The organism is Streptomyces sp. CBMA29 (genome assembly GCF_014596445.1).
Taxonomy (GTDB): Bacteria; Actinomycetota; Actinomycetes; order Streptomycetales; family Streptomycetaceae; genus Actinacidiphila.
On sequence record NZ_MECL01000154.1, the window covers coordinates 1 to 43794 of the forward strand.

General features: G+C 71.6%; 32 protein-coding genes and 2 tRNA genes. 26 read left to right on the top strand and 8 right to left on the bottom strand.

The window, feature by feature from the left end; translation table 11 throughout:
• The 4 genes from BGM09_RS20450 to obgE all read left to right on the top strand — a co-directional run.
• Positions 1-3209: ribonuclease E/G (locus BGM09_RS20450; RefSeq protein ID WP_188283103.1), on the top strand; the 3209-nt coding region annotated here is incomplete at its 5' end.
• A gap of 253 nt (positions 3210-3462) precedes the next feature.
• Complete coding sequence (gene rplU, locus BGM09_RS20455; RefSeq protein WP_188283104.1) at positions 3463-3783, top strand: 50S ribosomal protein L21; 321 nt, start codon at positions 3463-3465, stop codon at positions 3781-3783.
• 14 nt (positions 3784-3797) lie between these two features.
• A complete protein-coding gene (gene rpmA / locus BGM09_RS20460) occupies positions 3798-4052 on the top strand; it encodes a 50S ribosomal protein L27 (RefSeq protein ID WP_188283105.1) in 255 nt (84 codons plus the stop codon).
• Positions 4053-4230: 178 nt separating this feature from the next.
• Positions 4231-5673, top strand: a complete 1443-nt coding sequence (gene obgE / locus BGM09_RS20465) for a GTPase ObgE (RefSeq protein ID WP_188283106.1) — start codon at positions 4231-4233, stop codon at positions 5671-5673.
• 32 nt (positions 5674-5705) lie between these two features.
• Here the strand turns inward: obgE and BGM09_RS20470 are convergent, their stop codons facing one another.
• Both BGM09_RS20470 and BGM09_RS20475 read right to left on the bottom strand, forming a co-directional pair.
• Complete coding sequence (locus tag BGM09_RS20470) at positions 5706-6113, bottom strand: GtrA family protein (protein ID WP_223187339.1); 408 nt, start codon at positions 6111-6113, stop codon at positions 5706-5708.
• A complete protein-coding gene (locus BGM09_RS20475) occupies positions 6110-7105 on the bottom strand; it encodes a glycosyltransferase family 2 protein (protein ID WP_188283107.1) in 996 nt (331 codons plus the stop codon). The genes BGM09_RS20470 and BGM09_RS20475 overlap by 4 nt, the downstream gene beginning before the upstream one ends.
• A 406-nt stretch (positions 7106-7511) precedes the next feature.
• Here BGM09_RS20475 and BGM09_RS20480 point away from each other — a divergent pair, with 406 nt between their 5' ends.
• Positions 7512-9275: a stealth family protein gene (locus BGM09_RS20480; RefSeq protein ID WP_188283108.1), complete on the top strand. Its 1764-nt coding sequence runs from the start codon at positions 7512-7514 to the stop codon at positions 9273-9275.
• A gap of 13 nt (positions 9276-9288) precedes the next feature.
• Here the strand turns inward: BGM09_RS20480 and BGM09_RS20485 are convergent, their stop codons facing one another.
• Both BGM09_RS20485 and BGM09_RS20490 read right to left on the bottom strand, forming a co-directional pair.
• Positions 9289-12105 (bottom strand): stealth conserved region 3 domain-containing protein, encoded by a 2817-nt coding sequence (locus tag BGM09_RS20485; RefSeq protein ID WP_188283109.1) that lies wholly within the window; start codon positions 12103-12105, stop codon positions 9289-9291.
• Positions 12102-13022, bottom strand: coding sequence for a hypothetical protein (locus BGM09_RS20490; protein WP_223187340.1), 921 nt, complete (start codon positions 13020-13022; stop codon positions 12102-12104). The genes BGM09_RS20485 and BGM09_RS20490 overlap by 4 nt, the downstream gene beginning before the upstream one ends.
• Before the next feature lie 459 nt (positions 13023-13481).
• Between BGM09_RS20490 and BGM09_RS20495 the strand changes: the two genes are divergently transcribed.
• A complete protein-coding gene (locus BGM09_RS20495) occupies positions 13482-15734 on the top strand; it encodes a PIG-L family deacetylase (RefSeq protein WP_188283111.1) in 2253 nt (750 codons plus the stop codon).
• Positions 15735-15836: 102 nt separating this feature from the next.
• Here BGM09_RS20495 and BGM09_RS20500 read toward each other — a convergent pair whose 3' ends face one another.
• On the bottom strand, positions 15837-17531 hold the full coding sequence (locus BGM09_RS20500) for an FG-GAP repeat domain-containing protein (RefSeq protein ID WP_188283112.1): 1695 nt from the start codon (positions 17529-17531) through the stop codon (positions 15837-15839).
• Between the two features lie 159 nt (positions 17532-17690).
• Here BGM09_RS20500 and galE point away from each other — a divergent pair, with 159 nt between their 5' ends.
• The 6 genes from galE (at position 17691) to BGM09_RS20530 (ending at position 23817) form a co-directional block, all read left to right on the top strand.
• The gene (galE, locus tag BGM09_RS20505; protein WP_188283113.1) at positions 17691-18665 is read left to right on the top strand and encodes a UDP-glucose 4-epimerase GalE; all 975 of its coding nucleotides are present in this window, start codon (positions 17691-17693) and stop codon (positions 18663-18665) included.
• Between the two features lie 64 nt (positions 18666-18729).
• Entirely contained in the window at positions 18730-19914 is a 1185-nt protein-coding gene (proB, locus tag BGM09_RS20510; protein ID WP_317452796.1) for a glutamate 5-kinase, read from the top strand.
• Between the two features lie 183 nt (positions 19915-20097).
• The gene (locus BGM09_RS20515; protein ID WP_188283114.1) at positions 20098-20580 is read left to right on the top strand and encodes a hypothetical protein; all 483 of its coding nucleotides are present in this window, start codon (positions 20098-20100) and stop codon (positions 20578-20580) included.
• Between the two features lie 78 nt (positions 20581-20658).
• The gene (locus BGM09_RS20520) at positions 20659-21954 is read left to right on the top strand and encodes a glutamate-5-semialdehyde dehydrogenase (RefSeq protein WP_188283115.1); all 1296 of its coding nucleotides are present in this window, start codon (positions 20659-20661) and stop codon (positions 21952-21954) included.
• A 93-nt stretch (positions 21955-22047) separates the two neighbouring features.
• Positions 22048-22482, top strand: coding sequence for a hypothetical protein (locus BGM09_RS20525; RefSeq protein WP_188283116.1), 435 nt, complete (start codon positions 22048-22050; stop codon positions 22480-22482).
• Positions 22483-22548: 66 nt separating this feature from the next.
• Entirely contained in the window at positions 22549-23817 is a 1269-nt protein-coding gene (locus BGM09_RS20530; RefSeq protein WP_188283117.1) for a hypothetical protein, read from the top strand.
• On the opposite strand, the gene BGM09_RS20535 is transcribed toward BGM09_RS20530, so the two are convergent.
• Positions 23711-24844 (bottom strand): M48 family metallopeptidase, encoded by a 1134-nt coding sequence (locus BGM09_RS20535; protein WP_317452797.1) that lies wholly within the window; start codon positions 24842-24844, stop codon positions 23711-23713. The genes BGM09_RS20530 and BGM09_RS20535 overlap by 107 nt on opposite strands.
• A gap of 144 nt (positions 24845-24988) precedes the next feature.
• Here BGM09_RS20535 and BGM09_RS20540 point away from each other — a divergent pair, with 144 nt between their 5' ends.
• The 6 genes from BGM09_RS20540 (at position 24989) to BGM09_RS20565 (ending at position 29153) form a co-directional block, all read left to right on the top strand.
• Complete coding sequence (locus tag BGM09_RS20540; protein ID WP_188283119.1) at positions 24989-25135, top strand: hypothetical protein; 147 nt, start codon at positions 24989-24991, stop codon at positions 25133-25135.
• Complete coding sequence (nadD, locus tag BGM09_RS20545; protein WP_411158342.1) at positions 25132-25740, top strand: nicotinate-nucleotide adenylyltransferase; 609 nt, start codon at positions 25132-25134, stop codon at positions 25738-25740. Before BGM09_RS20540 ends, nadD begins: the two co-directional genes overlap by 4 nt.
• A 31-nt stretch (positions 25741-25771) precedes the next feature.
• Positions 25772-27727 carry an LCP family protein gene (locus tag BGM09_RS20550; protein WP_188283121.1) on the top strand — a complete coding sequence of 652 codons (1956 nt, stop codon included), beginning with the start codon at positions 25772-25774 and terminating at the stop codon, positions 27725-27727.
• A gap of 177 nt (positions 27728-27904) precedes the next feature.
• Positions 27905-28339, top strand: a complete 435-nt coding sequence (rsfS, locus tag BGM09_RS20555; RefSeq protein WP_188283122.1) for a ribosome silencing factor — start codon at positions 27905-27907, stop codon at positions 28337-28339.
• A complete protein-coding gene (locus BGM09_RS20560) occupies positions 28336-28989 on the top strand; it encodes a histidine phosphatase family protein (protein ID WP_188283133.1) in 654 nt (217 codons plus the stop codon). The genes rsfS and BGM09_RS20560 overlap by 4 nt, the downstream gene beginning before the upstream one ends.
• 91 nt (positions 28990-29080) lie before the next feature.
• Positions 29081-29153, top strand: a tRNA-Ala gene (locus tag BGM09_RS20565).
• An 88-nt stretch (positions 29154-29241) separates the two neighbouring features.
• On the opposite strand, the gene BGM09_RS20570 is transcribed toward BGM09_RS20565, so the two are convergent.
• Positions 29242-30375, bottom strand: coding sequence for an alkene reductase (locus BGM09_RS20570; protein WP_188283123.1), 1134 nt, complete (start codon positions 30373-30375; stop codon positions 29242-29244).
• Positions 30376-30462: 87 nt separating this feature from the next.
• Entirely contained in the window at positions 30463-31821 is a 1359-nt protein-coding gene (locus tag BGM09_RS20575) for a glycosyltransferase 87 family protein (RefSeq protein ID WP_317452799.1), read from the bottom strand.
• Between the two features lie 133 nt (positions 31822-31954).
• On the opposite strand from BGM09_RS20575, the gene BGM09_RS20580 reads away from it, so the two are divergent.
• The 8 genes from BGM09_RS20580 to BGM09_RS20615 form a co-directional block, all read left to right on the top strand.
• A tRNA-Ala gene (locus BGM09_RS20580) sits at positions 31955-32027 on the top strand.
• Positions 32028-32254: 227 nt separating this feature from the next.
• Complete coding sequence (locus BGM09_RS20585; RefSeq protein WP_188283124.1) at positions 32255-34042, top strand: hypothetical protein; 1788 nt, start codon at positions 32255-32257, stop codon at positions 34040-34042.
• A gap of 217 nt (positions 34043-34259) precedes the next feature.
• Positions 34260-36224, top strand: a complete 1965-nt coding sequence (locus BGM09_RS20590; RefSeq protein ID WP_188283125.1) for a protease pro-enzyme activation domain-containing protein — start codon at positions 34260-34262, stop codon at positions 36222-36224.
• A gap of 241 nt (positions 36225-36465) precedes the next feature.
• Complete coding sequence (gene leuS / locus BGM09_RS20595) at positions 36466-39333, top strand: leucine--tRNA ligase (protein WP_188283126.1); 2868 nt, start codon at positions 36466-36468, stop codon at positions 39331-39333.
• A gap of 198 nt (positions 39334-39531) precedes the next feature.
• Positions 39532-40098 carry a hypothetical protein gene (locus BGM09_RS20600; RefSeq protein ID WP_188283127.1) on the top strand — a complete coding sequence of 189 codons (567 nt, stop codon included), beginning with the start codon at positions 39532-39534 and terminating at the stop codon, positions 40096-40098.
• Positions 40099-40267: 169 nt separating this feature from the next.
• Positions 40268-41113, top strand: a complete 846-nt coding sequence (locus tag BGM09_RS20605; protein WP_188283128.1) for a DegV family protein — start codon at positions 40268-40270, stop codon at positions 41111-41113.
• 511 nt (positions 41114-41624) lie between these two features.
• Positions 41625-42266, top strand: a complete 642-nt coding sequence (locus BGM09_RS20610) for a ComEA family DNA-binding protein (RefSeq protein ID WP_223187342.1) — start codon at positions 41625-41627, stop codon at positions 42264-42266.
• On the top strand, positions 42263-43794 hold a 1532-nt coding region (locus BGM09_RS20615; protein ID WP_188283130.1), incomplete at its 3' end, for a ComEC/Rec2 family competence protein. The genes BGM09_RS20610 and BGM09_RS20615, both read left to right, overlap by 4 nt.

Below are 43794 nucleotides of genomic sequence, written 5' to 3' on the forward strand. Positions count from 1 at the left end.
GCAAGCGCACGGCCGGAGCACCGGCGGCGACGTTCTCCGCGGGCGACGGCTCCCGGCGGCTGAAGCCGGGCGCGCTGGCGCCCCGGGACGAGGCCGAGGACGACACCGTCACCGCCAGTGCGAACGACACGGCGGAAGAGCGCTTCGAGTACACCGGGAAGGCGCTCCAGGACGGCGACGAGTGGAACGTCGAGGTCGACGACGCGTACGAGATCCGCGGCTACGGCCAGACGGTCGAGGAGGCGAACGCCAACGCGGTGGCCGCCCTCGCCGAGGCGTTCGGCATCCCCGTCGCGTCCATCACCCTTGAGGTCAGGACCGAGGAGCGCCCGGCGCGCGGACGCCGCAGGGCGTCGCGTCCGCCGACGGCCGTCTTCCAGCCGCCGGTGTTCCAGGCGCCGACGGCCGAGTCCGTGGCGGCCGGTGCCGTCGCGGAAGAGCCCGCAGCAGCAGCAGCCGCCGCAGCCGTCGCCGACGAGGACGAGACCGAGGAGCGGGACAGCGGCCCGCGCCGCCGTCGCCGTCGCCGTGGCGGCTCCGCCGCGGAGCCGGTGACCGCAGAAGCCGCCACGGCCACCGCCGTCGACGGGGCCGAGGCCGAGACCGACACCGACGCGGACGACGAGCAGGAGAACGACGCGGACGCCGACGGCGAGCACGACGGCGACGACCGCCCGTCCCGCCGTCGCCGCCGCGGTGGCCGCCGCCGTCGCCGGGGCGAGTCCAGCGAGCACGAGGACGCCGCGTCCTCCGACGACGAGGACGAGTCGTCCGAGAGCGACGACGAGGAGGACTCCGCCGACGAGTCGGCGCACGACGACGACCACGGCTCGGGTTCCAGCACCAGCCGTCGCCGCAGGCGCCGTCGCCGTCGCGGTTCCGACTCCGGCGCCGACGACTCCGCCAACGGCGGCGACGACCCGGAGCGCACGGTCGTCAAGGTCCGCGAGCCGCGGCAGAAGTCGGAGTCCGCTGGCGGCACCGGCGCCGACGAGGTGCAGTCCATCAAGGGCTCCACGCGTCTTGAGGCCAAGAAGCAGCGCCGTCGCGAGGGCCGCGAGCAGGGCCGCCGCCGCGTGCCGATCATCACCGAGGCCGAGTTCCTGGCGCGCCGCGAGGCCGTCGAGCGCGTCATGGTGGTCCGGCAGAACGGCGAGCGCACCCAGATCGGCGTGCTGGAGGACAACGTCCTCGTCGAGCACTACGTCAACAAGGAGCAGGCCACCAGCTACGTCGGCAACGTCTACCTGGGCAAGGTGCAGAACGTGCTGCCGTCCATGGAGGCCGCGTTCGTCGACATCGGCAAGGGCCGCAACGCCGTCCTGTACGCGGGCGAGGTCAACTTCGAGGCGCTCGGCATGGGCAACGGCCCGCGCCGTATCGAGTCCGCGCTCAAGTCCGGCCAGCCGGTCCTCGTCCAGGTGACGAAGGACCCGATCGGCCACAAGGGCGCCCGCCTGACCAGCCAGGTCTCGCTGCCCGGCCGCTACCTGGTGTACGTGCCCGAGGGCTCGATGACCGGCATCAGCCGCAAGCTCCCCGACACCGAGCGGGCCCGGCTGAAGACCATCCTCAAGAAGATCGTCCCCGAGGACGCGGGCGTCATCGTCCGCACCGCCGCGGAGGGCGCCAGCGAGGACGAGCTGCGCCGCGACGTCGAACGTCTCCAGGCGCAGTGGGAGGACATCCAGAAGAAGGCCAAGAGCGGCAACGCGCCGACGCTGCTCTACGGCGAGCCGGACATGACCGTCCGCGTCGTCCGCGACATCTTCAACGAGGACTTCTCGAAGGTCATCGTCAGCGGTGACGAGGCGTGGAGCACGATCCACGAGTACGTCACCCACGTCGCGCCCGACCTGGCGGACCGGCTGTCGCGCTGGACCTCGGAGATCGACGTCTTCGCGACGTACCGCATCGACGAGCAGCTTCTGAAGGCGCTGGACCGCAAGGTGTGGCTGCCGTCCGGCGGTTCGCTGGTGATCGACAAGACCGAGGCGATGGTCGTGGTCGACGTCAACACCGGCAAGTTCACCGGGCAGGGCGGCAACCTGGAGGAGACCGTCACCCGCAACAACCTGGAGGCGGCCGAGGAGATCGTCCGCCAGCTCAGGCTGCGGGACCTCGGCGGCATCGTCGTCATCGACTTCATCGACATGGTCCTGGAGTCCAACCGCGACCTGGTCATGCGGCGGCTGCTGGAGTGCCTGGGCCGGGACCGGACCAAGCACCAGGTGGCCGAGGTCACCTCGCTCGGCCTGGTGCAGATGACCCGCAAGCGGGTCGGCCAGGGCCTGCTGGAGTCCTTCTCCGAGACCTGCGTGCACTGCAACGGGCGCGGCGTCATCGTCCACATGGACCAGGCGACCACCACCGGCGGTGGCGGCGGCAAGCGCAAGCGGCGCGGCAAGTCCGGCAACGCCGGCGCGGCGGGCGACGGCCACGACCACGAGCACGTGCTGGAGGCGGACGCGGACGAGGCCGACTCGACCGACTCGGGCGACGAACTGCCCGAGCTGGAGCCGATCGAGGTCGGCGAGGCCGAGCTGGTGCCGACCGTCGGCGACCCCGAGGAGGAGTGGTTCGGCACCGCGGCCGAGGCCGAGGCCGCCGCCCACGGCAGCCGTGGCCGCTCCCGGCGGCGCGGTGCCCGTAAGGCCACCTCGCCCGCGGGCGCGCCGCCCGCGGCCGACCACGAGCCGGAACCGGCCGTCGTGGTCGTCCCGGTCAGCGAGCCCGTCGTCGAGCAGGCGCCGGCCGCCGAGCCCGAGGTCTCCACGGAGCCCCCGGCGCGCGCTCGTCGTCGCGCCACGCGCAAGGTGACGGCTCCCGCCGGGTCGCCGTCCGGCGCGGAGGACGCCGCTGTCGTGGTCGTCGCCGAACCCGCTCCGGCACCGGCCCCCGTCGAGAACGCCGCCGCCGCTGAGCCCGAGGTCTCCACGGAGCCCCCGGCGCGCGCCCGTCGTCGCGCCACGCGCAAGGTGACGGCTCCCGCCGGGTCGCCGTCCGGCGCCGACGACGCCGCCGTCGTGGTCGTCCCGGCCGAGGCCCTGGCCGCCGATCCCGCTGACGCGGAGCCCAAGAAGCGGGCCCCGCGCAAGGCCGCCACGAAGAAGGCCGCCGCCAAGAAGACGACGACGAAGAAGGCCGCGGCCAAGAAGACGACCACGAAGAAGGCCGCCGCCAAGAAGTCGGCCGCCCCCTCCGAGTAGTCCGGCCCCGCGTGGCCCGCGCCCTGCCCCGGGCGCGGGCCACGCGCGTTGTGCCCCGCAGGGGCGCGGGTCTCGCGGCGGGGCACCATAGCGGATTTGACCGGGCCGGAGGCCCTCCGTAGTCTTGACCTTCGGCGTTTGTGCGCCCACTTCTGAGCAAATCCCTCCCGGTCCGCCGGGAGAGGCCCCCCGCGCACCATCGGGACGGCTGGCATCAGGGGTCCGATTTCAAGAGCGAGAGAGTGAGATCCGCGTGTACGCAATCGTGCGTAGCGGTGGTCGTCAGCACAAGGTGGCTGTCGGCGACATCGTTGAGGTTGACAAGATTCCCACGGGCAAGGTGGGCGACGCGATCGAGCTCTCGACGCTGCTCGTCGTCGACGGCGAGGCCGTCACCAGCGACCCGTGGGTGCTGGCCGGTGTCAAGGTCGAGGCCGAAATCGTGGACCACCACAAGGGCCAGAAGATCGACATCCTGCGCTACAAGAACAAGACCGGCTACCGCCGTCGCCAGGGTCACCGCCAGCAGTACACGGCGCTGAAGATCACCGGCATCCCCACGGCTGCGAAGTAAGGGACTGAGGAGAGATGGCACACAAGAAGGGCGCATCGTCCACTCGGAACGGGCGCGACTCCAATGCTCAGATGCTCGGCGTCAAGCGCTTCGGCGGCCAGGTCGTCAACGCCGGTGAGATCATCGTCCGCCAGCGCGGCACCCACTTCCACCCCGGCTCCGGCGTCGGCATCGGCAAGGACGACACGCTGTTCGCCCTCTCCGCCGGTGCGGTCGAGTTCGGCACCAAGCGTGGGCGTCGTGTAGTGAACATCGTTCCGGCCGCCTGACTGCTCAGTCACCTGGCACCGTAGAGCGACACAGTTTCACCTCCGAGGGCGGACCTCGCTTCCCGACCAGGGAAGCGGGGCCGCCCTCGGCGTGTTACGTCTTGGAACGCGTGAAAGCGCGCGTACCGCACCACCCCGTGCACACCCGCACCACCCCGTACGTATCTGGAGGAATGCCATGACCACCTTCGTGGACCGCGTCGAGCTGCATGTCGCCGCGGGTAACGGAGGCCACGGCTGCGCCTCCGTTCACCGGGAGAAGTTCAAGCCGCTGGGCGGCCCCGACGGCGGGAACGGCGGCCGGGGCGGCGACGTGATCCTCGTCGTCGACCAGGACGTCACCACGCTGCTCGACTACCACCACAGCCCGCACCGCAAGGCGACCAACGGCAAGCCCGGCGAGGGCGGCAACCGGTCGGGCAAGGAGGGTACGGACCTGGTGCTGCCGGTGCCAGACGGCACGGTGGTGCAGGACAAGGACGGCAATGTGCTGGCCGACCTCGTCGGCCAGGGCACCACCTTCATCGCGGGCCAAGGCGGTCGCGGCGGCCTCGGCAACGCGGCGCTGGCCTCAGCTCGCCGCAAGGCGCCCGGCTTCGCGCTGCTCGGCGAGCCCGGCGTGGCGCGGGACATCGTCCTGGAACTGAAGACGGTCGCCGACGTGGCGCTGGTCGGCTACCCGAGCGCGGGCAAGTCCTCGCTGATCTCGGTGCTGTCGGCCGCCAAGCCGAAGATCGCCGACTACCCGTTCACCACGCTGGTGCCCAACCTCGGTGTGGTGACGGCCGGTTCGACCGTCTACACGATCGCGGACGTACCGGGTCTGATTCCCGGTGCCAGCCAGGGCAAGGGCCTCGGCCTGGAGTTCCTGCGGCACGTCGAGCGCTGCTCGGTGCTCGTGCACGTGCTGGACACCGCGACGCTGGAGTCCGACCGCGACCCCGCCAGCGACCTCGACATCATCGAGGAGGAACTGCGGGCGTACGGCGGCGGGTTGGAGGACCGGCCGCGGCTGATCGTGCTCAACAAGATCGACGTGCCCGACGGGCGCGACCTCGCCGAGATCATCAGGCCGGAGCTGGAGAGCCGCGGCTACCAGGTCTTCGAGGTGTCGGCCGTCTCCCACGAGGGGCTGCGCGAGCTGTCGTTCGCCCTGGCGAAGATCGTCGCCGAGACGCGGGCCGCCAAGCCGGTGGAGGAGTCCACCCGCGTCGTCATCCGCCCGCAGGCCGTCGACGACGCCGGGTTCACCGTCACCCACGACGGCGAGAGCCTGTACCGCGTGCACGGCGAGAAGCCCGAACGCTGGGTGCGCCAGACCGACTTCTCCAACGACGAGGCCGTCGGCTACCTCGCCGACCGTCTCAACCGCCTCGGCGTCGAGGACGCCCTCCTCAAGGCCGGCGCCAACGCCGGCGACGCCGTCGCCATCGGCCCCGACGAGGACGCCGTCGTCTTCGACTGGGAGCCCAGCATGGCCGCCGGCGCCGAAATGCTCGGCCGCCGCGGCGAGGATCACCGTTTCGACGCCCCGCGCGCCGCCGTCACCCGCCGCCGCGACAAGCAGGCCGAGCGCGACGACGCCGAAGAGGAGTACCAGGGCTTCGACCCGTTCAAGTAGCCGCCCGGGTCAGCGCGTGAGGGGGTGACTCCTTACGCGCTGACGTCCGCGGGGGCCGGGGTGAGGATGCGGCGGCTCAGCAGGTAGGTGAAGGGGATGGCGGCTGCCGCGGCGGCCAGCGGGGCGATCTTGTCGTTCATGCCCGCCCACTCCACGAGGGCGTAGACGCCGACGCTCGTGACCACGTAATTGGTCAGGTTGGTCAGCGGGAAGAGCAGGAACTTCCGCCAGGTGGGCCGCGTCCGGTACGTGAAGTACGTGTTCAGGAAGAACGACCCGATCATGCTGAGCACGAACGCCAGGGTGTACGCGGCGAAGTACGGCATCCACGGGTGCAGGGCCAGGTAGAAGCCGTAGAAGGTGGCGGTGTTGACCCCGCCCACGAGGGCGAACCGCACGATCTGGAGCAGTTGCGGTGAGCGGGTGCCTGCCAGGCTCAACGGATCTCCATCCGGGGCAGCGACGCGCTCGTCGGTGCGGCGCCGGCCTGCCGTGCCACCCCGAAGGCCCGCGGCGCGTTCGTCTCCTTGACCAGGAAGTGCGGCCGTCGCTTGGTCTCGTAGTAGATGCGCCCAATGTACTCGCCTATCAACCCCAGCATCAGCATCTGGAGCCCGCCCAGACCGACGACGGCGACGAGCAGCGTCACATAACCGGGCGCGTCAGGCCCCTTGATCATCGCCATGACGGTGACGACCACGGCATACGCCGCCGCGATGGCACTGAGCGCCATTCCGAGATAGATGGCCAGCCGCAGCGGCCGGTTGTTGAACGAGATCAGCCCGTCCATGCCGTAATTGATGAGCGCGCCGAAGTGCCACTTCGTCTCGCCCGCCTCACGCGCGGCGTTGCGGTAGTCGAACGTGACGGTGTCGAAGCCGATCCAGGAGAAAAGGCCCTTGGAGAAGCGGTTGTACTCCGGCATGGCGAGCAGCGCGTCGACCGCGCGCCGCGACAGCAGCCGGAAGTCCCCGACGCCGTCGGTCAGTTCGACGTCCACCCACTTGTTGATCATCCGGTAGTACAGCCGGCTGGCGGCCGTGCGCAGCTTCTTGTCGCCCTCGCGGGTGCGCCGCGCGATCACCTGGTCGTGCCCGGCGCGGTGCAGCTCCAGCATGCGCGCGATCAGCTCCGGCGGGTGCTGGAGGTCGGCGTCCATCACGACCACCGCGTCCCCGGTCGTCTCCTTGAGCCCGGCCAGGATGCCCGCCTCCTTGCCGAAGTTCCGGCTGAAGGACACGTATCGCGTGCTCGCCTCGCGGTTCTCGGCCAGGGCCCGCAGCCGTTCCAGCGTACGGTCGGAGCTGCCGTCGTCGACGTAGCACAGCTCGTAATCGACGGAGAGCGCCGTGAGGGTCTCCCGGATGCGTACGTCGAAGAGCTCGATCACGGCTTCTTCGTTGTAGCAGGGAACTACGATCGACAGTCGCATGAGATCACTTTCGGCGCCGTACGCGGATGCAGGGCGAGCGCGGTCTGCGGGCGGATCCGTCACGCGTATTCCGCACGTGATCCCGCACGTGATCCCGCACGCTCTGCGTCAGCGTAGGACGGCCTGTGGCCCTGCTTTGGGCGCCGAACAAGGCGTCGGGGAAAGTTATGCGAAGCGCCCATGAGGCTCAATGCAGAATTCACCCAACTATGGGCAACCGAATTCCTGATTCCGCATCACATGTTCCGGTGCGCCCATCCGAGTTCCGCGCGGGTATACCGCACGCGGCCCCTTGGAGAACGCAAGGCATACTTGAGGTATCGGCCCGGACCACCGTGCGGGCCGTCGTCGTACGTCAACGGCCCGCGTCGCGGCGGGCCCCGCAATCGATGAGGAGCCGCCCGCCGTGCGTAATCCCGAGGCACCCCGACTGCTGGGGGTCTACCGACGAGCAGTACCGGAGAGCGCCCGACGGAAGATCGCCTCCCGCGTCGACTCGGACTTGCGCAAGCAGGTGAAGCTGCGCATCGCGGGCGCGACCGCCGCCGCCGAGCGGGCCAGGGCGGCCAGGGTCGGCAAGCGCCACCAGGCGCTGGTGGACCGTCCGGACCGCACGGTGATCACGGTCAACCGCGAGGCGAAGGTCGCGCTGATCGTCCCCGGCGTGACCCCGCTGGCGGCCCGCAGGGCCAACCTCGACGCGGTCCTCGGCTGCCTGTCGGCGGCCGGTCTCGACCACTTCTGCGTACGGGGCCGCTCGCACACCGCCTCGGCCGTGGCCGTCCACGAGAGCGACCGGGAGGCGGTGCTCGCCGCGCTGACCGCGCTGTGCGCCGAGGAGCCCGGCTACGTGACCGCGGTCAAGGGGAACTCCCCGGTGCCCGAGGAGTCGCTGCCGGGCTACGAGCAGCCGTCCTGGCGCCGTCTGACGGGTGCCGGGGTCTTCCGCCTCACCTGGTACCGCACCGACGAGAGCAAGGGCCTGGCGCTCGGCACCCGCTACGGCTGCGACATCGAGTTCTGGCGCGAGGAGGACGGCGCGCTCGTGGCGCCGCGCCCCGGCAAATTCGCCGATGCCGTCCCGGCCGACGCCAAGACCGTGCAGGCGCCCGAGGCGTTCTTCACCGACCTCGCGCCGCGCGACACCGGCGCGGGCCCGCGCTTCGAGGTCCGTACCCGCGAGCACTTCGCGATCCACACCACCGGCGAGATCCGCTTCCCGGTCGACGTCGTCTACACCTGGGTGGACGGCGCGGACCCGGCGTGGCTGCGCCGCCGCGCGGACTTCACCGGCGAGGCGTACCACGACGAGGCGGCCAACGCGGCGCGCTACCTCAGCCGTGACGAACTGCGGTATTCACTGCGCTCGTTGCACATGTACGCGCCCTGGGTCCGGAAGATCTTCCTGGTCACCGACGACCAGACACCGTCCTGGCTGAAGACCGACCACCCCGGCATCGAGGTGGTCAGCCACCGGCAGATCTTCCGCTCGCCCGGCTCGCTGCCGACCTTCAACTCGCATGCCATCGAGAGCCAACTGCACCACATCGAGGGCCTGTCGGAGCACTTCCTGTACTTCAACGACGACGTGCTGCTCGGCAACGAGGTGACGCCGCAGGACTTCTTCCTCGCCAACGGCCTGACGAAGTTCTTCCCCTCACCCGCGCTGGTGCCGCTGGGCGAGAAGACGGAGGCCGACCCGCCGGTCGCGGCGGCCGGGAAGAACAACCGGCGGCTGATCGAGGAGCGTTACGGCGCGGTGCTCGTGCAGAAGATGAAGCACATGCCGCACGCCCTGCGGCGCAGCGTCCTGGACGAGATCGAGGACGAGTTCGCCGCCGAGTACCGGCACACCGAGTCCAGCCACTTCCGCAGCATGGACGACATCTCCATCGCCTCGTCGCTGCACCACTACTACGCCTTCCACACCAGGCGCGCGATCCCGTCCAGCGACCTGCCGTACACCTACCTGGACCTGACCCACCCGTGGACCGAGACCCGGCTCGGCCGGCTGCTCGCCAACCGCGACAAGACCGTCTTCTGCATCAACGACACGGTCTCGACGGAGAACGACGCGACCGGCCAGAAGGACCTGATCACCCCGTTCCTCGACGCGTACTTCCCGGTGCCGAGCCCCTTCGAGAAGGACACGGACCGGGAAGTGCGCTGAGAACAGGGCAGGTTCAGCGCTCGTAGGGGGAGGGGACCGGGAAGTACGCGCTCAGGAAGGCGCGCAGCACCCGGTCCTGCTCCTCCACCGGCACCTCGGAGTCCGCGGACTCGCCGATGCAGAAGACGTCCTGGTGCCGCGAGGTGAGCAGCCGGGTGAGCTGCTTGTGGTGCAGGTAGTCGCCGATGTCCATGTAGCCGCAGGAGATCGAGCCGGGCGCGGCCTGGCTGGTCAGGAACCCGTAGTGGTGGTGGAGCGACGAGGTGATCGACAGGTCGTCGCGCCCGCGGAAGCGGTTCGCGGACGTCGCCCGTGTCTCCTGCGGCCAGCGCTCCGCGATCTCGGCCAGCACGCTGCGCCGCAGCGGGTGCGGCGCGTGCAGGAAGCCGTGCGTGGCGACCCGGCCGAAGGCGTCCTTGAGCAGCCTGCGGTTGTTCTTGGCGGCCACGAAGTAGCCCTCGTCGTCGTCCGAGATCTCGCTGATCGGGATCGAGGTCGGCGAACGGAAGAACTTCGACATGCCGTTGCTGTGGAAGAACATGTCGGGGTTGAGCGGGCGGCCGAAGAACACGTCGTCGTTGACGTAGATGAAGTGCTCGGACAGGCCCTCGATGCGGTGCAGTTGGCTCTCGATGGCGTGCGAGTTGAACGTCGGCAGCAGGTCGGTGTCGGCGAAGATCTCGCGGTGGCTGACCACCTCGATGCCGGGGTGCTCGGTCTTCAGCCAGGACGGCGTCTGGTCGTCGGTGACCAGGAAGATCTTCCGGACCCACGGCGCGTGGGTGGCCAACGAGCGCAGCGAGAAGCGCAGTTCGTCGCGGTTGCGGAAGCGTACGTCACCGGCCTCCGCGCCGCTGGTGGGCAGCCCCGCCGCGGTACGGGCGGCGTCGCGGCGCTCGCGCCAGGCGGTGTCGGTGTCGTCGACCCAGGTGTAGACGACGTCGACCGGGAAGTCGACGTCCCACATCAGATCCGTGCCCGTGAACGCCTCGATCGACGGGTACTCGCGCTCGCCGACCGTCAGCTTGCCCGTCGGCTCCAGGTCCGGCAGCCGCGGTCCGGCGACGGTCGCGGCGCCGGGGGAGACCCGCCAGCCGTCCTCGTCCTCGGTCCAGAACTCCACCCGGCAGCCGTACGCGGGCCCGTAGCGCAGGGTGCGGCTGTCGGAGACGGTCGGCTTGAACAGCCGTACGCCCTTGACCTCGCCGACATTGTGCAGCCGCTCGGCCAGCACCGCGCCGGGGGCCGCGACCTTAGGCGACATCAGCTCGCCGTAGACCGGCTTGCCCGCCAGGTCCTCGGCCAGCGCGTCGAGCACCCGCTGGCCGTCCTCGGCGCGCACCGCGAGCCGGTGACCGACCGGCGCGGTGTCGCGCAGCAGGATGTACGGGATCGCGTGGTGCTCCAGCGCGTCGGCGGCCAGATCCAGGTTGACCCGGGCCATCTTCCACGCGGGGATGTCGTCCCTGACCTCCGCGACCCGGCCGCCGGAGCGGATCAGGTGGGTGCGGTCCTGCGCCTGGATGATGACCTCGCGGGCCTTCTGCTCCTCGTTGGACGGCGAGAGGCGGCTGACCGGCGCGGCGACCGCGAAGGTGCGGCTGCCGCCGTTGGCGATCCGGCGGGCGGCGCGGTCGGCGCGGTCGCTGAACCGCTCGGGGCTGTCGCGGCGCTCGATGAGCTGGGCGAACAGGTCCTCCCACATCGCCGAGACGCGCTCGGCGTTGAAGCGCTCGCGGGCGCCTTCGAGAGCGGCCTTGCCGTAGGCGTGCCGCAGTTCGTCGTCGTCCATCAGCCGCGCCATGGCGGCGGCGTACGAACTGACGTCGTCGGACTGGACCATCAGCCCGTCGACCTCGTGCCGCACGATCGTGGAGGGCCCGGTGAGGTTGTCGAAGGCGACGACCGGCACACCGGCGGAGAACGCCTCCAGCATGACCAGGCCGAACGCCTCCCAGCGGGAGGGCATCAGCGCGATCGACGCCTTGGCCCACTCCTCGGAGAGCTGCCGGGAGCGGCCCAGGATCTCGATCCGGTCGTGCAGGCCGTAGCCCTCGACCAGGCGGCGCAGCATGGTGAGCTGGGGGCCGCCGCCGAAGATCCGCAGCGTCCAGCCGGGGCGGTCCTCGCAGATCTCCGCGAAGGCGCGGATCGCGAGGTCCATGCCCTTCTCGTGCATCATCCGCGCGGCCACCATGACGACCTTGGTCTCCAGGTCGGAGCGCGGCCGGTAGCCCTCGGGCATCGCGTTGGGGATGGTGGCGAGCAGCGGCGCGGACGCGCCGAGCGACTCCTCGAACCAGTTGGTGGTCAGTTCGGTCAGCGACACCAGCGCGTCCAGGCGCGGCGCGTGGATGAGCATCGGCTCGCCCGTCGGGCCGCGCAACTGCGAGATCCGGTGCTCCTGGTGGAGCGTCACCACACGCGGCGGGGCCAGTTCGACCATGGCCATCATCAGCGCGGGCGTGGTGGTGATCAGGATGTCGCAGTCGAGCCTGCTGATCGCGGCCGTCATCTCGAAGTCCGAGAGCCGGTCGAAGGTCGGCTCGGCCGACGGCGGGATCAGCTCGCTGGGCTGCGAGGCCAGGGCGAGGCATTCCTCGTCGGTCAGCGAACTGGCGCGCACCGGGCGCGGGACGCTGCCCGTACGGTCCACCAGGTAGCGCATCTTGACCGACTTGCCCTCGGTGAGGAAGGGCTCGGACTCCGTCCTGAAGACGCTGAGCACCTCGACGTCGTGCAGTGGCGCGAGATGGGCGGCCTGGGTGTAGGCGGCCATCTCGGTGCCGCCCATCGCGTCGCCCCAGGTGAGCAGAAATGTGATCTTCATGCGTCCTCGTTGGTTCCGGCGGCGGCAGTCCCGAAGGCGGCGCAGGCGACCGCCAGCGCGCCGCTCGGCGTCAGGTGGGCGTGCACACGTGTCAGGGATCCGCTCTCCAGCGCGATGATGCTGTACGGAGTGCGGAAGACCTGCTTGGGGTGGCGTACGTGGGTCAGCCGTCGCGCGAGCTTGAGCCGGGTGCGCCCGGCGCGCAACTGGACGTCCCAGGTGTGCTGTTTGCGCGATCCGGCGGTCATCGCCGTCAGCGGCAGGTCGAAGGTGAAGTCGTCGCCGTCCCACACGGGCGTGGCGGGTACGGACTTGGCGGTGCCGCGGCGGACCGCTTCCACGGTGTACTCCGGCACCGGGTGGCGGCCCGCGATCAGCCGTCCGCGCACGGTGATCCGGTCCCAGCGCAGGTCGAAGGAGATCAGCTCGGCCTGCTGCGCGGGGGCGGCCACCTTGAGCATCGCCCGGCCGTCGACGGAGCGCACCGGCCGGAAGACCGCGCCGCTGGACGTCGAGGGGGAGGTCGGCAGCGTCGGGCCGTCCATGGTGCTGGGCACCGGCGCGGACAGGTCGGACCGGGTCTCCCGGCCGCCGCCGTCGGTGGTCACCACCGCGAACCGCCACACACCGGTGTCCATCACGAGGCCGCGGGTGTCGCGTTCGGTGGGACCGGCGTGCAGCAGCGGGGTGGTCGCGGTGAGCAGCAGCGAGCCGTCGCGCCGTTCCTCCGTGACGAGGTCCACGCTCAGCCGCCGGTTGCCGCGGATCAACTCCAGCCGGGCGGCGGCCAGTCCCTCGGGGCGCTGCGGGAAGGGCACCGCGACGTTCAGTGTCCGTCCGCCGAGTACCGACAGGTGAACGGTCTGGAGGAGCGGGCGCGGGCGTACTCCGGTGCCGAGCGCGGGCACGGTGTGCATCCGCTCAACCCTGCGGCGTACTCGCACCGCCGCGGAACGCGCGCGTTTTGCCGCGCCCACCGCGTAGGGCAAGAGCGAATCACTCACGGTGGTCCTGACTCCCGTTTCTCGTCTCGTCTGTGGGCCGACTCTGGGTCAGCGCATCGTTTCAAGGATGCCAAAGATCAGCAAGTTCGTCGTTTCCATGGTGTTTGGCTGTTTTCCACCCGGCCGTCGGACGCCTCCGCGGGCCTCTTCCGGCGTACTTCGGGCTTACCTCGCGCTTACCTTGCGACGTCGTCCGACCAGGCGGGAACATTACGGATCTTTTCGGACTTTGCTTCTGGCATCTGCCGTGTCCGAGCGTGTGACGACGGTCACGCCAAACGGAAGAAACCCCGGCCCATAAATGTCCCTCTTGCGCTGCGGGTGGTCGAAATGATCACACGAGAGGTGAACGGAGCCGGAACGTTGGACCGAATGCTGGAACAGGAAAGCAGGGGTCCCGGACGCCGGGTCGTGGTGGGTTCGATGGCGGGCGCACTGGCGGCGGTCACGGTCGCGGGTTGTACGGGACAGACGAGCACCTCGGCCAAGGCGACGGCCGCACCGGTCTCCTTCGGCGCCCCGCCGACCGGCGGCGTCCTGCCCGCCGTCGCCCGGGTCACCTTCGGCACCCCCACCACCGCGCTGGTGATGCAGGTGATGGCCCACCCCGACGACGACCTGTACTTCATGAACCCGGACACCGCGGCCACCATCGAGCGCCATGTGCCGGTCGTCTCGGTCTACGTCACCAGCGGCGACTCCTTCGGCGTGAACCGCGCCCCCGGCGGCCCGCGCCCGCTGGCGAACGTACCCGCGTACGTCTCCGCCCGGCAGCAGGGTCTGCGGCAGGCGTACGCGCGGATGCTCGGCGCGGAGATCTTCGCGCCGTGGACCCGTACCGCGCTGGCGCTGCCCCACGGCGGCGCCGCCGAGGTCGACGTCCTGGAACACGACGGCAGGCGCGCCGAGTTGGTCTTCCTGCGGATCGACATGCACACCCCGGTACGCGGCGGCGGCACCCTCGGCATCGACAAACTGTGGGCCGACGGCGGGACGGTACGCACGGTGCCGCTGCCCGACGGACCGGTGCGCGGCATCCACAGCTTCGACCGGCAGACCCTGATCGACACCCTCGCCTTCCTGTTCACCACCTTCCGGCCGACGCTGATCCGCACCATGGACCCCGACCCGGACATCCAGATCCACAACGCGCACAATCCGCGCGGCAGCGACCAGGGCGGCTACTCCGACCACCGGGACCACACCGCCACCGCGCTGTTCACCTGGCGGGCCATGGCCCAGTGGACGGAGAAGGCCGCGGCGAGCGGCGGCCCGGTCCCGACCTTCCTCACCGAGGCATACCGCGGCTACTACAACCAGCGCTGGCCGCACAATCTCCCGCAGGCCGCGGTCCGCTTCAAGGCCGGGGTGCTCGACGTGTACGGCGGCGCCCCCGACTGGAAGTGCGGCGACGTGGGCGGCTGCGGCGACTACGGCGTCGGCCAGGGCGACGCGCTCAAGTCCCCGCGCGGCTGGGTGCGCAGCACCCACTACCGCTACCCGACCTCGGGTCCGCAGGCGGTCGCCGCCAAGGACGGCGTGCTCACCGTGTACGGCGTGCTCGGCACCCGCGCCGCCCGCTGGACCGAGACCGGGGCCGGGCGCGGGCAGTGGAGCGCGCCCCACGACCTCGGCGGCGGACCGCTGGCCCCCGCGCTGAGCGTGGTCACCGACCGCGCCGGCCACCACCTGCTCTTCGGCCTGCGCTTCTCCGGCTTGTCGGGCGCGCCCGAGGGCAACACGCGGGAGATCGTGCTGCTCGACCAGCAGACCGGCGGCGCCACCGCCTCCTCCGACAGCTCACACGGCGACAGTTCACACAGCGACAGCTCACACAGCTCCGCCGAAGGGCCGATCCGCGGCTGGCGCAGCCTCGGCAACCCCGAGGCGAATCCGGTCCGCGGCCGTCGGGTCGGCCCGCCGACCGCCGTGACCGGCAAGGACGGCCGCATCCATGTCTTCGTCCGCAACGCCTCCAAGGGCCTGAGCACCCGCGTCCGCGACACCAAGGGCCAGTGGTCCGACTGGCAGAAGCTCGCCGGCGGCCAGGTCCAGGAGGGTCTGACCGCGACCGTCGACCACGACGGCCGGATCCACGTCTTCGCCGCGGGCCACCGGTCGGTGTACCAGTGGACGCAGTCCACCGCCGGCGCCGAACTGGTCGGCCGCCCGCTGCGGCAGACCGGCGTGCCCGGCGAGGTGCCCGAAGTGGTGACCGCCGCCGACGGCTCGCTGCTGCTGGCCTTCCGCAGGCCGGAGACCGCCGAGATCGCGGTGGAACGCCTCACCGCCGGACGGCACGGCCGCTGGACCCCGGTGGCCGCCGTGCGCGACGCGGGGTTCGGCCCGCTCGCGCTGCTCGGCGGCAAGAGCGGCGACGGCGCCGACCCGCTGCTGGCCGTGCGCGCCGAATTCGGCAACGCCCTGCTGGTGCACGGCGAATACCGCACAGGACCGGCCGCCGCCACGAGCAGCGCCCCGGCCGCGCCGTTCGCCGTCGGCCGCCCCGCCGTCCTGCCCGCGGGCACCGACCGTACGGCGCTGGTCTCCTTCACCGTGACCGCCACTCCCGGCGTCACCCGCGTCCACGGCACCGGCACGTTCACCCAACTCGCCACACGGTAGGGGTGCGTGCCCCCAGGGGGCGCGGACGGAAGCGCGCACAGGAAAGGGGCGCCGCACCGTGACAGGTGCGGCGCCCCTCGCCGTGCGTGGAGCGGTGCCGGATCAGAACAGGCGGCTGTAGCCGTTCCAGCCGGGACCCTGCTTCACCGGGGCCTTGAACTGGCCCGTGCCGGTGGAGCTGTAGCTGAACAGATTGCCGCTGGCGTCCACACCGAGCAGGTCGGCGCGGCCGTCACCGTCCATGTCACCCGGCGACGCCAGCTTGTTGTAGCGGTTCCAGCCCGTGCCGATCTTGACGCGGGTCTCGAACGGGCGGGAACTGACGCCCGTCCCCTTGTACAGGTAGAGCGTGCCGTCGCCGGTCCGCGCGACGATGTCCGCCAGGCCGTCACCGGTGAAGTCACCGGCGCCGACGATGGCGTTGTACGCACCCCAGCCGGGACCGACCAGCAGGCGGCCGGTCAGCGCCGTGCCGTTGCCCTGGCCCCGGTAGAGGTACAGGTTGCCCGAGGTGTCACGGGCCAGCAGGTCGCCCTTGCCATCACCGTTGAGGTCGCCGGGGCCGAGGATGAGGTTGTAGCCGCCCCAGCCGGTGGCCAGCGGGCTGCTCATGTCGGATTCCAGGTTCCACAGGTTGGTGCCGTCCCGGAACAGCAGGTCGGCGTACCCGTAGTCACCCAGCGAGGAGGCCAGCGCGAAGCTGGTGTACCCCGCCCAGCCGCCCGGGTCGCTCACCTGCTGGCGCGCGGCGAGCGTTCCGTTGTTGTTGGTGTAGTACCAGTAGAGGGTGCCGCCGGTCGACAGCCCGTAGAGCTCCTTCTTGCCGTAGGCCGGGTTGGCGCCCGCGCCCGCGAACAGCTCCACGTTCCAGTTGTTGCCGCCGCCCTGCTTGGGCGCGAAACCGCCCGCGCCGTTCTGCCGGTAGAAGTAGAGAGCGCCGTTCGTGGCCCTCGCCAGGAGCGAGCCGTCACCGCCGCCGAGGAGCTGGTTGTACGCGTTCCAGCCGGGACCGATGGCGACGCGGGCCGCGTACGGCGCGGACGCGTTGCCCGTACCGGCGTAGAAGTACAGCGTGCCGTCCGTCTTGCGGGCGACCAGGTCGCTGATGCCGTCGCCGTTCATGTCACCGGGGCTGGTGAGCTGGTCGTACTGGTTCCAGCCAGGACCGATGAGCACCTTGCTCTTGAACGGAGCGGAAGCGCTGCCGGTGCCCTCGTACAGATAGAGCTGTCCGGCCGGTGTGCGCGCGACGATGTCGGGCTTGCCGTCCCCCGTGATGTCGTCGGTCGCGACCAGCTTGTTGTAGACGTACCAGCCGGTGCCGGTCCACTGCGCGCCGCCGTTGGGGAAGCTCCCCGCCCGGAAGTACGACAGGCGGCCCGAGTTGGTCACCGCGAGGACGCCGGTGCCCTGCCCGTCCAGGCTGCCCGGGGTGAGGACGTCCTTGTACAGGGTGCCGTCGCTGCTGGCGCCGAGGTCCACGTCCTCGGTGGCCAGCGAGTTGTAGTAGTGCCGGTTGTTGCCCCGGTAGAGCTGATCGAGGACGCCGTCCCCGTCCGGGTCGTACCGCAGCGGCCCGGCCGCCGCCTTCGAGGAGTACTGCTTGGCCTGCTTCGGCAGCGTGAGCGTCGGCGCGGGCCCGCTGGGGGCCGTCGGCCGGGTGATCCTGTGCTGCGGGCCGCTGTCGGCCTGCGCGTTCGTGCTCAGCGCCAGAGCGCCGAGGGCGAGGACACCGGTGGTGCACACCGCGACGAGGCGGCGGCGCTTCGAAAAGCGCACCGGCTGTGCTTCGGACACATTCCCCCCTGGGATGTGAGTGTGATGAATGCCGAACCCGATGCGAAGACCCGTCCGGTTCGGACGCGGCGAGTCTAGGTCAGGGGTCGGACAGACCTTAGACCGCGTGCCGGTCGAACGCCCCTGAATTCACCGCGGGACAGCCCTTAGACTGGGGCGATGACCTGGCTGATCACCGGCGGAGCCGGATACATCGGATCGCATGTCGTCAAATCGATGGTGGACGGCGGCGAAAAGGTGGTCGTTCTCGACGACCTCACCGCCGGTGACACCGAACGCCTGCCGTCCGGAGTGCCGGTGGAGCGCGCCAGCGTCCTGGACCGGGCGGCGCTCGACCGCGTGCTGGCCACGCACGCCGTCGAGGGCATCGTGCACATCGCGGCCCGCAAGCAGGTCGCCGAGTCCGTCGAGCGCCCGCTCTTCTACTACCGGGAGAATCTGACCGGCCTTCAGACCCTGCTGGAGGCGGCGGTCGACGCGCGCGTGCGGCGCTTCGTCTTCTCCTCCTCCGCCGCGGTGTACGGCATGCCGGACGTCGAACTGGTCACCGAGGACACGCCCTGCGCGCCGATGAGCCCGTACGGCGAGAGCAAGCTCGCGGGGGAGTGGCTGATCGCCGCCGTCGGCCGGGCGCACGGCATGGCCACCGCGTCGCTGCGCTACTTCAACGTGGCGGGCACCGCCGCGCCCGAACTGGGCGACCGCGGCGCCGCCAACATCGTCCCGCTGGTCTTCCAGCGGATCTCGCAGGGCCGCCGCCCGCTGATCTTCGGCACCGACTACCCGACACCCGACGGCACCTGCGTGCGCGACTACGTCCACGTCCAGGACGTGGCCGGCGCGCACCTGGCCGCCGCCCGCCGCCTGACCCGCGACCCCGAGGCGTCGCTGGTGCTGAACATCGGCAGCGGCCAGGGCGTCTCGGTGGCCGAGATGGTCGACCTGATCCGCGAGGTCTCCGGTCACACTGAGCTGGAACCCGAACTGGCCCCGCGCCGCGCGGGCGACCCGGCCCGTGTCGTGGCCTCCGCCGAGGCGATCGGCAGGGAGCTGGGCTGGAGCGCCCAGTACGACGTGCGCGCGATGGTCACCTCGGCCTGGGCGGCCTGGCAGCTCCAGCACCCTGCGCCCTGACCCGGCACCGGCCGGGGGCCGCCGGTTCGGGACAGGCGTGACAGCGGCGATACGAGGGACGTACGTGACAACGGCACGGCAGGACGTGGTGGAGGCCCGCAGGGTCGTGGTCAAGGTCGGCTCGTCGTCGCTGACCACGGCCGCCGGGGGACTGGACGCCGACCGGGTGGACGCGCTCGTCGACGTCCTGGCCTCGGTCCGCGGCGCGGGGACAGGCACGGGGACAGGTGCGGCGACAGGCACGGGCGCGGGACCGTCCGGCCGGCCGGACAAGGAGATCGTCCTGGTCTCCTCCGGCGCCATCGCCGCGGGACTCGCCCCGCTCGGCCTGGCCAGCCGCCCCCGCGACCTGGCCAGGCAGCAGGCCGCCGCCAGCGTCGGCCAGGGCCTGCTCGTCGCCCGCTACACCGCCTCCTTCGCGCGCTACGGCGTCCGCGTCGGCCAGGTGCTGCTCACCTCCGACGACGTCAGCCGCCGCGCCCACTACCGCAACGCCTACCGCACCCTCGACCAGCTGCTGGCCATGGGCGCCCTCCCGGTGGTCAACGAGAACGACACCGTCGCCACCGACGAGATCCGCTTCGGCGACAACGACCGGCTCGCCGCCCTCGTCGCCCACCTCGTCCGCGCCGACCTGCTGGTCCTGCTCTCCGACGTCGACGGCCTCTACGACGGCGACCCGCGGACGCCGGGCGCGACCCTGCTCACCGAGGTCAGCGGACCCGAGGACCTGGCGGGCGTCACCATCGGCAGCGCGGGCAGGGCCGGGGTCGGCACCGGCGGCATGGTCACCAAGGTCGAGGCCGCCAGGATCGCCGCGGAGGCGGGCATCCCCGTCGTCCTCACCTCCGCCGTGCACGCCGCCGACGCGCTGGCCGGGCGCCCCACCGGCACCCACTTCCACCGCACCGGCAAACGCTCCGCCGACCGGCTGCTGTGGCTCGCGCACGCCTCCACCCCGCGCGGCGCGCTGCGGCTGGACGCCGGGGCGGTCCGCGCGGTCACCGAGCGGCACAGCTCGCTGCTGCCCGCCGGGGTCACCGCCGTGGACGGCGACTTCGTCGCGGGCGACCCCGTCGACCTGCTCGACGAGGCCGGGCGCGCGGTCGCCCGCGGACTGGTCAACTTCGACGCCCGCGAACTGCCCCGGCTGCTCGGCCGCTCCACCCGCGACCTCGCCGTCGAACTCGGCCCCGCCTACGAACGCGAGGTCGTCCACCGTGACGACCTGGTACTTCTGCGCCCCTGAGCCCCCGGAACCCTTGACTCCCCGGTCAATGTCCGGGGATCTCCTCAGGACCTTGGTTCGGGCCTTCTTGCCGAAAACACCCCCGCGGCCCGCCGGAGCCTGGTCAACTTTGATGCGGAGGAGTCGTCAGCGCCTACCGGTGCGGACGGCGCTCGCGGAACGCAACCCACAGGGAGGCCGCCGGTGAGACGAGGGCGCCCAGGGCCATTGACCAGGGGTACGGGGGAACGCACGCTGGTCAGCGTCGGCAACGACATCAGTGACGACATCGACGGGGACATCGACGGGAATCAGCAGCGGGAAGCGCATCCCGCCGAACGAGCGATATCCCGGCTGTGGCACGTCACGCTCAGCGTCTCGGGTCCCGAGACCCCGCTGACCGAGGTCAGACGCGGTCTGGAGCAGCTCGCCCACGACCACCCCTTCCTGCTCACCAGCCGGTACGCCACCGACCACGCGGAGATCCGCTACTGGGAGGAGGCCCGCGACCTGCACGACGCCGCCGCCATCGCGCTGCGGCTGTGGGGCGAGCACCGCTCGACGGCGGGCCTGCCGCCCTGGGAGACCGTCGGCCTGGAAGTCATCGACCGCGCGACCTACCACCAGCGCGTCGCGGAGGGCTACGGACCGCCGCCGGCCGTCCCGGTGGGCGTACACCCGTTCTAGGACCTGTCCGGCGGACCCCCCGCGGGCACTGTCGCGGGACCTGCCGACCGGCCGTTGGCGGGCCGGTACCCTGCTTCCATGACCCACCCGCCGCTGCCCTCGCCGCTGCCCAAGTCCCCCGTGCTGCTCGCCGCGTACCGCGCGCGGGCCGCCGCCGCGGACCTGGCCCCGCTGCCGCGGTCCGTCAAGGACGACGCCCTGCTGGCCATCGCGGACGCGCTGATCGTCCGCACCCAGGAGATCATCGCGGCCAACGCCGAGGACGTGGCGCGGGCCCGCGCCGCCGGCACCGGCGACACCGTCGTGGACCGCCTCACCCTCACCCGCGAGCGGGTCGCGGCCATCGCCGCCGACGTCCGGCACGTGGCGGGGCTGCCCGACCCGGTCGGCGAGGTGCTGCGCGGCTCCACCCTGCCCAACGGCCTGGAGCTGCGGCAGGTCCGCGTCCCGCTCGGTGTCGTCGGCATCATCTACGAGGCCAGGCCCAACGTGACGGTCGACGCCGCCGCGCTCTGCCTGAAGTCGGGGAACGCGGTGCTGCTGCGTGGCTCCTCCTCCGCGTACGCCTCCAATACCGCGCTCATCACCGTGCTGCGCGACGCGGTCGGCGGCGCGGGACTGCCCGCCGACGCCGTCCAGCTTGTGCCCGGCGAGAGCCGCGAGTCCGTCACCGAGCTGATGCGCGCCCGCGGCATGGTCGACGTGCTGATCCCGCGCGGCGGCGCCGCCCTGATCCGTACCGTCGTCGAGGGTTCCACCGTTCCGGTGATCGAGACCGGCACCGGCAACTGCCATGTCTACGTGGACGCCGAGGCCGACATCGACATGGCCGTCGAGGTGCTGGTCAACTCCAAGGCACAGCGCCCCAGCGTCTGCAACTCGGCGGAGACCCTGCTGGTGCACCGCGACATCGCCGACCGCTTCCTGCCGCGCGCGCTGGACGCGCTCGCCGAGGCCGGGGTCACCGTGCACGGCGACCCGCGGGTGCAGGCGCTGGCTGAGAGCAGCGGCAGCAAGGCCACCGTCGTGCCCGCCACCGCGGAGGACTGGGAGACGGAGTATCTGTCCTACGACATCGCCGCCGGGGTCGTGGAGAGCCTGGACGCGGCCGTCGAGCACATCCGGCTGTGGTCCTCCGGCCACACCGAGGCGATCGTGACGTCCTCGCAGGCCGCCGCCCGCCGCTTCACCCAGCGGGTGGACGCCGCCGCGGTGCTGGTCAACGCCTCGACCCGGTTCACGGACGGCGGCCAGTTCGGCTTCGGCGCCGAAATCGGCATCTCGACCCAGAAACTGCACGCCCGCGGCCCCATGGGACTGCCGGAACTGACCTCCACCAAGTACGTCGTCACGGGTGACGGACACATCCGCTGACACCCGCCGACCCGCGGAAGCGTCCTCCGGACGGCCCACAGACAGTCCGGATTCCCCTGCCCAAAGGACCAACTTCCGCATTACTCTGGACAGATGCCGGACGATGACGAGTTCGCCTCCGTAGTCCTCGACGAAGAATTCGTACGGTCCGCTCTGTTCCATGAGCCCTCGGCCAAGGAACGGATGCTTGCCGTCGCCGAAGGTCCCGCGCTACCGCCCGGCTGGCCGGGTCGGAACCGAGCCGGTGCTCACGCCGCTGTCCCCGAACTGGACGAAGCGGGAGTACCGGATTCCGACGACCTCTACCCGGCCGGACGGCCGTACCGCGGGAGCAGTACCCGCTGGCACCGTCCGGTGGCCTGGGCCCTGGCCGTGGTCATGGGCATAGGGGTGGTCGCCCTGACCTTCGCCGCGGTCTACCGCGGCGCGGGCGGCGCGACCCGACCACCGGTGGTCCCCCCGCCGTCCAGCGGCCCGGTCGGCACGCAGAGCAGCCTGCCTCCGGTCGCCGCGAACCGGCTTCCCTGATCTCCTGTCATAAGTTGACCGGTACCAGGGCGTTTATTCGCACGCCCAGAGACTTAACCTTGTGATATGAGCGGGCCTGGAAATCCTCCTGAGGGCACGCCCGAGGGCGTCCCCGGAGGCGGTGAGGACGAGTACCGATCCGTCGTGTTCGACGAGTCGTTCGTCCGGGCTGCCCGCATCCAGGAGTTCTCCGCCCAGGAGCGGCTGGACGACGCCGACCGCGCGGTCCGCGTCCGGCACGCGCTGCCGCGCGGCCTCGCCCGGCAGGCGGTCGCCCTCATCACGCTCATCGTCGTCGCGTTCGGCTTCGCCATCTACATGGGCGTCAGGCACCCCTACAAGGGCCGCGGCCAGGACGCCACGGAACAGCTCAGGGCCACCGTCATCCCGCTGGTCCCGTCCGGCAAGGTCGCCTCGGTCTCCGCGACCGCGCCCTTCCGCGGACAGCGCGCGGAGGCGTACCGGGTCGGCGCCGAGGGCATCACGATGCCCGCGATCCACCGGATCGGCGACTTCGGCGTGGGCGAGGTGACGCAGGCGTTCAGTACCGCGAAGCTCTATCTGACCGACTCGTCTATCAGTCAGGAGACGGTCACCGGCGGCGATGTGAGCAGTGTCCGCGCCCTGCTCGACCCCGGGCAGCTCGACCAGTTCGACAGCAGCCTGAGCCGGCCGTACACCGACGGCACCCACGAGGCGACCGGCTGGCTGGTCCGCTTCGACCCGGCGGCGCGGGTGCGGCTGGTCCGGGACGGCATCCGCGTGCAGGGCACCCTGGACGCCATCGAGACCGGCGACGACGAGCTGGAGATCGCCGCGGACCACACCTTCGTCTACGCGCTGTACCGGCCGGGATTCGCCGACAACGCCGTATCGCTGTTCACCGTGCGCCGCCAGATGCGTTTCCACTTCAGCCACGCCGACCTGCGCCAGCGCCAGATCCAGGTCGTCCAGGCCGATGTGGCGGCGGGACCGCTGGCCTGCGGCGCGGCCGTACAGAACTACTTCCGGCCGATACTGGCCGGGCAGACGGCGCCCGGCGCGGTCTCCGGAGCCGATCCGTACCGCCACGACCGGCCGGTCGGCGCGGTCTGCGCCCCGCTGACCGACGCCACCTCCGGGCAGCCGCCGGCCACCGCGAGCGCGACGGGGCCGGGCGTGCGGCCGAACGCCACCTGGCTGCCGCGGGGCGCCACGGGCGCGCCCGGCGCGCAGGGAAGCCCCTCGGTCAGCCCATCCCCGGCTGCGGCTCGGACGGCGGCCCCGAGTCCTCGGGCGAGTCGCCCGAGCCTTCTGACGCCTCCGCCGCCCCGTTCGTCGAGCCCGAGCCTGTGAAGCGGTCGCGCAGCTTGCCGCCGATGTCGCCCGCCCCGGACGAGATGTCCCGGATCAGCCCCATCAGCGGGTCCTTGCTGCTCTTCACCGTATCGGCGTAATGCGCCGCGGACTCCTTGAAGGAGTCGTACACCGAGGTGTCCTTGTCCTCCTCGCGCCGCGGGTAGTGGCCGTCCATCAGCCGCTGGTAGTCCCGGCTGCCCGCCCACTTGCGCAGCTCGGCGGCGCGCACCGTGGTGAACGGGTGGCTGCGCGGCAGCACATTGAGGATCTTCAGCACCGAGTCGCGCAGATCGCCCGCCGCCTCGAACTCGTCGGCCTGCTTCAAGAACGCGTCCACGTTCATCTCGTGCAGATGGTTGCCGCCCGCGATCTTCATCAGGCCGCGCATCGACGCCTGCACGTCCTGACCGACCAGCAGACCGGCGCGGTCCGCGGACAGCTCCGACTTGCGGAACCACTCGCGCAGCGCGGTGACGATCGCCAGGATCGCCAGATTGCCCAGCGGGATCCACGCCACGCGCAAGGCCAGGCTGGTGAGGAACAGCAGTATCGTCCGGTACACCGAGTGGCCGGACAGCGCGTGGCCCACCTCGTGGCCGACGACCGCCCGCATCTCCTCCTCGTCGAGCAGCTCGACCAGGCCGGTGGTGACCACGATGATCGGCTCGTCCATGCCGATGCACATCGCGTTGGGCTGCGGGTCCTGCGTCACGTACATCGCCGGGACCTTTTCCATGTCCAGGATGTAACAGGCGTCCCGCAGCATCGCGTTGAGATGCGCGAACTGCTCGTCGCCGACCCGCACCGAGTCCGACAGGAACAGCAGCCGCAGTGACCGCTCGGGCAGCAGACCGCTGAGCGCCTTGAAGACCGTGTCGAAGCCGCTGAGCTTGCGGAGCGCCACCAGCGCGGACTTGTCGGCCGGGTGCTCGTACGCCCGCGACGAGATGCCGGGGAAGCGCTTGCGGTTGCGCCCCGGCAGGTTCTTCTGACCGTCCTGCGTGTCGTTCGGTCCATTCGGCACGGACATACTGGCCCAACCCCCTGATAGCCAACCGGTACATACTCTGGACGCGCGGAGCCTGCGCGAAGTTCCCTTCCGCCCGCCCGTACGATGTGCCGAGAGTCTTCTCCCCCGTCCCCGATATCGCAAAGGGTCCCGCTGATCATGTCGTACAACGCAGCCTCCGCCCTGACCACACTCGCCGAGGGGGGCGGCAACCACAACAGCCTCAGCCCGTACCTGACCGGCTTCGGCGCTCTCGGCGCCCTGCTGCTCCTGCTGTGGATCGTGACCCGCTTCAACCGGGACTGACCGTGCCGGACGCGAAGCACCGCATCGGGGTGATGGGCGGCACCTTCGACCCCATCCACCACGGGCACCTGGTCGCGGCCAGCGAGGTGGCCAGTCTCTTCCACCTCGACGAGGTGGTCTTCGTGCCGACCGGCCAGCCGTGGCAGAAGAGCGACCAGCAGGTGTCCGCCGCCGAGGACCGTTACCTGATGACGGTGATCGCCACCGCGTCCAACCCGCAGTTCTCGGTCAGCCGCAGCGACATCGACCGCGCGGGCAAGACGTACACCATCGACACCCTGCGCGACCTGCGTGCCGAGCATCCCGGCGCCGAGCTGTTCTTCATCACCGGTGCCGACGCGCTCTCGCAGATCTTCTCCTGGCGGGACGCGGAGGAGCTTTTCTCCCTCGCGCACTTCATCGGGGTCACACGCCCCGGGCATACTCTGTCGGACCCGGGCTTCCCCGAGGGCGGGGTCTCGCTCATGGAGGTCCCGGCGCTGGCGATCTCCTCCACGGACTGCCGCCAACGGGTGGCCAAGGGGGATCCTGTCTGGTACTTGGTTCCGGACGGTGTAGTGCGCTACATCGACAAACGCGCGCTGTACCGGGACGCGACCGGGTAGCTCCGCAACGAACCACGTGAAGGGGTTCCTCGTGAACGACGCAAACCCCCGTTGGCAGCAAGCCGAGGGCGGTCCTGAGAACGAGAGAGACCCTTACGCGCAAGACCCCTACTACCAGCAGCAGTCCTACGGTTACGACCCGTACGCACAGCCCCATCCCGCACAGCAGCAACAGGGGCAGCAGCCGCAGCAACAGGCCGCTCAGCAGGCACCGCCGCACGTCCCCCAGCAGCAGCCGCACCCCGGTTACCAGGACCCGTACTACGGCGACCCCTCGCAGACCTACGTCGGCCAGCAGCAGGGCTGGATCCCGCAGCAGCCGCAACAGCCGTACTACGAACAGGGACCGGGCCCCGGCGGCTACGGACACGGCCAGGGCCAGGCGCCGGGCCAGGGTCAGGGCCAGGGTTACGGCGCTGGGCAGCCGCAGGCGTACGACACCGGCCAGCACACCGGCTACGAGACCGGCCAGCAGCCCCCCGTGTACGACACCGGCCAGCACGCGGTCTACGACACCGGTCAGCAGCAGCCCGTCTACGACACCGGTCAGCAGCCGGTCTACGAGACCGGCCAACAACCGGTTTACGACACCGGCCAGCACGCCGTGTACGAGACCGGGCAGCAGCCCGTGTACGACACCGGGCAACAGCAGGTTTTCCACGAGGAGCCCGGGACGCGGCAGGCGCCGGCCGCCGCGGGCGGGGCGAAGGGGCCCGACGGGCAGTATCTGACCGAGCAGTTCGCCTTCATCGACGAGGAGTCGGAGGAGTCGGAGGAGGTCATCGACTGGCTGAAGTTCTCCGAGTCGCGCACCGAGCGCCGCGAGGAGGCCAAGCGGCGCGGCAAGAACCGCAAGGTCGGCCTGATCCTGCTGGTCGTGCTGGCGATGCTCGGCGGCGTCGGCTACCTGTGGCAGGCGGGCCAACTGCCCGGCCTCGGCGACTCGAAGGGCCCGGCCGCGGCGGCGGGCGGTGCGCAGAAGCGCGACGTGATAGTCGTCCACCTCGTGCCGGTCGACAAGGGCGCGCCCGCCACCGCGCTGCTGGTGGACAACGAGACCAAGGGCCGCGGCACGACGGTCCTGCTGCCCAACTCCCTCAACGTCACCACCGAGGACGGCACGTCGACCACCCTGGACAAGGCGGTCGGCGACGGCGTCGGCCCGACCAGGGACGCACTCAACTCGCTGCTCGGCTCCGACATCAAGGGCACGTGGCGGCTGGACACCCCGTATCTGGAACTGCTGGTCGACTCGCTCGGCGACGTCTACGTCGACACCGACGCCGAGGTGAAGGGCACCGGCAAGGACAAGGGCAAGACGCTGGTCCGGCAGGGCAAGCAGACCGAGCTGACCGGCCAGGCGGCCGTTGCGTACGCCACCTACCTCGCGCCGGGCGAGCCGCAGACCAAGCAGCTCAGCCGGTTCGGGCAGGTCATGCAGGCGCTGCTGAAGAAGATGCCCAGCGACGCGCCGTCCGCGACCAAGACCGTCCAGTCGCTGGCCCAGATCCTCGACCCGTCGCTGACCGACCAGCAGCTCGGCGCGTCGCTCGCGCAGCTCGCGGAGCTGGCCAAGACCGGCGCGTACGACACGGCGATGCTGCCGGTGCAGAAGGACGGCACGCTCACCGCGAAGACCAGTGACAGCGTCGTCAAGGACATCCTCGGCGGCACGGTCAAGACCTCCGACGCGACCGCGCAGGCCCGGGTGCAGATCAAGGACGCCACCGGCGACCAGAAGTCGGGCCCGATGGCGCAGGCCGCGATCGTCAACGGCGGCACGTACACCTATGTGCCGGGCGGCGCGGCGGACAAGACCCAGGCTCTCTCGCAGATCCTCTACGGCGACGACGCGCGGCTGGCCGCGGCCAAGGACGTCGCGTCCACACTGGGGCTGCCCGCGAGCGCGGTGAAGAAGGGCACGGTGCCGGCGACCGCGGACATCTCGGTGGTGCTCGGCAAGGACTACAAACAGACGGGCCAGTGAGCACCTGCCACGGGCCCCGTCCGCCGGCGACCGGGGCGCGGCAGCCCGCCGCGCGGTGACCGGCACACGGCAGCCCGCCGCGCGGTGACCGGCGCGCGGTGATCGAAAACGGGTCGGGGGCTGTCCGAGGGTCGTGAGACCCTTGGGTGACCAGCCCCCGACCCGAAAGTCTCCTCAGTGACCGCCACGGACCGTTCCATCGAGCTGACCCGTACCGCCGCCCAGGCCGCGGCCGACAAGCTCGCGCACGACATCATCGCCTACGACGTCAGCGACGTCCTCTCCATCACCGACACCTTCCTGGTGGCCTCCGCGCCCAACGACCGACAGGTCAAGGCCATCGTCGACGGCATCGAGGAGACCCTGGCCAAGGAGCTGGACGCCAAGCCGGTACGGCGCGAGGGCGAGCGGGACGGCCGCTGGGTGCTGCTCGACTACATCGACATCGTGGTGCACGTGCAGCACTCCGAGGAGCGGGTCTTCTACGCCCTGGAGCGGCTGTGGAAGGACTGCCCGGAGATCGAACTGCCGCAGGACGCGGTCGCGACCCGCGGCAAGGGTGCCGAGCACGCCCAGGCGCGGGAGGCGCAGGACGAGGGAGACCTGAACTGAACGGGAACAGGGGCGGCCGTGGCCGCCGGATCGTGCTCTGGCGGCACGGCCAGACGGCCTGGAATCTCGAACAGCGCTTCCAGGGCAACACCGACATCGAGCTGACCGCCGAGGGCACCGCGCAGGCGCGCCGCGCCGCCCGGCTGCTCGCGGCGCTGCGGCCGGACGCGATCATCGCCTCCGACCTGCGCCGGGCCGCGGGCACCGCCGCGGAGCTGGCCGCGGTGACCCACCTGCCGGTCACGCACTACGAGGGCCTGCGCGAGACCTTCGCCGGAGCCTGGCAGGGCCTGACCCACACCGAGATCGTCGAGCGCTACGGCGAGCAGTACGCGGCCTGGAAGCGCGGCGAGCCGGTGCGGCGCGGCGGCGGCGAGCTGGAGACCGAGGTCGCCGACCGGGCCGCCCCCGTGGTGCTGACCGCCGCCGACAAGCTCGCCGACGACGGCGTCCTCGTCGTCGTCAGCCACGGCGGCACCATCCGCACCACCATCGGACGGCTGCTCGGCCTGGAGTCCACGAGCTGGGAGTCGCTCGGCGGCCTGACGAACTGCTGCTGGTCCGTCCTCGGCGAGGGCGCCCGCGGCTGGCGGCTCCTTGAGCACAATGCGGGCACACTGCCGGAACCGGTCCTCGGCGACGACACCTGAGCGCTCCCTCGCGCGGCGGTGCAGCGGATTTCGTTTCCGGCGCGCTCACCGGCTATGCTTCTTCTCGTCGCCGGGAAACCCGCGCCGACGCGGGGCTGTAGCTCAGTTGGTAGAGCGCTTGCATGGCATGCAAGAGGTCCGGGGTTCAATTCCCCGTAGCTCCACACGCGACGTACGAAGATCCCGTTCCCTCACTGGGGGAGCGGGATTCTTCCGTTCCGGCCCTCCCGCGTGGCCTGCGCCTGTGGCGTCCTACGCGTCGTGCGCGGCCTGCGCGGCTTCTGCGGCCTCCGCGTCGTCTGCGTCGTCCGCATCGTCGGCGTCCAGGAACGGGTAGTCGGTGTAGCCGCGCTCGTCGCCGCCGTAGTACGTGGCCCGGTCCGGGGTGTTGAACGGTCCGCCCGCGCGGAGCCTGCGCGGCAGGTCGGGGTTGGCGAGGAAGAGTGCGCCGTACGAGAGCAGGTCGGCGGTGCCGTCCTCGATCAGTGCCAGCTCCTCCGGGCCCGAAGGGCGGCCGACCGTGCGGGCGCTGAGCATGAGGGCGCCGGAGAAGCGTTTGCGCAGCTCCAGGGTGAGCGCCCGGTCGTCGTTCTCGATGAGATGCAGATACGCGGGGCCGACCGCCTCGATCGCCTGGACCAGCGCGACATACGTCGGTCCCGGCTCCGGCTCGTGGAGGTCGCCGAGCGGATTGCCGGGCGAGACGCGCAGGCCCGTACGGTCGGCGCCGATCGCCCCGGCCACCGCCGTGACCAGCTCGACCGCGAAACGTATCCGACGCTCGGGGGAGCCGCCCCAGTCGTCGGTGCGCACATTGGAGTTGGGCGCGAGGAACTGGTGCGCCAGATAGCCGTTGGCCGCGTGCACCTCGACACCGTCGAAGCCCGCCGTGATCGCGTTGCGGGCCGCGGCGGCGTGGTCGGCGACGGTCTGCCGGATGCCGTCCTCGGTCAGCTCCTCGGGGACGACGAATTCCTTCGGCCCGTCCTGCGTGTAGACCGTGCCCCGGGCGGCGACGGCCGAGGCGCCGACCGGTACGAGGCCGTCGGGCAGCAGCGACGGGTGGCCGATCCGGCCGGTGTGCATGAGCTGCGCGAAGATCCGGCCGCCCGCCGCGTGCACCGCGTCGGTGACCCGGCGCCAGGCGGCGATCTGCTCGTCGCTGTGCAGACCGGGAGTGTCGGGATAGCCCTGGCCGACGGGGGAGGGCTGGGTGCCCTCGGTGACGATCAGCCCGGCGGAGGCGCGCTGCGCGTAGTAGCGCACGGCGGCGTCGGTCGGGGCGAGTCCGGGACCGTACGCCCTGCTGCGGGTCATCGGTGCCATGGCGATACGGTTCGGCAGCCGCACACCGCCGAGGTCGAGGGGGTCGAACGCGGTGGTCAAGGCGGTCTCCAGGCTCGTCCGGCGGCGGGGCTCGTAGTCGGCCGAAAGCCACCGTAGCCGGGGATCCGCCCCGGAAATGTTGAGGATTCATGAACTTCCGGCCGGAGCGGCCGGGGCCGGGGCGGGGGCCGTGACCAGGGGCGGCGCGGAATCGGGAGGCGAAGCCGGAATCGGCGCCGGAAGACGGCTTTCGGCGGTTGACACGCGCCTGGAGGGCATGGTGTACAGCGCGCGGACCGCCAGTGTGCCCGCCAGCGCCAGGAACGCCACGGCCGCCAGCGGATAACCGGCCGACAGCAGTATCTGCGGCCCGCTCTGCCGCAGCTCGGGCCGTCCGGGGCCGTGCGGCACCGCCCACAGCGCGAAGGAGCAGAAGAGACCGCAGGCCGCGGCCGTCCCGGCCGCCCACCGCCCGTCCTTGCGGCCCAGCGCCTCGGAGCCGAGCAGCACCAGTATCGGCACCGCCCACACCCAGTGGTGCGACCACGACACCGGACTGACCAGCAGCGCCGTCATCGCACAGGCCACCGCCGCCCACGCGGGCCCGTGCGGCAGCCGGTCCCCGGCCAGCAGCGCCGCGACGGCCACCGCGAGCCCGGCCAGACCCACCACGGCGGCGGCCACCAGCCAGACCGTCCCCGGGTCCCCGGTGTGCTGGAACCGGGCGACCACCCCGCGCAGCGACTGGTTGGCGGTGTCCTCCCCGAAGCCGGCCCGGTCCGGCGCGAGCACCACCCCGGTCCAGAACCGCCGCGAGTCGTACGGCAGCGCGAGCGCCGCGACCGCGGCCGTACCGGCGAAGGCGCCGCCGGCCACCAGTGCGCGACGCACATAGGGTGCGCCGCTTCCCTCCCGGCGCAGCGCCGCCGCCCCCGCCACGGCCAGGAAGACGGCGAAGAGCGCGGGCGTCAGCTTGATCCCGGCGGCGACCCCGATCCCGGCCCCGGCCCAGCGGTGCGCCGCGGGGCGGGTCAGGTCCCACAGCACCAGCACCGCGAGCAGCAGATTGACCTGCCCGTACCGCAGGGTCGTCCACACCGGCTCGCACCACACCGCCGCCGCGGCCACGGCGAGCACCACCGCGGCCCGCGGCGCGCGTACCGGACGGCCGGCCAGCCGCAGCGACAGCGCGACCAGCGCCACCAGCAGCAGCAGATTCCCGGCCGTCGCCGCCGTCCGCATCGCCCCGGGCCGCAGCCACGTCAGCGGCACGAACAGCAGCGCGGCGAACGGCGGATACGTCGTCGGCAGCCGCGCGTACGTCGCCCGCATCGCGTACAGGTCACCGCCGCCGCGTACCGTCCGGCCCTCGGCCCGGTACACCATGAGGTCGATCATCGACACGTGCGCGCCGCGCTGCGCCGCCCAGAACCCGGCGAAGGACCCGAGGCAGCCGACCCCGGCCGCGGTCACCGCCGCCGCCCGCCGCCGCCGTACCGCGCCCACGCCACCACGCTCCTCCCGCCGTCACAGAACCCCGAGGTCGGAGGCCCGCCGCCGGCCGGAAACGAGTTGGCGGTCCCGGCCCGCGGCCGTGTAATGTATCCCGAGTCGCCGGGCCCACCGCCCGACACCACGCGGGGCTGTAGCTCAGTTGGTAGAGCGCTTGCATGGCATGCAAGAGGTCCGGGGTTCAATTCCCCGTAGCTCCACGCGTGAGAGAGCGAGACCTGTCCGCGGAAGGCGGACGGATCTCGCTCTTTTCCGTTGCGCGGCGGCCGGCTCCCACCGGCGCCCGCGGGGCGCGGCTCCGGGGCCCGGCTCGGATCAGCCTCGGGACCGGTCTTCGGGACCGGCCGAGGGATCCGTCGCCTGACCGGCCTGACGGCTGGTCAACTACCCTGGGCGCACAGGGCGGAAGCGACGGGGGAGAGACCTCTTGGACCAGCTGGACTGGCAGTTGATCGACCGTGAGTTCCTCGCCGGTCGGCGCGAGGTCTCACGGGAGAGTCTGGTCCGCTACTTCGACGGTGCCCTGCCGACCTGGGAGACGGTGCTGGCGGACGTGCCGCGCCGCGAGGCGGTCTCACGTGTCACCGGGAATCTGCTGTACGAGCGCGGCTCGGCGAGCACCGTGCACCTGGTGGTGGGTCCGAGCGGCGAGGGCAAGTCGACGCTGATCCGGCAGGTCGCCGTCGATCTCGCGAGCAGCCACGAGGACTGGCGGGTGTACTGGCGGGACTCCGGCGACACCCTGGACCTGAAGTGGATCGCGGAGCTGGACCCGGACCGCAACACGCTCTTCGTCTCGGACGACGCGGAGAAGATCGCGACCGGCTGCTTCGACGTCCTGCGGCGGCTCGAGGGCCGCTCGGACCTGCACTTCCTGCTGGCCGCGCGGGACACCGACTGGCGGGCCGTCAGGGCCGACTCGCTGCCGTGGAACACGCTGAACGTCACGCCGAAGCGGATCGCCCTGCGCGGCCTCGGCAAGGACGGCCTGGACGCGCGGGAGATCGTCGAGGCGTGGACGCGGTCGCAGGCGCTCGGCCAGCTCGCCTCGTACAACCAGGTCGAGGACCGCGTGGCGGCGCTGCTGGCGGCGGTCCGCGGCGAGGAGGCCAGCATGGAGGACGGCGCGCTGCTCGGCGGCATGCTCCGGGTCCGCGTCGGCGACCGGCTGGACGGCCATGTGCAGCAGATGCTGGGACGCCTGGTCCACTACCCGCTGAGCAACGGCCGAACCCTCGCGTACGCCTTCTTCATGATCGCGGCCCTGCACGGCATCAATGTGCGGGAGATGTCGCCGCGGCTGCTCGCGGAGGCGCTGAACATCGACGTGAGCCAGGTCGAGGAGGAGATCGTCATCCCGCTCGGCGAGGAGGCGGCGGCGGCCCGCGCGGGCGACCGGCTGCTGGTCAGGCACCGCGCGGTCGCCGAGTCGGCGCTGCGCGTCGCGCGCAGCCTCGGCGTCGACATGAAGGACATCTACGCGCGCCTGACCCGCGTCGGCATCCGCGTGGCGACCAGACCAGGAAGCGGCCTGGACGCCAAGGAGTTCAGGTACATGTCGCAGAAGCTGAGCAGCTCGCCGGAGTACGCGATCGGCTCCGCCCGCGCGGCCGTGGAGGAGGAGCCCGACGACCTGCGCCGGGTGGTCAACCTCGTCGTGGTGCTGCGCCACAACGCCATGAACGAGGAGCTGACGGCGGTCGCGCGGGAGCATGTCGGCCGGATCCGTACGATGGTCAACTCCCGTGAGGCGGCCCGGCGGTTCTTCTACGAGTGGTCGATCGCGGAGGGCAAGTCCGGCCGTCCCGAGATCGCCTGCTGGCTCACCGCGGTGTCGCTGGCCGACCTGGCGTGGGCCGATCCGCTGCGCGACGAGCGGGACGTCGAGTGGCGGATGGCCGGTTTCGTACCGGGGTTCAAGGCGCTCGCCGCGCGCACCGGGGACGAGCGGTTCGCGCGCGGGGTGCGCGCGGTCGAGACGCTGCTGCGCGGCTGGCCGGTCAGCCCGCGTACCGAGCGGGACATGGTCATGTACCGCTCCTACGCCAAGAGTCAGGGCGTGCCGGAGATGGACCGCGACACCTGCCGTACGGAGTTGACGGCCGCGGTCGTGGCCGCCTGGCGGTTGCGGTCGCGTGAACTTCCCGACGTTCCCGCGGGATCGACCTTGCGCTTCCACCGGCTGTTCCAGAAGCTGGACGAGCACCCCGCCTGACCGGGCGGGCGGCCCCGACGGGCCCCGTGCCCGATCGGGCACGCGACCTGAACGGCCATACGCACGACGGGCGGTGGCTACCGTTCCTTGACCTGCTCTTGGGAAAACCATGCCCCTGACATGAACCGATCAGCGAAAGAGTGTCGCTCTGCGGTACCAGCCGTACGCATAGCGGCGACGCCGTACTTCGCGACAACTCGCTTCGCATGGGGGTTTCATGAGATTTGAGCGCAAGAGAACGCGTGTGGGACTGGTAGCGGCCGCCGCGCTGCCCCTGGTCGCCGGCGCGCTCGCGCTTGGCACCCAGTCCGCCACGGCCGACCAGCCCAGCGGACGCCAACTCCTCTCCGGCACCAAGCCGCAGTGGGCCACCACCCAGGCAGACAAGGGCGCGACCGCGAACACCGGCAAGGTGTCCGTCCGCGTCTATCTGGCCGGACGGGACGCCAAGGGCCTCGCGGCCTACGCCAAGTCCGTCTCCGACCCGAACTCGGCTGACTACGGTCACTACCTGACCACCGCGCAGACCCAGTCGCGCTACGGTGCGACGAAGGCCCAGATAGCCGAGGTCACCGACTGGCTGAAGTCCTCCGGCCTGAAGGTGACCGCGACCTCCCAGCACTACATCGCCGTGACCGGTGACGTGGCCGCCGCGGAGAAGGCTTTCGGCACCCAGCTCCACAACTACTCCAAGGCGGGCCACACTTACCACGCCCCGGCGACCACGGCGTCCGCGCCCGCCTCGCTCAAGGGCGCGGTGCTGACCGTCACCGGCCTGGACAACGCACCCAAGAAGTCCAGCCACGACGACACGCTGCCGCCTCCGGACGCGGTCTTCAAGAACGCCGGACCCTTCTCCACGTACTACGGCTCGAACACCAACAACAAGCTCCCCAACGCGTACGGCACCAAGGCGCCTTACGCGATCAAGGGCTACACCGGTGAGCAGCTCCGTGCCGCGTACGGCGCGGGCAAGTACACCGGCAAGGGCGTGACGGTGGCCATCACCGACGCGTACGCCTCGCCGACCATCGCCGCCGACGCCTCGAAGTACGCCAAGCGCAACGGCGACCAGAAGTACAAGAAGGGCCAGCTCTCGCAGGTCCTGCCGAGCGAGTTCACCAACACCGACGAGTGCGGCGCGTCCGGCTGGTACGGCGAGGAGACGCTCGACGTCGAGGCCGTGCACGCGGTCGCGCCCGACGCGAACATCGTCTACCTCGGCGCGGCCTCCTGCTACGACGACGACTTCCTCGACACGCTCAACAAGGTCGTGGACGGCCACCTGGCCGACATCGTCTCCAACTCGTGGGGCGACGTCGAGGCCAACGAGACCCCGGACGTGGCCGCGGCCTACGACCAGGTCTTCCAGCAGGGCGCTGTCGAGGGCATCGGCTTCTACTTCTCCTCCGGCGACGCGGGCGACAACGTCGCCTCGACCGGTGTGAAGCAGGCCGACACCCCCGGAAACTCCGACTGGGCCACCTCCGTCGGCGGCACCTCGCTGGCGGTCGGCAAGAACGACAAGTACAAGTGGGAGACCGGCTGGGGCACCGAGCGCGCCCCGCTGTCGGCCGACGGCAAGTCCTGGGTGGGCTTGCCCGGCCCGTACACCTCGGGCGCGGGCGGCGGCACCAGCAAGCTGTACGCGCAGCCGTACTACCAGCGCGGCGTCGTACCCGACTCGCTGGCGCTCGCCAACGGCGGCACCGTCAAGCAGCGTGTCGAGCCCGACATCGCCGCGGTCGCCGACCCGAACACCGGCTTCCTCGTCGGCCAGACCCAGACGTTCCCCGACGGGTCGCTCCAGTACAGCGAGTACCGGATCGGCGGCACCTCGCTCGCCGCGCCGGTGATCGCGGGCGTCCAGGCGCTGTCCCAGCAGGCCCGTAACGGCATCGCGATCGGCTTCGCCAACCCGCTCATCTACAACAAGTACGGCACGTCCGCGTACCACGACGTGACCGACCACCCGCTGGGCCAGGGCCAGGGTCTCGCCGTCGTGCGTGTCGACTTCGCGAACGCCTTCGACGCCTCGGACGGCACGATCACCTCGCTCCGTACCCTCGGTGCGGACGCGTCGCTGCACGCCACGGTCGGCTACGACGACGTCACCGGCGTCGGCACCCCGGGTGCCGACTACGTGAAGTCGTACCTGCCGCCGAAGAAGAACAAGCACTGACGTTCCTGACGGCACGGCGGGGCCCGTACCGGGGAGCGATCCTCGGTGCGGGCCCCGCCCCCGCTGCGGTAACCTGATGCCATGCGAGCTGTGAGCCTCCTGCTTAGCGAGCCGCGCTGACCGAGAACCCCGTCAGTGCGGCACCCCTCCTGCGCGAGGGGCTTTTTTGTTTCCGCAGGCAGCGACGGGCAGCAGGCTTCCGGGCCGCAGCCGTCAAGACATCGATGGAGTACCGAGGACGATGAGCGAGATCACCCCGGCCGCCGAGACGGCTGCGCCCCACCGCTACACGGCCGACCTGGCCGCGGACATCGAGGGCCGCTGGCAGGACTTCTGGCAGGCCCACGGCACCTACGAGGCGCCCAACCCGAGCGGCGACCTGGACGGCGACCCCGAGACGGCCGCGCGCCCCAAGAAATTCATCATGGACATGTTCCCGTACCCCTCGGGCGCGGGACTGCACGTCGGCCACCCGCTGGGCTACATCGCGACCGACGTCTACGCCCGCCACCAGCGGATGACCGGCCACAATGTGCTGCACACCCTGGGCTTCGACGCCTTCGGCCTGCCCGCAGAGCAGTACGCCGTACAGACCGGCACCCACCCGCGGGTCACCACCGAGGCCAACATCGTCACGATGACGGCGCAACTGCGGCGGCTGGGCCTGGGCCACGACAAGCGCCGCTCCTTCGCCACGATCGACCCCGGGTACTACCGCTGGACCCAGTGGATCTTCCTGCGGATCTTCAACTCCTGGTACGACGAGGAGGCCGCCCGCGCCCGCCCGATCACCGAGCTGGTCGAGCAGTACGAGGGCGGCGTCCGCACGACCCCCGACGGCCGCGCGTGGGCGGAGCTGACCGTCGCCGAGCGCGCCGGTGTCCTGGACGGCCACCGGCTGGCGTACGTCGCCCAGTCGCCGGTCAACTGGTGCCCAGGACTGGGCACCGTGCTGGCCAACGAGGAGGTCACCGCCGACGGCCGTTCCGAGCGCGGCAACTTCCCCGTCTTCAAGGCCAATCTGCGCCAGTGGATGATGCGCATCACCGCGTACGCCGACCGGCTGCTGGACGACCTGGACCTGCTGGACTGGCCCGAGGCCATCAAGCAGCAGCAGCGCAACTGGATCGGGCGCAGCGAAGGCGCGCGCGTCGACTTCCCCGTGGCCGGCGCCGACCGCCCGATCACCGTCTTCACCACCCGTCAGGACACGCTGTTCGGCGCCACCTATATGGTGCTGGCCCCCGAGCACGACCTGGTGGACGCGATCGTCCCCGACGCCTGGCCCGAGGGCACCCACCAAGTGTGGACCGGCGGCCACGCCACGCCCGCGGAGGCCGTCGCCGCGTACCGTAAATTCGCCGCCTCGAAGTCCGATGTGGAGCGGCAGGCCGACGCCAAGGAGAAGACCGGCGTCTTTACCGGCGCCTTCGCCGTAAACCCCGTCAGCGGTGAGAATGTCCCCGTCTTCATCGCGGACTACGTGCTGATGGGCTACGGCACCGGCGCCATCATGGCCGTGCCCGCCCACGACGTCCGCGACTTCGCCTTCGCCCGCGCCTTCGAGCTGCCGATGCGCTGCGTCGTGGCGCCCACCGACGGCCGCGGCACCGACCCGGCCCAGTGGGACGACGCCTTCGCTTCGTACGACGCGACGCTCGTCAACTCCGTCGGCTCCGGTGTGTCGCTGGACGGCCTGGGCGTGACCGACGCCAAGGCCGTGATCACCGCCTGGCTGGCCGACCGCGGCATCGGCGAGGGCACCGTCAACTACCGGCTGCGCGACTGGCTGTTCAGCCGCCAGCGCTACTGGGGCGAGCCCTTCCCGGTCGTCTACGACGAGGACGGCGTCGTGCACGCGCTGCCCGACTCGATGCTGCCCGTCGCCCTGCCCGAGGTCGACGACTACAGCCCCCGCACCTTCGACCCCGACGACGCGGACACCTCCCCCGAGCCGCCGCTGTCGCGCAACGAGGACTGGGTGACGGTCGAGCTGGACCTGGGCGACGGCGTCCGCACGTACCGCCGCGAGACCAACACCATGCCCAACTGGGCCGGTTCGTGCTGGTACGAGCTGCGCTACCTGGACCCGCACAACAGCGAGCGGCTGGTCGACCCGGCCATCGAGCAGTACTGGATGGGCCCGCGCGAGGGGCAGCCCGCGGGCGGCGTCGACCTGTACGTCGGCGGCGCCGAGCACGCCGTGCTGCACCTGCTGTACGCCCGTTTCTGGCACAAGGTGCTGCACGACCTGGGCCACGTCTCGTCCGTCGAGCCGTTCCACCGGCTGTTCAACCAGGGCATGATCCAGGCGTTCGTCTACCGTGACGCGCGCGGCATCGCGGTGCCCGCCGTCGAGGTCGAGGAACGCGACGGCGGCTGGTTCTACCAGGACCAGCCGGTCAGCCGTGTGCTGGGCAAGATGGGCAAGTCCCTGAAGAACGCCGTCACCCCCGACGAGATCTGCGCCGAATACGGCGCCGACACCCTGCGCCTGTACGAGATGGCGATGGGCCCGCTGGACGTCTCCCGCCCCTGGGACACCCGCGCGGTCGTCGGCCAGTACCGGCTGCTGCAGCGCCTGTGGCGCAACGTCGTGGACGAGGCCACCGGCGCGGTGACCGTCTCCGAGGCCGAGCCCGACGAGACCACGCTGCGCGCGCTGCACAAGGCGATCGACGGTGTCACCGGCGACATGGCGGGCCTGCGCTTCAACACCGCCATCGCCAAGATCACCGAGCTGAACAACCACCTGACGAAGACGGGCGGCCCCGTGCCGCGCGCCATCGCCGAGCCCCTGGTGCTGCTGATCGCCCCCCTGGCCCCGCACATCGCCGAGGAGCTGTGGAGCAGGCTGGGCCACACCGCCTCCCTGGTGCACGAGCCCTTCCCGGTCGCCGACCCCGCCCTGGCGCAGGACGAGGCCGTCGTGTGCGTCGTCCAGATCAAGGGCAAGGTCAGGGCACGGTTGGAGGTTCCTCCGACCATTTCCGACACTGAGCTGGAGGCCCAGGCGCTGGCCGACCCGGCCGTCGTCGCGGCGCTGGGCGGTGCGGCGGTGCGCAAGGTGATCGTGCGGGCACCGAAGCTGGTCAACATCGTGGTCTGAGGCCGCGGCTTCTTCGGAGGGGGCGCCGCTTCGCGGAGTGCGACCCTTAAGGGGCAGGTTGGGGGATCGGCCGGATCCCGTGGCCTGCCCCTCCCGTTTACGGTGGAGACGTCTACGGTGGAGGGAGGAGTGTCCGCCGTTCGAGGCGGGATTCAAGGCGGGATTCAAGGTTGGACTCGAGGTTGGAGGAGAGCGCCCGTGGAAATCGCAGGCTTCGTCGTCCTGGTGCTCTTCCTCGCCTTCGTCACGCTCGGGGTCGTGGCCACCGTCAAGACCGTGCGCGCCGCGCGCCGCGGTGTCGCCCGCGCCTCGGCCCAGGCGCGCCGCACCATCGAGGACACCCAGCTCAAGGCCCGCCGCTACACCACCACCGGCCCCGCGGGCCAGGTCGCGCAGCTCCGTATCGACCTGCGCACCGCCATCGACAGCACCTTCCGTGCCCTCGAACACGATCCGTCGCTCACGGAGGCCGCCGCCCTCATGGCCCGCCTCAACGACCACGCCCGCACCCTCGACCGCGAGCTGGCCCTCCTGGAGCGCGAGCCCGACCGCGCCCGCCTCGCCGCGCTCCTCCCCGAGCTCTCCACCCGCGCCCACCGCATCACCCACTCCGCGGACTCCCTGCGCTGGGCCGCCCAGGACCGCGCCCACCAGTTCGCCTCCGACGACCTCACCGCCCTCCGCCACCAGATCGACATCGAATCGGCCGCCCTCCGCCACTGGGAGCCGACGGCTCCGCCGAAGCTGAGCCCGACAGCGGAGTAGGCCCCTTGGCGGGGTGCCAGGAGCAAGCCCTTGGCGGGGCGCCAGAAGCCGAATTCAGCCCGTCCGGCGTTTGCGGGGCCACCTCCCCGCGGTAGCAGGGGGAGACTGGCCCGCCCGGCGATGAGGGTCCGAGTACCGCCCCGACCTGCGCACCGGTAACCTCCCCGTCATGTCCCCGCATGTCGCCATCGTCACGGATTCCACGGCCTACCTCCACCCCGAGGCCGTGCGCCGGCACAACATCTCCGTCGTGCCGCTCACCGTGGTAATCGGCGACGAAGCCCTCGAAGAGGGCACCGAAATCTCCGCCCCCGCCGTGGCGCGAGCCCTTCAGCGGCGCCACCCGGTCACCACCTCCCGCCCGTCCCCGGCCGAATTCGCCGCCGTCTACGAGGCCGTCGCCGACGCGGGCGCGGAAGCGATCGTCTCGCTCCACCTGTCCGGCGAGTTCTCCGGCACCTACGACGCGGCGCTGCTCGCGGCGAAGGAGGCGGCGGTACCGGTGCGGGTGGTCGACACCGGAATGGTCGCGATGGCGCTCGGCTTCACCGTCCTCGCGGCGGCCGAGACGGCGGAAGCGGGCGGCACCCCGGACGACGTCGTCGCCGCCGCGGAGAAGCGGGCCGACGCCACCTCCGCGTACTTCTACGTCGACACGCTCGACTATCTGCGGCGGGGCGGCCGGATCGGCGCCGCCCAGGCCCTGTTCGGTTCGGCTCTGGCCGTGAAGCCGCTGCTGCGCCTTGTCGACGGCCGGATCGAGCTGATGGAGAAGGTCAGGACGGCCTCCAAGGCGATCACCCGGCTGGAGGAGATCGTCGTCGAGCAGGCGGGCACCCGCCGGGTGACCCTCGCCGTCCACCACCTCGCCTCCGCCGACCGCGCGGCGGCCCTCGCGGACCGGCTGCGGGAGCGGGTGCCGGGCCTCGACGACCTGGTGGTCAGCGAGGTGGGCGCGGTGATCGGCGCGCACACCGGGCCGGGGCTGCTCGGGGTCGTCATTTCGCCGCACTGAGCGGGGCGGGTGCTCGCGGGGGCATGGGCGGCTCGGGGGGATGGGGACTTCGGTGGTGTGAGCGGTCGGAGGGTCCGTCGGCCGGGGGCCTGAATCACCCTCACGGGTGACGGAGTTATCCACAATCGCCGAGTTGTCCACAGATTCAGACCAAGATCATCTTTCGGCGGTGATCGGGTCCAGCATCGGACCCATGAACTCTCTGGAACCGATCCGCACCGCCATCCGTCCGCAACGAAAGTCCGGCCCCGACCCGGCCGAGGTGCGTGAACGCGCCGCCGCGCTGTTCGGTACGGCGGTGGAGCGCGGCGCGCGGGAAGGGCCGCCGGGGGCGCGGCTGGAACCATCGGAAGGGTCCGGGCCCGCGCCTGAGTCCTTGTCGGAGCCCACGGCTAAGCCCGCGCCTGCGCCCACGTCTAAGCCCTCGCCTAAACCCACGCCTGCGCCGCTGCCGCTGTCTGCGTCCGAGCAGCCCGCGGTGGCCGAGGAACCGACCGGTCCGGTACGGCGCTTGCGCACCTGGCTTTTCGTCCGCTGCGGGCTGGAGTTCAAGACGGTGCTGGCGCTGGTGGCCGTACTGGTCATCGCGGGTGGCCTCGCGGTGCAGCACTTCGTGGCGGGCCGCCCCCGCACGATCGCGGTGCCGCCACCGCTGTCGTCGTCGGGGAGGCCGCTGACGGCAGTCGGCGCCTCGGCCATGACCTCGACGCCCACGACGACCCCCGCACCGAAACTCACCGTGGACATCGCGGGCAAGGTCGCCGAACCGGGGCTACGGCGCCTGCCTCCTGGCTCCCGCGTCGCCGACGCCCTCTCCGCCGCGGGCGGCGCCCTCCCCGGCACGGACACCAGCACCCTCAACCTCGCCCGCCCCCTCACCGACGGCGAACAGATCCTGGTTGGCATTGCCCCGGCCCCCGGTGCCCCGGCCGTCCCCGGCGACCCCGCGGCAGTCCCCGGCTCCCCTGTCAGCCTCAACTCCGCCACCGCCGCCCAACTCGACGCCCTGCCCGGCGTCGGCCCCGTCCTCGCCCAGCACATCCTCGACTTCCGCACCCAGCACGGCTCCTTCACCTCCGTCGACCAGCTCCGTCAGGTCCCCGGCATCGGTGACCGCAAATTCACCACCCTCAAGCCCCTGGTCCACCCATGACCCGCCTCGCGGCCCGCGGCGACGACACCGGGGGCGCAGGACCCGCGGCGAGCGGGCGGGCCGCTGTGCACGCGGCGGCGGCTTCGCGGCTCGGGGCCGCGAACCCACGGCAGGAGGGGCCGCCGGACTGGCGGTTGGCAGGCCCCGCGGTGGCGGCGTGGGGAGGGGCGGCGGTCGGGCCGGGGCTGGGGACGCGCGTGGGGATCGGGCTGGTGCTGGCGGCGATCCTCGCGGGGGCGGCGCTGTTGCTGGCGGCCGGGGTGAGGGGCGGCGGGCGGCGGGAGTTGGGGGCGGCGCTGGCGGCGGTGGTGTTGTGCGGGGCGGTGGGGGCGGGCGCGGCCGTGCTCGGGGCGGCCGACCGGTATCGGGGGCCGGTGGCGGGAATGGCCGAGCGCGGGGCGGTGGCGGAGGTCGAGCTACGGGTGACAGGCGACCCGGCGGAGGCCCGCCCACGGGTGCGGGGAGCTGCACGGGCGCCACGGACGGCCGTCGTCGGGGGCGAGGCGTTACGGGTCGACGGCACGCGCGTCCGGACGCCGGTGGTGGTGCTGGCCGAGGGAGACGTCGGGAGGTGGCTGAAGCTGCTGCCGTCCACGAGGATCGCGGTCACGGCCCGGCTGGCCCCGGCGGACCGGCCGGGGGACAGGGCCGCCGCCCTCCTCACGGTGCAGGGACCGCCCCGCGTCCTGGCACCGCCGAGCCTGCCGCAGCGTGTCGCGGGCCGCCTCCGCGCGGGGCTGCGGGAGGCGAGCCGGCCGCTGCCCGCGGACGCCCGAGCGCTGTTGCCGGGGCTGGTCGTGGGCGACACCACGGGCCTCACACCCGACCTGAAGGCCGCCTTCCGGGCCACCGACCTCACTCACCTCACGGCCGTCTCCGGAGGCAACCTCACGATCGTCCTGATCCTGCTGATCGGACCGCCGGGCGTGGCGATCAGGGCCGAACGACGGGGCCTGGCCGCCTCCTTGGGGCTGCCGCTCCGGCTGACGGCGCTGCTCGGCACGGGCCTGACGCTCGGGTTCGTGCTGGTCTGCCGACCGGACCCGAGCGTGTTGCGGGCCGCCGCCTGCGGGCTGATCACGCTGCTGGCCATCGGCACCGGCCGCCGCCGGTCCCTGCTCCCGGCGCTGGCCGCGGCGGTGCTGCTGCTGGTGCTGTACGAGCCGGAGCTGGCCCGCTCCTACGGCTTCGCGCTGTCGGTGCTCGCCACGGGCGCGCTGTTGACGCTGGCGCCCCGCTGGAGCGAGGCGTTACGGGCCAAGGGGGTGCCGCCGCGGCTGGCGGAGGCGCTGGCGGCGGCGGGGGCCGCGCAGGCGGTGTGCGGCCCGGTGATCGTGCTGCTGTCGGCCCGCCTCAGCCTGGTCGCGGTGCCGTGCAATCTGCTGGCGGAACCGGCGGTGGGACCGGCCACGGTCCTCGGGTTCGCGGCGCTTGCGGTCGCCCCGGTCGCGTTGCCCGCCGCCCGCGCGCTGGCGTGGCTCGCGGGCTGGCCGGCCGGCTGGACCGCGGCGGTGGCCCGGCACGGCGC

Bases quoted from the DNA above. Each gene is read 5' to 3' on its own strand.
- rpmA (WP_188283105.1), top strand. From the start codon at position 3,798: ATGGCACACAAGAAGGGCGCATCGTCCACTCGGAACGGGCGCGACTCC.
- obgE (WP_188283106.1), top strand. From the start codon at position 4,231: ATGACCACCTTCGTGGACCGCGTCGAGCTGCATGTCGCCGCGGGTAAC.
- BGM09_RS20475 (WP_188283107.1), bottom strand. From the start codon at position 7,105: ATGCGACTGTCGATCGTAGTTCCCTGCTACAACGAAGAAGCCGTGATC.
- BGM09_RS20485 (WP_188283109.1), bottom strand. From the start codon at position 12,105: ATGAAGATCACATTTCTGCTCACCTGGGGCGACGCGATGGGCGGCACC.
- BGM09_RS20490 (WP_223187340.1), bottom strand. From the start codon at position 13,022: ATGCACACCGTGCCCGCGCTCGGCACCGGAGTACGCCCGCGCCCGCTC.
- BGM09_RS20495 (WP_188283111.1), top strand. From the start codon at position 13,482: ATGCTGGAACAGGAAAGCAGGGGTCCCGGACGCCGGGTCGTGGTGGGT.
- galE (WP_188283113.1), top strand. From the start codon at position 17,691: ATGACCTGGCTGATCACCGGCGGAGCCGGATACATCGGATCGCATGTC.
- BGM09_RS20520 (WP_188283115.1), top strand. From the start codon at position 20,659: ATGACCCACCCGCCGCTGCCCTCGCCGCTGCCCAAGTCCCCCGTGCTG.
- BGM09_RS20525 (WP_188283116.1), top strand. From the start codon at position 22,048: ATGCCGGACGATGACGAGTTCGCCTCCGTAGTCCTCGACGAAGAATTC.
- BGM09_RS20530 (WP_188283117.1), top strand. From the start codon at position 22,549: ATGAGCGGGCCTGGAAATCCTCCTGAGGGCACGCCCGAGGGCGTCCCC.
- BGM09_RS20540 (WP_188283119.1), top strand. From the start codon at position 24,989: ATGTCGTACAACGCAGCCTCCGCCCTGACCACACTCGCCGAGGGGGGC.
- BGM09_RS20590 (WP_188283125.1), top strand. From the start codon at position 34,260: ATGAGATTTGAGCGCAAGAGAACGCGTGTGGGACTGGTAGCGGCCGCC.
- leuS (WP_188283126.1), top strand. From the start codon at position 36,466: ATGAGCGAGATCACCCCGGCCGCCGAGACGGCTGCGCCCCACCGCTAC.
- BGM09_RS20605 (WP_188283128.1), top strand. From the start codon at position 40,268: ATGTCCCCGCATGTCGCCATCGTCACGGATTCCACGGCCTACCTCCAC.